Annotated in this window: 48 protein-coding genes and 9 tRNA genes (1 of these 57 running past the window's edge); 37 read left to right on the top strand and 20 right to left on the bottom strand. The window is 49.0% G+C overall.

Going from position 1 to position 57,671, the window contains the following annotated elements; translation table 11 throughout:
- From WC184_11495 to WC184_11470, 6 genes are all read right to left on the bottom strand, one after another.
- Positions 1 to 1,630 carry the 5' portion of a hypothetical protein gene (locus WC184_11495; protein MFA7478488.1) on the bottom strand. 251 nt of this gene lie to the left of the window's left edge, so only the first 1,630 of its 1,881 coding nucleotides appear in the window; the start codon lies at positions 1,628 to 1,630; its stop codon lies beyond the left edge, outside the window.
- Between the two features lie 203 nt (positions 1,631 to 1,833).
- Complete coding sequence (locus WC184_11490) at positions 1,834 to 2,592, bottom strand: matrixin family metalloprotease (protein MFA7478487.1); 759 nt, start codon at positions 2,590 to 2,592, stop codon at positions 1,834 to 1,836.
- Positions 2,593 to 2,678: 86 nt separating this feature from the next.
- A complete protein-coding gene (locus WC184_11485; protein MFA7478486.1) occupies positions 2,679 to 3,605 on the bottom strand; it encodes a hypothetical protein in 927 nt (308 codons plus the stop codon).
- Positions 3,606 to 3,719: 114 nt separating this feature from the next.
- The gene (locus WC184_11480; GenBank protein MFA7478485.1) at positions 3,720 to 4,181 is read right to left on the bottom strand and encodes a hypothetical protein; all 462 of its coding nucleotides are present in this window, start codon (positions 4,179 to 4,181) and stop codon (positions 3,720 to 3,722) included.
- Positions 4,182 to 4,256: 75 nt separating this feature from the next.
- Positions 4,257 to 5,582, bottom strand: a complete 1,326-nt coding sequence (locus WC184_11475; GenBank protein ID MFA7478484.1) for a hypothetical protein — start codon at positions 5,580 to 5,582, stop codon at positions 4,257 to 4,259.
- Between the two features lie 455 nt (positions 5,583 to 6,037).
- Positions 6,038 to 6,685, bottom strand: a complete 648-nt coding sequence (locus WC184_11470; GenBank protein MFA7478483.1) for a hypothetical protein — start codon at positions 6,683 to 6,685, stop codon at positions 6,038 to 6,040.
- 207 nt (positions 6,686 to 6,892) lie between these two features.
- Between WC184_11470 and WC184_11465 the strand changes: the two genes are divergently transcribed.
- The 6 genes from WC184_11465 (at position 6,893) to WC184_11440 (ending at position 9,913) form a co-directional block, all read left to right on the top strand.
- Positions 6,893 to 7,300: a DUF6575 domain-containing protein gene (locus WC184_11465; GenBank protein MFA7478482.1), complete on the top strand. Its 408-nt coding sequence runs from the start codon at positions 6,893 to 6,895 to the stop codon at positions 7,298 to 7,300.
- A 347-nt stretch (positions 7,301 to 7,647) separates the two neighbouring features.
- Positions 7,648 to 7,723 (top strand) — tRNA-Ala (locus WC184_11460).
- A 29-nt stretch (positions 7,724 to 7,752) separates the two neighbouring features.
- Positions 7,753 to 7,825 (top strand) — tRNA-Gly (locus WC184_11455).
- Between the two features lie 26 nt (positions 7,826 to 7,851).
- Positions 7,852 to 7,924, top strand: a tRNA-Thr gene (locus WC184_11450).
- A gap of 11 nt (positions 7,925 to 7,935) precedes the next feature.
- A tRNA-Pro gene (locus WC184_11445) sits at positions 7,936 to 8,009 on the top strand.
- A gap of 389 nt (positions 8,010 to 8,398) precedes the next feature.
- Positions 8,399 to 9,913 (top strand): AAA family ATPase, encoded by a 1,515-nt coding sequence (locus tag WC184_11440; GenBank protein MFA7478481.1) that lies wholly within the window; start codon positions 8,399 to 8,401, stop codon positions 9,911 to 9,913.
- Here WC184_11440 and WC184_11435 read toward each other — a convergent pair.
- From WC184_11435 to WC184_11410, 6 genes are all read right to left on the bottom strand, one after another.
- Positions 9,899 to 11,065: a hypothetical protein gene (locus WC184_11435; GenBank protein MFA7478480.1), complete on the bottom strand. Its 1,167-nt coding sequence runs from the start codon at positions 11,063 to 11,065 to the stop codon at positions 9,899 to 9,901. The two genes, WC184_11440 and WC184_11435, sit on opposite strands and share 15 nt — an antisense overlap.
- Positions 11,066 to 11,194: 129 nt before the next feature.
- Positions 11,195 to 12,070, bottom strand: a complete 876-nt coding sequence (locus tag WC184_11430) for a permease-like cell division protein FtsX (GenBank protein ID MFA7478479.1) — start codon at positions 12,068 to 12,070, stop codon at positions 11,195 to 11,197.
- A gap of 179 nt (positions 12,071 to 12,249) precedes the next feature.
- Entirely contained in the window at positions 12,250 to 12,951 is a 702-nt protein-coding gene (locus WC184_11425) for an ATP-binding cassette domain-containing protein (protein ID MFA7478478.1), read from the bottom strand.
- Between the two features lie 105 nt (positions 12,952 to 13,056).
- Positions 13,057 to 13,129 (bottom strand) — tRNA-Lys (locus tag WC184_11420).
- A 182-nt stretch (positions 13,130 to 13,311) separates the two neighbouring features.
- Positions 13,312 to 14,085: an ATPase domain-containing protein gene (locus WC184_11415; GenBank protein MFA7478477.1), complete on the bottom strand. Its 774-nt coding sequence runs from the start codon at positions 14,083 to 14,085 to the stop codon at positions 13,312 to 13,314.
- A 161-nt stretch (positions 14,086 to 14,246) separates the two neighbouring features.
- Positions 14,247 to 15,107, bottom strand: coding sequence for a DUF4214 domain-containing protein (locus tag WC184_11410; protein ID MFA7478476.1), 861 nt, complete (start codon positions 15,105 to 15,107; stop codon positions 14,247 to 14,249).
- Between the two features lie 126 nt (positions 15,108 to 15,233).
- Between WC184_11410 and WC184_11405 the strand changes: the two genes are divergently transcribed.
- Both WC184_11405 and WC184_11400 read left to right on the top strand, forming a co-directional pair.
- Positions 15,234 to 15,821, top strand: a complete 588-nt coding sequence (locus WC184_11405) for a hypothetical protein (GenBank protein MFA7478475.1) — start codon at positions 15,234 to 15,236, stop codon at positions 15,819 to 15,821.
- 142 nt (positions 15,822 to 15,963) lie between these two features.
- The gene (locus WC184_11400) at positions 15,964 to 16,599 is read left to right on the top strand and encodes a hypothetical protein (GenBank protein MFA7478474.1); all 636 of its coding nucleotides are present in this window, start codon (positions 15,964 to 15,966) and stop codon (positions 16,597 to 16,599) included.
- 111 nt (positions 16,600 to 16,710) lie between these two features.
- Here the strand turns inward: WC184_11400 and WC184_11395 are convergent, their stop codons facing one another.
- Complete coding sequence (locus WC184_11395; GenBank protein ID MFA7478473.1) at positions 16,711 to 17,418, bottom strand: hypothetical protein; 708 nt, start codon at positions 17,416 to 17,418, stop codon at positions 16,711 to 16,713.
- A gap of 484 nt (positions 17,419 to 17,902) precedes the next feature.
- On the opposite strand from WC184_11395, the gene WC184_11390 reads away from it, so the two are divergent.
- From WC184_11390 to WC184_11290, 21 genes are all read left to right on the top strand, one after another.
- A tRNA-OTHER gene (locus WC184_11390) sits at positions 17,903 to 17,985 on the top strand.
- 22 nt (positions 17,986 to 18,007) lie between these two features.
- Positions 18,008 to 18,077, top strand: a tRNA-Trp gene (locus tag WC184_11385).
- Between the two features lie 62 nt (positions 18,078 to 18,139).
- Positions 18,140 to 18,215: transfer RNA gene (locus WC184_11380), tRNA-Thr, on the top strand.
- 62 nt (positions 18,216 to 18,277) lie between these two features.
- Positions 18,278 to 18,364: transfer RNA gene (locus WC184_11375), tRNA-Leu, on the top strand.
- Between the two features lie 50 nt (positions 18,365 to 18,414).
- On the top strand, positions 18,415 to 19,101 hold the full coding sequence (locus WC184_11370; protein ID MFA7478472.1) for a DUF433 domain-containing protein: 687 nt from the start codon (positions 18,415 to 18,417) through the stop codon (positions 19,099 to 19,101).
- A gap of 232 nt (positions 19,102 to 19,333) precedes the next feature.
- The gene (locus WC184_11365; GenBank protein MFA7478471.1) at positions 19,334 to 20,275 is read left to right on the top strand and encodes an RcpC/CpaB family pilus assembly protein; all 942 of its coding nucleotides are present in this window, start codon (positions 19,334 to 19,336) and stop codon (positions 20,273 to 20,275) included.
- A gap of 43 nt (positions 20,276 to 20,318) precedes the next feature.
- Positions 20,319 to 22,487, top strand: a complete 2,169-nt coding sequence (locus WC184_11360) for an AAA family ATPase (protein MFA7478470.1) — start codon at positions 20,319 to 20,321, stop codon at positions 22,485 to 22,487.
- Positions 22,484 to 23,980 carry an ATPase, T2SS/T4P/T4SS family gene (locus WC184_11355; GenBank protein MFA7478469.1) on the top strand — a complete coding sequence of 499 codons (1,497 nt, stop codon included), beginning with the start codon at positions 22,484 to 22,486 and terminating at the stop codon, positions 23,978 to 23,980. The genes WC184_11360 and WC184_11355 overlap by 4 nt, the downstream gene beginning before the upstream one ends.
- Complete coding sequence (locus tag WC184_11350; GenBank protein ID MFA7478468.1) at positions 23,981 to 24,892, top strand: type II secretion system F family protein; 912 nt, start codon at positions 23,981 to 23,983, stop codon at positions 24,890 to 24,892.
- An 11-nt stretch (positions 24,893 to 24,903) separates the two neighbouring features.
- Complete coding sequence (locus tag WC184_11345; GenBank protein MFA7478467.1) at positions 24,904 to 25,800, top strand: hypothetical protein; 897 nt, start codon at positions 24,904 to 24,906, stop codon at positions 25,798 to 25,800.
- A gap of 74 nt (positions 25,801 to 25,874) precedes the next feature.
- On the top strand, positions 25,875 to 26,336 hold the full coding sequence (locus WC184_11340) for a TadE/TadG family type IV pilus assembly protein (protein MFA7478466.1): 462 nt from the start codon (positions 25,875 to 25,877) through the stop codon (positions 26,334 to 26,336).
- Entirely contained in the window at positions 26,336 to 26,845 is a 510-nt protein-coding gene (locus WC184_11335) for a Tad domain-containing protein (protein ID MFA7478465.1), read from the top strand. Before WC184_11340 ends, WC184_11335 begins: the two co-directional genes overlap by 1 nt.
- Before the next feature lie 275 nt (positions 26,846 to 27,120).
- Complete coding sequence (locus WC184_11330; protein ID MFA7478464.1) at positions 27,121 to 28,479, top strand: hypothetical protein; 1,359 nt, start codon at positions 27,121 to 27,123, stop codon at positions 28,477 to 28,479.
- Between the two features lie 251 nt (positions 28,480 to 28,730).
- Positions 28,731 to 30,110 (top strand): hypothetical protein, encoded by a 1,380-nt coding sequence (locus tag WC184_11325; protein ID MFA7478463.1) that lies wholly within the window; start codon positions 28,731 to 28,733, stop codon positions 30,108 to 30,110.
- Positions 30,111 to 30,522: 412 nt separating this feature from the next.
- Entirely contained in the window at positions 30,523 to 32,607 is a 2,085-nt protein-coding gene (locus WC184_11320; protein ID MFA7478462.1) for a glycosyltransferase, read from the top strand.
- Positions 32,608 to 32,881: 274 nt separating this feature from the next.
- Positions 32,882 to 34,318: a hypothetical protein gene (locus tag WC184_11315; GenBank protein MFA7478461.1), complete on the top strand. Its 1,437-nt coding sequence runs from the start codon at positions 32,882 to 32,884 to the stop codon at positions 34,316 to 34,318.
- Positions 34,319 to 34,596: 278 nt separating this feature from the next.
- The gene (locus WC184_11310; protein ID MFA7478460.1) at positions 34,597 to 36,135 is read left to right on the top strand and encodes a hypothetical protein; all 1,539 of its coding nucleotides are present in this window, start codon (positions 34,597 to 34,599) and stop codon (positions 36,133 to 36,135) included.
- A gap of 400 nt (positions 36,136 to 36,535) precedes the next feature.
- A complete protein-coding gene (locus tag WC184_11305) occupies positions 36,536 to 37,993 on the top strand; it encodes a hypothetical protein (GenBank protein MFA7478459.1) in 1,458 nt (485 codons plus the stop codon).
- 313 nt (positions 37,994 to 38,306) lie between these two features.
- Positions 38,307 to 39,587 (top strand): CpaF/VirB11 family protein, encoded by a 1,281-nt coding sequence (locus WC184_11300; protein MFA7478458.1) that lies wholly within the window; start codon positions 38,307 to 38,309, stop codon positions 39,585 to 39,587.
- A gap of 291 nt (positions 39,588 to 39,878) precedes the next feature.
- Positions 39,879 to 40,331: a hypothetical protein gene (locus WC184_11295; protein ID MFA7478457.1), complete on the top strand. Its 453-nt coding sequence runs from the start codon at positions 39,879 to 39,881 to the stop codon at positions 40,329 to 40,331.
- 199 nt (positions 40,332 to 40,530) lie between these two features.
- Positions 40,531 to 41,706, top strand: coding sequence for a hypothetical protein (locus WC184_11290; GenBank protein MFA7478456.1), 1,176 nt, complete (start codon positions 40,531 to 40,533; stop codon positions 41,704 to 41,706).
- A gap of 336 nt (positions 41,707 to 42,042) precedes the next feature.
- Here WC184_11290 and WC184_11285 read toward each other — a convergent pair whose 3' ends face one another.
- Complete coding sequence (locus tag WC184_11285; protein ID MFA7478455.1) at positions 42,043 to 42,261, bottom strand: hypothetical protein; 219 nt, start codon at positions 42,259 to 42,261, stop codon at positions 42,043 to 42,045.
- A gap of 240 nt (positions 42,262 to 42,501) precedes the next feature.
- Between WC184_11285 and WC184_11280 the strand changes: the two genes are divergently transcribed.
- Positions 42,502 to 43,770, top strand: coding sequence for a sigma-70 family RNA polymerase sigma factor (locus WC184_11280; GenBank protein ID MFA7478454.1), 1,269 nt, complete (start codon positions 42,502 to 42,504; stop codon positions 43,768 to 43,770).
- Between the two features lie 110 nt (positions 43,771 to 43,880).
- Here WC184_11280 and WC184_11275 read toward each other — a convergent pair whose 3' ends face one another.
- A complete protein-coding gene (locus tag WC184_11275) occupies positions 43,881 to 44,447 on the bottom strand; it encodes a hypothetical protein (protein ID MFA7478453.1) in 567 nt (188 codons plus the stop codon).
- 180 nt (positions 44,448 to 44,627) lie between these two features.
- Entirely contained in the window at positions 44,628 to 45,419 is a 792-nt protein-coding gene (locus tag WC184_11270; GenBank protein ID MFA7478452.1) for a hypothetical protein, read from the bottom strand.
- Positions 45,420 to 45,555: 136 nt separating this feature from the next.
- Here WC184_11270 and WC184_11265 point away from each other — a divergent pair, with 136 nt between their 5' ends.
- A complete protein-coding gene (locus tag WC184_11265) occupies positions 45,556 to 47,484 on the top strand; it encodes a hypothetical protein (GenBank protein ID MFA7478451.1) in 1,929 nt (642 codons plus the stop codon).
- Positions 47,485 to 47,538: 54 nt separating this feature from the next.
- Positions 47,539 to 48,093, top strand: coding sequence for a hypothetical protein (locus WC184_11260; protein MFA7478450.1), 555 nt, complete (start codon positions 47,539 to 47,541; stop codon positions 48,091 to 48,093).
- A gap of 115 nt (positions 48,094 to 48,208) precedes the next feature.
- On the opposite strand, the gene WC184_11255 is transcribed toward WC184_11260, so the two are convergent.
- The 4 genes from WC184_11255 to WC184_11240 all read right to left on the bottom strand — a co-directional run bounded on the left by WC184_11255 (position 48,209) and on the right by WC184_11240 (position 51,638).
- A complete protein-coding gene (locus WC184_11255) occupies positions 48,209 to 48,799 on the bottom strand; it encodes a hypothetical protein (protein ID MFA7478449.1) in 591 nt (196 codons plus the stop codon).
- A 153-nt stretch (positions 48,800 to 48,952) separates the two neighbouring features.
- Positions 48,953 to 50,188 (bottom strand): PD-(D/E)XK nuclease family protein, encoded by a 1,236-nt coding sequence (locus WC184_11250; protein MFA7478448.1) that lies wholly within the window; start codon positions 50,186 to 50,188, stop codon positions 48,953 to 48,955.
- A 455-nt stretch (positions 50,189 to 50,643) separates the two neighbouring features.
- Complete coding sequence (locus WC184_11245) at positions 50,644 to 51,153, bottom strand: hypothetical protein (protein ID MFA7478447.1); 510 nt, start codon at positions 51,151 to 51,153, stop codon at positions 50,644 to 50,646.
- Between the two features lie 236 nt (positions 51,154 to 51,389).
- A complete protein-coding gene (locus WC184_11240; protein ID MFA7478446.1) occupies positions 51,390 to 51,638 on the bottom strand; it encodes a hypothetical protein in 249 nt (82 codons plus the stop codon).
- A gap of 166 nt (positions 51,639 to 51,804) precedes the next feature.
- On the opposite strand from WC184_11240, the gene WC184_11235 reads away from it, so the two are divergent.
- The 5 genes from WC184_11235 to WC184_11215 all read left to right on the top strand — a co-directional run bounded on the left by WC184_11235 (position 51,805) and on the right by WC184_11215 (position 57,467).
- Complete coding sequence (locus WC184_11235; protein ID MFA7478445.1) at positions 51,805 to 53,136, top strand: hypothetical protein; 1,332 nt, start codon at positions 51,805 to 51,807, stop codon at positions 53,134 to 53,136.
- On the top strand, positions 53,087 to 54,058 hold the full coding sequence (locus tag WC184_11230) for a hypothetical protein (protein MFA7478444.1): 972 nt from the start codon (positions 53,087 to 53,089) through the stop codon (positions 54,056 to 54,058). Before WC184_11235 ends, WC184_11230 begins: the two co-directional genes overlap by 50 nt.
- A 25-nt stretch (positions 54,059 to 54,083) precedes the next feature.
- Complete coding sequence (locus WC184_11225; protein MFA7478443.1) at positions 54,084 to 56,330, top strand: hypothetical protein; 2,247 nt, start codon at positions 54,084 to 54,086, stop codon at positions 56,328 to 56,330.
- Positions 56,331 to 56,361: 31 nt separating this feature from the next.
- Positions 56,362 to 56,544 carry a hypothetical protein gene (locus tag WC184_11220; GenBank protein MFA7478442.1) on the top strand — a complete coding sequence of 61 codons (183 nt, stop codon included), beginning with the start codon at positions 56,362 to 56,364 and terminating at the stop codon, positions 56,542 to 56,544.
- Positions 56,545 to 56,831: 287 nt separating this feature from the next.
- Positions 56,832 to 57,467: a hypothetical protein gene (locus tag WC184_11215; protein ID MFA7478441.1), complete on the top strand. Its 636-nt coding sequence runs from the start codon at positions 56,832 to 56,834 to the stop codon at positions 57,465 to 57,467.
- The last annotated feature ends 204 nt before the right edge of the window (positions 57,468 to 57,671 follow it).

The following is a 57,671-nucleotide window of genomic DNA, read 5'->3' as shown; positions in this document are numbered from 1 at the left end:
CTTTACCGGTCCGCCACGCTGGGCGGGGGAACGTAACGATCATAGCGCCACGGAGGTTGTAGGCCCATAACGCCATTTGGCCTTTAGGTAGTGTCACTAGTCGTTCTATTAAACCAGAAGGTAGCCTCCCGTACACACCGGATGACAACTCGACGTCGCTGGTACGTCCCAAAGCACGGGTAGCAGCGTTGGAATATACGAGCTCATCAACAACCGATATTTTTTGGGCGGCGCCAAACATTGAGATCCCTGCGTAGCGTCCCTGGGTAGAGATCGTGCGTAACGTTTTTTTGACGGTAGCCATTTCCCCGCCTTGGGCAGGTGCGAAAGCGTTCAGCTCATCAGCTAAAATAATGACATGATCGACCCCGAGGGTCGCTTCTTCAGCGGATTGCATGATACGTTTCGTGGTGCGTTCCATAATGAAACCTTGAGTGTCGGCCGGGAGCCCTGAGATGTCGACCACCACGATTTGGCCGTGCCGCCAACCCTCCACAGCAATATCATCATAGGCTTCGTTGGCAGAGCCGGTAACGATCAGTCCTTTAGTACGGGCTGGTAAAGATGAAAACATGCGGTAAAGGCGACGCATGGTAGCAATATGGGTCCGACCCCCAAAAGCGGTGTCGGAACCGGTTTGTTCAGCTTCGGCAAGTTGTTGTTCAAACCAACGTAACATGTGGTTTAACGTGTCGATCCGGTTAGGGCCAGGGGTGTTTAAATGCAGATCTTCAAACTGTGAAACAAACGCTGAAAGTTTGTCGTCCTGGTAGATGTAGGGGAAAAGGGTAGGTAGATAGCGAAACACCATACGCAGATCCCAACGCAACGGGCGGGCATCTCGACGTTCGGAACGGGTATGGCCCTCATCTAACACGCCAGGAGACCACACAGTCACATCATCGAAAGGTTCCGCTGGGACACCTAAAGCTTGGTACAGTTCACGGTCAAGGTTTTGAAGTTCGTAACCTTGTTGGGGTGGTTCATCTAAATATAGAAGATCGGTGCCTTTAACATTAAAAATAAGTGCCCCTACCGAATGGTTATACAACCCGCCGGTGTAGACCGCTGAGCGTAACAAACTCATCATAAACGATGTTTTAGCAGCCAACCCGGAAAGCCCAGCGACTGTTAAATGGGCCCCTTCTGGGCCTAAAAGATATGTGCCATCCAAAAAAATTGGTGCGTATTCACCAGAAACAAGTTTCACAACCCCTGCTGGTATAGGCCATTCCATGTGGTCTAAACCAGTTGCTACCCCAAGTTCGGTAGCGGTAGCAGCTCGAACTATACCAGCGCGAACAGGGCGCATATGTTCAGAATGAAACACTTGAACATCGGCCACGACCACTTCTTGTAGTTGGCCTAGAGTGTTGGTTTGGTGTGTTGCTACCAGTTCTGCTTCAAGTGGTGTGCCAAACACCCCCACGGTACGCATGTCAACCACAGCACCAACCACAGCGCCTTCCACAGTGTCAGCGCACACAGCAGTACCGATCTCTACAGCGGTCCCCGCAACACGGTCCACAATAAACGAGAAACGACCAACGTTGGTACCCTCACCTTTAGGTAGATACACAGTGCCTAAAACGTGGGAGCGGTCTAGGGTTGCAGAGTTATTTGTTGCCATAGCTCTATAGTGTGAAACTTGTCGTTGACCACACACCCCAAACAAACCCAACCACCCAACATCACATGATTTTTTGTTACCTGTGGCATAGGGGTGTTGTTGGGTTTGTTTGTGAACCCGACCTGGGTTGGTGTTAAAACCCTAACGGTCGGGTGTTGTCCCACATGAAGAGCCAAAGCGTAGTGTTGGGAACGTTTAGCTACCTAGTTTTCAGGGGCGCAATGCGGGTTGGCTAGCTGGGTTAGTCCGTTACGGTCCCCAGCACCTAAAACCGCTGGTTGGGCACCTACATGTTTATACATGATTTGGGTTGAGTTTGGGGTGTGATCTAACCCCACAATATGGCCAAGTTCGTGTAACAAAACAGACCCTTGGGTACGGGTCCCAACAAAACCGGGCTGGTAGGTGGCAAGTTGTTCTAAATTGAGCGCAACAGCGCCGGAAACATAGCGCAGCCCTTCCGGTGTTTCCACATGGATTTGAGCAGCTCGGGCTACTTCTGTGCCTTTAAGTAGCGGGGTTTGGTCAGGAGTAGCCCACCCGATCAGCACGGGTGGCCATTGCCCGGTTTCGGTAGGGGTAACACCCCAAGTTTCGGTAGGGATCTGGTTTGTTTCACCCACATATTCAAACTTGTACCCGGTTTGGGTCGCAATATGTGCTACCGCGGTGTGAACGTCCTGTTCACCGGTTTCGCCACTGTTTTCCAAGTTGATTGTGTAACGTATCGCTTCGCAAGGTTCCCAAACCGCTGGGGTACCGTCCGGGTTAGTGAAACTAAAAACAAAACTGTTTTCGTGTTTAACGCTATCACCATCCCAACTGGTGGTTTCTGTGTAGGCACGTAACGCTTCGGTGTAGGCAAGAATATGGTAGCGTGCTGTTGCTAGGGGACCCGGAAGCCAGCGTGGCAAAACAGAAGGCCCGACCGTGAGCACCCCAACCACAACAAAAACAGTCAACCACCAGACGATTGTCAAAACCCGGCGGATTGTTTTAAAGATCTGTAGCTGTGCTGGTACTCCCATGGTTTAGCTCTCTTGACGTTTCACAAATCAAAAATGGGGGATCGTCGGGCTTTAAGATGTGTTTCAACAGCAGCTATAGGACCAATATGACGGTCACCTCTAGGGTCGGTGTTGCCAACGTTTTGACGACTGTTTAACACCTGGGCAGCTAAAGGTTCGAGAAGGTCTGGGTTGAAACTTTCCAACCTGACTAGCCCATAATCCCAACGATGGTTTTGGGCGTCTGTTAACCGTAGATAACAAGACCAGGTAACATCGAGATGTCCCCGGTTAGGTGGCATTTTAAAAATTGAGGACCGCCACGAAAACGGTAAAGACCACAGCCCGGTTTCATCAGCCAAGTAACGGGTATTTACTGTTTTGATCAACCCCACAAGGTTTCGGTGTGGTTTATGACCAATAAGGCTCCCGTCACATACGACAAGACCGTCGCTACTGTTAGTTCCGATAGCTTTTTGGGCTATGGTAAGTTCTAACGTTTCACGCCATTTGTGAATGTTTGCTACAGCGTTACGGGTAACATCGTCGGGTTCGGTAGCGTTGGTAGTTACTACCATATCGTCGGGTACAACCCCAGCCACTAAATGTTTGTCTTCTTCAGCGCAGAACAGACCTAACTGTTCAACCCCATGTTTTAACACCATCTCGGGGGTTAGTAGGCCTGCTGCTGCGTATTGTAAAACGATTGGGCGTTGGTTTTGCCAGCTCAGCACCCGCGATGCTTGTATACCGTCGATATAACCTTCGATCGGGGCTGGGGACACACCAACAATTTTGGTGGGTTTGTCTAATATTTCAGCCGGGTTTTCAGGAAGAAGTCGTGGTTTAGGGTTAACAAGTGTTTCACCACCATGGCCAAGCCCAAGAGTAGCTACAAGCGAGTACAGGTCAATGTTTGCTGTAGCAGATTCTGGTGTGAAGACTGGGGTTGGGTAGCGGGGCTCCATATTGGTAGCGTGTACAGTTTATTTCTGGTTGCACACCCCGAGAGAGCTTTGTTACCGACAGGGCGGTGTTGGGTAGCTAAGTGATTTTCTACCAACCCGTGTTTTGTGGGGTTGTTAGAAGTAGAACACGAGTGTAGCGGCGATGATACAGATCATGACAAGAAGCATCAGCCCTACCCGTAAAAAAGGTTTGGGTTTAGAGACCGGTCCCTGGCCTGTTTGTGGGACTGTTTGATATATCCCATCTGCTGGTGGGTCGTGTTCAAGGAACACAATAAAATTGTCAGGGTCAAAAACCTGGTGGTTTATGGAACCAAAATGTTGTGGGGTTAAACTAGCAACCCCTTGTTGGGGTGGTGCGCCTTGTTTCCATTGCCCTGTTTGGGTTTCATGTTCCCACTGCCCGCTAGTGGGGTTGATCCGCCACCGTATCCCCATATCGTCACGAGCTATCAGCTCACTTGCTTCGGTTTGGGCTTGGGTGGTTGTGATCTGGTGGTTGCGGTACCGTTCCACAAGATCGTTGTGTGCTGCTGCTATACGGGCAAGATTGGGGTGTAAACCGTGGTTAATCATAGACGGGCCAAAACGTTCCAACTAGCCCACCCCCACAAAAATATCTTTTAGGGGTGGGTTGGCTGGTGGGTGTGGTTACTGGTGTATCTGGCTTTTACCGTTAGACGCTATGTTGTAGCCAGGTAAAGTTTTTCCGGCGTCCAAAATTCGTTCAACAGTTCCGTCATCAAGGTCACCTAGAACAATGTCGTAGGTGATTTGGTTGATATCAGCATCCCCGAGAGTTTCTCGGAAATGGTCTGCGACGAGCCGGTCAAAAACGTTACGGTATGTAGGCCAAAGCTGTTCTAGGTGTTCGGCAGGTGTGTAGTTTACAAGCAGTTTGCCAGAAGTAGGGTTGGCGTTATCTAAATCAACTTCACAAACAACTTCACCAGAGTTTAACAACTCAAACTCGTCGGAATATAGCCACACGTTAGAAACCCAAGCAGCGTCATGCGAAACCCGTTGTGAGACCGGTACCGCTGCCCGATATGTAGCTGGGGGCATTGTTAACCGTTCAATGTCGGCTAACACCCGAAATTCGGCTAGTAACGAAATCGAATTTAGAGCGGCGGAAGCAGCTCGGGCGATAGTTTCAGTGGTGTTAGGTTTACCTAGATGCCCGATAAAACCGACCGCTATGTTACGTCCCACAGTGGGTGATTTAAGATAGATAGCTAGCTGTGCTGCGGAGTAGCCAAGTTCTAACGGTTGGTCTGGTTCGTCAGAAACCAGTGTAGCTACACCGTTAGCGTCGCGTGTGAGTGTGAACCGGTAGGTGTCGATAACAGTTTCAAACCTAGGTTTCGGTTTTGTTTTGGGTTCGTCCGTGTTCTTTGTGGGTTCAGCACTAGCATCAGCCTCGGAGGCGCTGTCAGGTTCGCTAGTCGCGACGCTGTTAGCGTCCCCGGTGAAAGTTTCCCCCAAATCAGGTAGCGTTTGGGTTGGGGGTTGGGTAGGTATATCTAACAGTGCTGCTAGCGGGTTGGTGTCTGTGTCCGGGATGGTTTCCGGTACAGGTTCTGGAACAGCTGTGGTGTCGTTGTGTGTTTGTGGTGCGGGTGGTGGAGTGGTTTTAATTTTGTTTCGTGTAGAAACTTCCACCACAACTTCATCGGTTTTAAGCTCGTTGTATAACGCTGAGCGCCGTTCGAGTCGTGTTAGGGGACCGTGAGGGATCGCTATAGGACGTTCAACGAGCGACGCAACGTTACTTTTAGTTAAATGTAACAAGCTGAACGCTACAAGGTTGTCAGTTACACGCATAGCGCAAGTAGCGTTAGGTTTTTGGAACGGCATAGGCCGACCGATATGGTCACTCGCGTTAAAAAATTCGAAGATGTCATCTTCGGTGCGGACCCTAACAAAAAACGCTTCTCGTGTTGGTCGCCGTGAAGTACGGTTTACAGTTCGTGACATGTTTTCTCCCAATAACTCTGCACCAGGTTTAGAGTGATCATCCCTTTTCGGGGGTTCAACCCTCACTTTGAGGGCTAGTTGGTTAGTGTCGGAACCCAACAAACCACCCAACCCGTCCCGCTTGAAAACATGGCCCCAGCTTTAGACACAACTACCACAACCAAGAGATGTCTGTGTTTCAGATATGGTTAGGTTTTTATAAGACCTGGACGTGTCTAGCGTTTCACGGTTTTAGGTCGGAAACTAAAGTTACGCTACTTGCTAGTAGATTACTCACAAGTAGCATATAACGCCATCGTAGAGGGGAACACAAACACCCCTTTTGCTGTCGGTCTGTTGCTACACAACGGTCCAGTACAGCTGTCAAGTACTGTTTGTGGTGTGGTGTGGTGTGGTGGCGGTTTTAACTAGTTAAACTAGGGTTGGTCGCCCGCAATAGGTTTAAGGTGGGCGGGTTATGTGTTGTTGTCTGTAGCTACCCCTAACACCGCTACAAAAGGTGCTAACCCGACTATCATGAACGCTATGCGCCACAACTCGGGACTGTCGAGGGATGTTATAGAAGTTACCGCTGCAACCGCTTCTCCAAGGACAGGGCTTTGTTGATACCACAGTCCCGCAACATGGTCGAACGCTATGATTCCAGCTAAAGCCCACAACGCGGTGCGGGTAATGAACGTCACCGGTGATAACAACAAACCTGATATCGCGCCGCCAACTAAAACCAGCAGGATAGCTTGGTTAAACGGCAACACAAACATGGCAGCGATCGCACCAACCATCAACACCGACGAAATCAGATGTTGAGCTCGACCAGCTTTCGTGGCACCTACCCCGAGCAACAAACAAACCAACCCAGGTAACATAACCGCCAAAGTAACTGACACTAAAGACACAATGCTGGTGTGGTTGTTAACCTCGGGCACAAGTTGTAACAGGTGCGCGAAAAGTGTTTGACCACTTTGTAAAATCCCGTCGGTAACACCACCCACCCCTGACTCTAACCAGTTGAGTGGTCCTACCACGATCAACGCTGCAATAACTAAACCTAAAAGCGCTACAAACATGTGGTGTACCGTGGCGGCGTAACGTGTTGAAACCACACCCTCACCAAAAACCATCGCACAGACCAACACCACCCATAAACGACAAACATGTGTGCCGGGACCAACAGCTAACACAATGCTTGGGACATCACCCACCACTAGTTTGTTACACAACACTAGTTCCGGGTCAACAACCGTTGCTAAACCATAACAGAACCCGAACTATCTCAGACACATTCTCTGACCAACCCCAACACACCTATCATGCCAACCAGCTTCTCTTTCACCACCCAAACACCCAAGCGTGGGAACCAAAACATTTTCGGGTTGCTCACCAAACTTCAAATACTGGAACCTTTAGTCCAGTTCAACAACACCACAGTATATGTGGCTTGCACCGCCCAAAGCGACCTTTTTTTGGCAGGCATATTCGATCAACAAAAACTATGTGACAACTGGTTGTATGTGCCGATCAGTCCGCAACGTTTAGCCCAATACAAAGCCGGACAACACCCTTTTCGTCAAGCATTCACTAACCCCGAGTTTTGGGTTGCCCACATCAAAACCACCCACCAAGAAACAGCAGTTGATGTGCTTAGCTTCCTCCAACCAGAACACATCCCACAAAACTGGCTACCAAACCCCGAATGGTTTCTAGCACCACAACCCTAAAACCTAAAACCAGGCGGAACACCACAAAGTGGTTTGAACCTGAACCAAACAAAAAGAACCACAAAACAAGCTTTGATATCAAGGTTGTGTGCGCCGCCAACAAAAACCCACACCATAGTGTTGTTACCATCTTTCCAAGCAGGAACACTCATGAAACATCAAACCCTACCCACCACAACTTCACCTGCTATCCGCCCGGACCACACCGCCGGCGCAGCGCCGACTGCCGCCCCACAAGAGGGGACAAGGACTGGTTTCATGTAAAGGCAACTATTTAAACTCTTGTTTAAAGCCCCAACTGAAACCGTCTCTACAAAAGTAGGACGGTTTTTTTGTTGTAACCACATGGGGGTGTAGCTCAGTTGGTAGAGCACCGGTTTTGCAAACCGAAGGTCACCAGTTCGAACCTGGTCATCTCCACCAAAATAGGGTGCCAGCACCCGAAACGTTTTGCTTGGCTAGCTCAACTGGTTAGAGTACCGGCCTTCCAAGCCGGGGATACGAGTTCGAACCTCGTGCCAAGCTCTGTAACAACAAACCAATTTACATTTGCCTGGGTAGCTCAGTTGGTAGAGCACGTTCCTGGTACGAACGAGGTCACCAGTTCAAATCTGGTCTCAGGCTCTCAAAACCTTCGGGATGTGGCGCAATTTGGTAGCGCACCTGGTTTGGGACCAGGAGGTTGGACGTTCGAATCGTCCCATCCCGACTAAACAATCTAAACCCCACAAACCGATCCCCGACGCTTTGTAGGGGTGTTTGCCCCTGCGGGGTTGGGACCCAACCCCCAGCGGTTCTGGCCAGTTGGTGCAGTGCCACCAAAATGCTGATCAAAAAAACAACACCCAGGTCGCCAAACCAAACCACAAAGTTTCTAAAGCCCCTCATACAAACCAAGAGCAACATCCGGCGAAGTGGGCAGCTGTGAAACCCTTGGGCGGGGTTTAGGGTCGACACTACCTTTGGGATAGCTGTTGAGCTGTCACAGCTGCGGCTAGTTGTTATATCGGCTCGAACAGCGACCGGTGTTCGTGTGTAACAACTTGTTATGTTCTCTAATTGGAGTGTTTCTGTGGTGGGGAAAGCCAGGTTAAGGCCATGTTTATACAACCAGAACAGTATCAAAGCGGGTTAGCTACCCAGGTTAGACCCCGCCGGTTTAGTGAGGTTGTTGGGCAGCGTGGTGTTGTCAAAGTGTTACAAACTGCTATCAAAAACCGGGCGTTACCTCAACAGCTGCTTTTCACCGGGGGTTCAGGGCTTGGAAAAACTACGTTGGCGCGGGTCACAGCCGCCGCGTGGCTATGTGAAGCTCCGGTTGAGGGGGACAGTTGTGGGCAATGTGTTTCCTGTGTGGAGCTGTATTCGGTGGGTGCTAGCCACCCCGATGTGATCGAATTTGACGCTGCGTCTCACGGTTTGAAAGACCAGATCCGGGATTTAGCAGAAAAAGCGATGATCGCCCCGTTACGTTCTTCCCACAAACTCTATATTATTGATGAAGCCCACGGGCTATCCACCGGTGGGGGCCAAGCTTTTCTGAAACTTTTAGAAGAACCCCCACCCCATGTTATTTTCATGTTAGCTACCACTGACCCGGACAAAATGTTACAAACAAACCGGGGAAGGTGTGTAGAGTTCGAACTTTCATATCCGTCCCACCAAGACCTTATAGGTCATCTACAAAAAGTAGCTTCCAACCAAAACTGGGTGTTAGACACACAAACCGCGACCGAGATAGTAGAAACCACCGACCCTGCTTTAGGGGTCCGGGGTTTGTTGATGGCTTTAGTTAAAATCAGTGGTCTGTTACACACCAACCCGGACCGTGAAGTTATCTCAGAGGTATTAGGTAACGCCCCACCAACACTACTGCAACAATGTTGGGATCACATATGTAACTTTGACCGTAGCAACACTTTTATAGTGTTAAACCAGTTACGTGACTACACTGACGACGCTAAGATCAGGGTTGGGTTGATGAGGTTGGCTTACCAACAAATGCTGGACATTAGCGCCCAAACGATCGATCCGGTAACAGTGTGGCGCCACAACGAGCTAGTAGAAACCCCCGCTGGGGTGGGCTGGTTAGACCGAACATTAGCTGTGCTGTCCACCCCTTCTTTGTCACCCACAACAACTCAGGGAACATTTGAGGCTTTAACACAAGAGTGGTGGACCAACATTTTGGGGGTTGTCACAGAACTTCAAACATTGTTTGAAACCAACCAACACCTGCTAAAAGATGTGTCCTACCATCAACAACCTGTTGAAGACACCACCGACAGCTATGGTGGTGACCCCCAACTTGACGAGTTGGGTTTCGAAGGGCACACAGGCGACCCCCAACAATCAGCATCAACCAGCAACCAGACCGTCGAAGCTGGGCGGGGGTCTAGCAACGAAAACATGCTACCAACAGATTTGTTACAAGTTTTCACCCAAAAAGTAGGTAAAGTACCGGCTGCTGTTGTGATGTCCTGCCAAATCAGTGGCGCAGGAAACCAATATGTGGTGGACGTCCCAATGTCACTAAAGTCAAGGTTAGAGCCCTATGTTGAACAGATGCGGGCTCTAGCCCAACAATTTAGCTACGAGTTAAGCTTTGTTTAAAAGCCAATCGGCTGCTTCATCCGCAGAACAGGCTTTGGTGTCCATAACAAGGTTTAACGAATCGATCCGTTCAGCGTCACACCGGTAGCAACGGACTTTACCTTTCACTACCCGCATAGAGGGGGTAGCATCCCCGTTGGTGTGTCGCTCAGGTCGGGGACAGTGCCACAGATCTCCGTCAGGGGTACGAGACCCAAGAGCGCTAAGTGTGACCTCCACAGGGGTTGCGGCAGCGGCGACTAGTTTTCGTTGCCTTGTAGAAAGTGTTAGCGGTTCTACAATAGCTGTACGGTCCTCAGATCGGGTTTCGCGGCGTAACAGCATAGCGGCACGTCTAATGTGATCTAAACGGTTGTTAGTTAAGGTAACAGTTTCATCTGTCGTGTTGTCAAAATCGGCGGTGGTGGCTAGGTAAGGGAAACGTTCGAGGGTGCCCTTATTGCGAAGCCCTGCTATTAAAACAAACTGGGCTACTGCGGTAGCAGGGTCAGGGTTTAACACCAACCGACAAGTTTTCGCAGCAACAATTTGTGTGGTGTCTTCCATCGTTAAACGTTCACCATCAACACTTAAAATCGTGGGATGTTCAGCCCCTACTTGGATAACGTCGATAGTTTGGCGTGCGTCAATACTTTGGGCTGCTTTACGGGCTTGGCTGTCAAGAGTTTCGATATCGATCACCGTGTTGTTTACAACAACGTTTAAACGCCGGCCCGCTAAAGTAGAAGCCGCCACATAGGCTTCTATCGCTGTTTCTATCGGGACGTTGGGACCTATATGGAACTGGACCCGTGTTCTAAGATCAGAAGGGCTTAACCCGGTGTTTTCTAAGGCCTGTACAACAGGGGGTTGTGGTGGATAGCTAGTAGCAGCGTTGTCACCCTCATTGTTCTCAGTGGTGTCGTTGGGGGTGTGTGTTTCGGTGGTGTTTAGGTCAGCGGTTTTCACATAGGGCGGCACAGACGGCGCGTCGCCTACAAAGATCACGATTTGGATCGGGCGTTCACCGTTGGGCCCGACTTGGGGGGTTTCATCTTTGTGGGGGCCGGTTACCGCAACAGTTTCGTTATCTGTTGTGGTGGGAGGTGGTTCTGGGGGTTCTGTTACGGTTGTGTTGCTAGTAGAGTTGTTTGTGGGTTGGTCGTTTTGCATGGTTTGGTAAACCTCTTGGAATGTTTGTTACCCAAAAACGTGTTTCGGGGGTTGGGTTGTGATTGTGTCTTCAACGTTTTGGGACGCAACCAGCGACCTGTGTTAAAAGCGTTTGGTGCCGAGTGAAAACTATTTGGTGTTTTGTTGGCGGCGATATCTGTACACAGGGATGCGTTGGTGTCTATCGGTAACAAAACTGTTGGTAGCAGCCCAGGTAACCCCAGCAGCTAAAGTTATGATTGTTACGCTAATAGGTCCTACCGTCCACCAAAACTGGGGTGGGGTGACACGAAACGTTGAAAGAAGTACAAGGTCTCCTGAAAGGTTTCGTGTGACCTGTTCCAAAATGTTTATGGTGAGCCGTGTTACCGCTATAGCCCCTAGGGCCCCCAGGGATGCTACTAGCACACCTTCTGTTATGAACGGGGTCCGTATAGCTATGCGGGAAGCCCCAACGGAACGCATCACCGCAACTTCTTGGGCACGAGCAGCGACACTAGCTTTGGTAGCAGCCCACAACATTAGCACTGTGGTTATACCAACAATAGTGGCAATAGCTCCTAAGATAAACGAAACTAGTTTAGCGATGTTAAACACGGACTGTACCGCTGCTGAAGCGTAGGAAACGCTGTAAACCCCAGGCTGGGTTTTGAACGTTTCCCCTATTGTTTCGATATCTGTAAGAGTTGACCCTGCTTTAGGAGTTACTCGCCATGAGGTAGGTAAACTTTGTGGGGTGACCCCTTCTAAAAGTTCGGGGGAGTCGTGGAATAGTTGCCGGAACTCGGTGTAGGTCTCTTCAGTGTTAACATAGTAGAACCGTTCAACAAGCGGGTTTTGGGAAAGTTGCGCCCCAATGTCTGCCGCCACATCTTGAGTGACGTGAGGTTCCAAAAAAATGATTGTTTCAACACCGTCACGCCACCGGATAAGAGCATTGTTAACACCAGTTTGTACTAACACTGAAGTACCGATCAGTGTGGCGGTAACAAACACTGCTAGCATCACAGCAGAAGCTAACGGTAACGTTGCCTGCAAACCTTTTAACACAGGTGTAACATGGTAAGCTAACATGTTATGTAACAGCGAACGTTGCCCGGTTGTGTCCCCCACAACCTTGTTGTTGTTTTCAAGGGTTGGTGGGACAGAAAAAATTTGTTCTATCCGATCATGTTTGTTGTCTATCATGACAGTAGTTGGTGGTTGTTGAGTTGGTAACGGCCTCGGATGTCGTCCCTCACAATTGTTCCTTGGGATAGCTCAACTACCCGGCCAGGGGTTTGGTCCAAAAGGTCGGTGTTATGAGTAGCCATAACAACAGTGGTGCCTTTAGCAGCTATTTGGGCTAAAAGTTGGGTGACGCTACGGGAAGCGTCTGGGTCGAGGTTCCCGGTAGGTTCATCAGCTAACAACACAGCCGGGGCCACAGCTATTGCTCTAGCTATAGCAACTCGTTGTTTTTCACCGCCTGAAAGTTCGTGCGGGTAGCGGTGATGGTAGGAAGCTAACCCCACGAAAGCTAGTTGTTCTTCAACCCGATGGTTGATTTGGTGTTTTGGCCAACCTGCTGAGAACAACGCAAAACGTAGGTTGTCAGCAACGTTACGTTGATGTAGTAACGGATAGTTTTGGTGGATGACAGCTACGAGACGTCTCAGTTTAGGAAGCTGGCGGGGCCATAACATTCCCACATCTAACCCTGCCACGAACACTTGACCGCTGTCCGCTAACAACTCGCGGGAAAAAAGTTTTAGCAACGTGGTTTTACCCGACCCTGACGGGCCGATAAGGAACGTGAGAGAACCTTCCACAATATCTAAAGACAGGTCTTGTACGGCCGGTTTCGTTTCACTGTAAACTTTTGTTACGTTAACAAGTTGCAACACTCCTGCCACTGTTCAGTTTTTGGGTTTCTCGCATTCAACCAAAAACTGTGGGATCCCCAACCCAACCCGAGCACAGCAGCTGTGTAACAGCTGTGTTGTGGTTAGTGCCCCCAGCAGGGTTCGAACCTGCGACCGATTGATTAAAAGTCAACTGCTCTACCAACTGAGCTATAGGGGCTACATCACCAACCAATGGTGTGTTACAAGAGTGTCAGCTTTGCCGGTCGTGCCACACAGCTTTGCCGGTCTTGTCACACGGTACGGGTTCTGAACACTTTCCAAACTGGGGGGTTGTGTGAGGGGTGTTAGCTGTGGGTAGAGCTTCTCAAAAAGTGTTTAGCTGGGGTAGGTTGGTGTGGTTTAGGGGAATATTGCGTGTTGGAAGGCCATACCGTATTCCACGGTGACAGGTGTACCTAACCGGTTTTTTACTATGGTGGCTTCTACACGGCTACCGATCTGTTCAGCTGGTTGTTGAGGGTTGTAAAGCCCAGACATGTTTGATGTGGCTAGTTTTATTCTGATGGTGGTGTAATAGGCGGTCACGTTCCCACCTGTTGAACGTTCTGTTGCCCCAGGGTTTCGTAGCGTTGCACGGGTTTGGTTTGTTAACACAACGCTACACCCGCTAGTAGTTATAGTGTCAGCGACTTTTGTTAGGAACTGTTTCACAAACCGGGAATGTTCAACGTTGCGGGTAGGGTTCAACGCTGTCACAGAGTCTACTATGAGCAGGTCAAACGTTTTGGAGGTGAGCATGAATAGTGTTTGCTCAACAGCGTCTTCCCCACTGTCAGGTTGGGTTATGAGCAACGCTTTAGAGTCGAGGCCCAGGTTGTGGGCCAAACCCACCGGGAAACTGTGTTCTGTGTCTATATAGCCGACGTTACCGCCTAAACGTTGACAGTTTTGTGCTGCTGCTAAAGCTAGGGTGGTTTTACCACCGGCAGGTTCCCCAAAAAGTTCGACAATATGGTTGGTAGGGAAACCGCCGGTAACTAAAGCATCATCTAGGGCTGGTATCCCGGTCGGGATAGCTTCTAAACCTTGGCGGATAGTTTCGCCGGTTTGGGGTTTGTAGCTGGCTAGCGTCGCAGCTTTAAGTTCATCTAACAACAAGTTTTGGTGTTGCATAAACCTTCCTCCTAGAAATCAGCTGGGCCAACCAAAAAGTGTGGCCCCCTAGGAACACCACACACATGTCACGGCTGAGGTGGTTCTTTAGGGGTTATTGTTGTGTTAAGACAACACCTAACAACCTAGTGCTGTAGCTTGTTAGGTGTTTAGCGATGTGGTTAGTTTAACGGTTTTAGGTTACGGAACTCTGGTGCTATAGAAAACTGGTAGACCAGCCAGGATCGTGAATAGCCTGCGTTTAAAGATTTTAACCAGTGGGCTTTGCCACCTGGGTCGGGGTCACGTCCTAAAATGTTGTTGTAGATCCGTGTCACATAAGCATCGTTGCTGGTGTTTCGGTAATCTGATTTGAACTCGGCAGACTCTGCGAACAGGTCAGCTATTTTTTGTGGGGAAAGCCCGTTGAGTCGTGCTTGTACCCAATATGCTAACCCGTTCGTGTCAGGCGCCCGGTTAAAAAACGCTTGGTAAAGCCACACCATTTCAGCTTGGATAGCGTTAAACGTTGATTGTGGTGCTGTTGGGGTGGGGTCACCGTTTTGGATGAAACGGAACGTTACCCACAATGTGGAACCTCGATAAACAACCCCGATACCTACCTGGTTAAACTCGCCCAGCACGTTACGTTTATGGCCGGGAGAGTTCATAAACGCCACATGTAACGATCCGGGGGTCGCGCCACGACCAATGTTTTCACCAGCCCGCCGCCACTGCGGAGCGATCTTTGCTGTGTCTTGTGACAATGTTGTGGTGTGTTCCAAATAGCCCAGGTTGTCAGCCATATGCGCCGACCAGTTCCGGGCTTTGGTAGCGGCCCCTTCATGGAACACCAAACCTGGTAGTCCCGCAGCGAGCCGGTCACGGTTTAACAACCCTAAAAACTCTTGTTCCGCTGAATGTTCCGGCGATACTGGTACCGCCTCTACAGGTGATGTTGCAACTAGCGGGGCAACAACACCAAAAACCAGAAACACAACTAAAGTACGCCAACCCCAAAACTTGTTATCTTTAAACACCATTGGCCGGTAACCTTTCCACGATAAACAACCAGCAGATTTGTGACTGTTACCGTGTACCAACCATCACTAATCCCCACTAGGTTCGTGGTGTGTGTCACGTGTAGAAATACTGGCACTATCAACACTATGAACACTTCTGTGGCTAGTAGTAACACAAAATTTGTTGCGGATTCGGCTGCGAATATGACACGCACGTTGCGGGAAGCGTTAAGCAGGATCGATGGTGGTACCGAATTAGCGCGACAAGCACGGGCGCTTGGTCTTTGGACCACAGACGCTCACCGCAACATAGAACCCCGCCGCCCGTTCAAAACAGAACTAGGTAACTTAACACCGTTACAACTCTCAAACGAGTCAGGCTGGTGGGCAGCAGAAGGGGCCCGGATCATAGAAATGTTAGGGCTGTTAAACGCTTTGGCGGTAGCGTTAAAACATGACTATGAGGTAGTTAAAGCCCAAGCAAGAGTAACCGCCCGAAAAACCTGGTTACAGACACCGGTAGAGGAACGTACCAAAACGTTAACAAAACCAGAGATAGAAGACCTTGTTACTCTTGATCCTGGTGTTAGCGAAGTCCAACAGCAACTGTTGGTAGTGGAACAGCTTTTAGCGGTTGTTACCGCAGCGAGAGACGCCACCCAAAACTATAAAGAAACAATATCAAGAGAAATCACGTTGAAAACAACACAGATGACTACAGGACTCTACGGGTAACACGATGCTCCCACCAAAAAACCGGTGTCTAGCTGTGGTAGCGTCACTGTTTGTAATGTTGTTTGTTGCCGGGTGTGATGTAGGGCTACAAACCAGGCTAGTTGTAAACATTAACGAGCCGCCCTACTTTAACCACCAGTTGGTGTTGGAAACTTCTGGCGAAGCAACCGAAACGTTCAACAACCTAGAAACAATAGAAACTTTGACGGCCTTGTTTGTTGAACACGGATATCAACAAAACCAGCTGTCAGTCACTACCAGCGGGGACCGTTTCCGGTTTGTGGCCAACACACCCCCCAATGTGGTGCTCCCACCCTCTGGGTTGAGCGGTGTTGAACACGTTTTAGTTGAACCTGAAAAACGGCAGATAACGTTGGGACTGGTACCCCCAACACAGCTACAACAAAGCATCCTAGAAGCCGTAGAAACCTCAGATGTGTATGAACCAACAATCGTAGGGGAAACACTGGTAGCATCCATGCTATTAGAAGTGTCTGTTGAAACACCAGGACCACCAGCACAAATAGGGAACCCGAATGGGTTTGATGTTACCACCACAAAAAATGTGACGGTTGTGAAACGCCGGGTTGAGAACAATACCACGGGCGAGCTGACAATCATGTGGGACACCCCTACCACCACCTCGAAACCGTTTTGGGTAGTGTGGCTGTTTCTTGCGGTGCTAGTTGCCGCTGTTTTTGTTGACCGGCACCGAAAACACAACCAACGCTGGTCCCGTTGGACAACACCGCCACACAACAACTCTCCACGCTCCTAAACCAAACCAGCACAACCCCCAGGTTTATAATTAAAAAAACGGTTGAGGTTTAGAGACAAACACAAAAATATTGGTGTGTCACAAACCCCAACCGTTTCCAGACCGGTTTGGTTACGGTGCTGCTGTGAGCGCAACAGCAGCGTTGTTGTGGTGGGTGATGTTGGTGTTGTGCGCTTCTTGGAACGCTGGCGCCACCAAAAACACCCATAATACTATGGCTAGCACGGGAGCCAGGTTTAACCTGAACGTGCTAGCGTTTTTTCCGTCGGCTTTCACCGGACGGACAACGATTTTGGCGATGGTTACCATCACCAAAATCATTGCGGCCACCCAAACAGCTAGTTTGGTGACCGTAGCTGCCCCACCTACCCCTGCTACCAGGGCGACGGCAGCAGCACCCAAAACTAGGGTGCTGATAAGCCCTTGGCGGGCGGCCCCCCTGATTGGGGAGTTTAGTGGGGCTCGGCGGGCACCAATAAAACGGTGCCCCCGGTTCGCCCGGACCTGGTGCAGATGGACTTCAGCCCATCGGTCGTCGCGGGCTAGGGGGCCGATAGCCCACTTTTCGAACGCTTTCCCGGCGTTCGCTAGTGGGGTGATCAGCGCCCTAGTTTTTCCTGATGTTACCACCATCAGGAAAGATAGTGCTGCCGACACCATGATCGGTATCGGCACCGCCCAGGTAACAATGAATGCTGCCTGGGACCACCCGGTCGATGGGTGGTGGGTGTTTATCGCCCACCAGGCGACAAACACAAGGACGGGGCACAACACGCCCCAAATCAGGTAGGCTCCTAGGCCCGGATTCTTTGTTTCCATTTTGGTCTCCTTTGTTAAAAACCATCTTGTGCAACACGGTTTGTGTTGTTCTTAGGATGGTGTTCTTAAGGTGGTACTGTTGTTGCTTCGGGTTTGAACCCAAAACCGTGGGTAACAGAACAACGCGTTTGTGGTAACAACACCTGTGGTTTGTTGCGGACCACAGCTAGTGGTTTTTTGTGTTACCGGTTACACTATGTGTTGTGGCAAGCCCGAAAAGGGCACACCATGTTACCAAGGAGGCCAGATGTTAACTAACATGTTTATTTCAACAAAAACAACTGTGTGTTTAACACACCGCCCCACTGGTGCTAACAACCACCCGTTTGAGCGATGGTGGGCCTCATTGGTTTCATCGCCAGGTTCAACGGTTTCCTAAACCAGCAACAAAACCTTTACCACCCCACAAAAACGGGTATGGGGTTACACAACACAGTTTTTGTGTGACATGTTAAAAGCTGTTGCAGGTTTGTGACCCATTTTTGGAAGGTTCCGCTGAATGGTCGGCAACCGGTCTTGAAAACCGGGGTGAGTGAAAGCTTAGGGGTTCGATTCCTCAACCTTCCGCTGACACTAAAACATAGCCGTTAGGGTATGGTGTAATGGTAACATGACGGTCTCCAAAACCGTAGATCAGGGTTCGATTCCCTGTACCCTTGCCTAAAACATCACAACCTAGTTGTTTGCTAAAAACAGCACTCAACACACAATCGTTTTTTATGCCTGGGTAGCTCAGTTGGTAGAGCAGCCGCCTTGTAAGCGGCAGGTCACCGGTTCGAACCCGGTCCCAGGCTCCACTTTAGGAAAAAGTTAGCGTCCAACATGTCTAAAGCTGTTTCGGTGTGGAGGATGTTTGTAGGCGTCTGTGCTGGAATTGGTATACAGAGCGGACTTAAAATCCGTCGCCGGAAACGGTATGCGAGTTCGAGTCTCGCCAGACGCACCACAAAAGCAGCTGCGCTGTCATGTTGCCACCGTTTCATAAGGAGGTGTTCGTTGAGTGACACACCAACAACTAAAACCTCTGTAACCGGTTTTGAAAACCTGGTAGCGCTAAATGTGAAAGACACAAGTGTTGTGACCGGGATACCAGTGGCACGGCTAAAAATCTGGTTGGAATGGTTCCACTTCCAAAACCCTACCCCACCGAACCGGTCTGATATGCGACACACCAACCCTACTTTCGGGGTGGGGCAGCTTTGCCAGCTACGCAACACTGTTTTGCTACTCAACAACAATGTGTGTATCACACAAATTGTGGGTGTCAGCCAACAGTTAGGGATATGGTCTCAAACACAGCATAACTCTTCACCAAGATTCTTAGCTGTAACCCCAAACGGTGGTTTCTACACCCTCTCGGAAATACCAACACACACCACAAACCTGTTCATCATTGACCGCCAGGAAACCCTAGAGTGGGTAAAACACAGGCTACAAACCCTATATGACACTCCCCGGTCACCAAAAAACGTTGGGCAGGTAACCCCAGATCTCTACAACACCAACATAACAGTTTTTGCGGGTACCAGAACACCCGTTGCGGCTGTGCAACGCTACCTGTTGAGAGGGATACCGGCCAACGAAATTTTGGTTGCCTACCCACATTTACAACACAGCGACATAGAAACAGCTAAAACACATTTGATGGCATCTTTATTAAGCAACCCGGACCCACTGCTATAACCCCACACCACGCACTCCACAACAAAATATGTATTGTGGGTCGCAACAAAAGGTGTGTTTAACGGTTAGCGGTCATCCATAACATCCCGCTGTAGTTGGGGTCGTGGTTGTTATTGTTGGTATAAAGCTGCACCGTTTTGGGTTTCAAAGACGTGCTCGCACCTTGGTAGGGAGGGGCCGACACTAGCCGCGACCCGTTTTTGTTTAGCTGTTGACCTTGGAGCGCTTCCTAATGAGTTTTTCATCGCCTGGTTTCAATCAAACACCCCAACCAGGACACCCGCCTTCCTTTGGTGGGCCGCCACCAGCCCAAAACGTTCCCGAACAGGGACGTGCGGGTCGTCGCGTTAAAACAGCACCTGAAAAAAAGTCGAACTCGTTGTTAAAACTTGGGGTTATTTCGGCGTTAGGGACTGTAGCGCTGATTTTGTTGATTTTAACATCTGCAGAACCTTCTAAGACCTATGTGGTTAAAGCTGCGCAACAGCTTTCAACTCTTTCCAAAATAGATGACTCTATGTTAGAGGCAGTCCCTGTAGATGTTGAGGCTATAGAACCGAACACGTTTGTAGCTGACAACGCTGCTGATGCTTTATCGTTGGCGTTGGAAACTATAGAAGGCGCTTATCCCAACACGACAGTTTTTCTAGGCCAACAAATACGGGCCGATGCGTTCAGTTTTTATAGCAACCTTTCCGAAACGTTAGGGCCAGATGAACGTTTAGTGTCAGTAACAGCCCGTCCAGCTACAGCAATGCTAGGCAAACTAGGTATTGGTGACATTGTTGACATCGTCGCTACTGACCCTTCCAACAAACTATCCCAACTAGTAGTTTCAGGTGTTGAAATCGTTGATGTTACAATCAGCCCTCAAGGTTTAGACGCTGCTGCTAACCGTCAAGCTGGTGCTGATGGGTTGAACATGCAACCCGAAGAGTTGTTACCAACCACCCCAATGCCAGGCACCTATGTTTTGCGGGTACCAGTTGAACACGCTATGAACCTCATAGCATCTGACGCTTCCGCAACACTTTATTTTGTGTACCGAGGACCAGTTGTTGACAACATGGTCGAACTAGACCAAACCGGCGGAGCGCCAGGGTCGGTCCTAGAAGGGGACATCACAGACCTTAACAGTCCTGCCCAGTTTGGGACAGAACCAGCCGGTGACTAAACAAAACCGTCCTGTGACCCAAACACCACCAAAGGTTTAACGAATGACAGCACCAATACATATTATAGTAGCGGGCGCCGTAGGTGTAGCTAACGCCTTAACAGCGTCACAACTTTTCGAACAAGTCCACTACTGTGCATCAGGTGCAGATCTTAGAGACCTTATCGCAGCAGGGGTGTTTAACGGCAGAACAACCAGCGACCTTATAATCATCTTCGCTGACAATCTACCCGATGGTGGTTCAGGTTTTAGCGCTGAAGAACTCATCGGGCGGCTAACGGTAGCATCATGGAAAGTTGCTGTTATCGACAGTTCTGGTTTAGGGCGTAACATTGTTACCTCTCATCCCTCAGCCGGGCTGTTAACCCCACCATTTTCGTTAAACAACCTTTTAGGTGCTATCTCAGGTACCGGGATTGTTAACACAGAACCTGTAGATCAACCATGGGCTTGGGAACCAATCGAGCTGCACAACCCAGAACCTATAGTTACCTCTACACAACAACTCCACGAGTTGTTAACAGAACCTGCTCCTTGGGATAATCCCACCGCCCCAAACACAAACCAATGGGGCCAACCACCACAACCTGGCACCCCACAACCAACAAGTCCTCCAGAACCGGCATGGGCACCAGCTGTACCAACACCTACCACCCCATCTGCTTCATGGGACACATCCCCTCCCCAACAACCCTACACCCAACAGACCAACCCCTGGGGTGGGACAGGCACCCAAACCCCACCGTCGCCTAACACCCATCAAACCCTAGACACAGCTCAGACCCCAAACACCGCAGGTTTTAACAACGAAGCTGTAGAGGACTTTCCGACCAACACGTGGGGAACCTCACCCACGAAACAACATGATTGGGACGAAACACCACCGCCACCGTCCAACAGTTGGGGAACACCTGAACCTGCCCCCGTGTCTAACCGTTGGGAGGAACCTAACTTAGCGCCACAGGTTGTTGAACAGCCCAGCTGGACCCAAAGCCCTAGCCAACCAGAACCCACCCCGCCGCCGTCCAACAGTTGGGGAACACCCGAACCTGTCCCACCAACAAGCAGCTGGGGGGAAACCGTTCCACCTCAAAACACAAACCAGATGGTGCCCGCACCACAACCCGAAGGTAACACCGCCGGAAGCTGGGGTGTTACCCCAACCACAAATCCGGTTGTTTCTCCAAGTAACCAGTGGGAAACACAGCCTGTGGTCGCATCAGACCCTGACGTTTTGTGGGGAAATCCTAACAATCCGGCTCTACAAGAGGCACCAAACACAACACCAGGGCAGTGGAACAACACCGCAGCTGTGACATCCCACCCCGCAGGCAGCTACCAAAACAGTTTTCCTGCTACCACAGGTGGGCGTAAAGGGATAATGATCTCAGTAGCAGTACCTAAAGGTGGTGCTGGTAAATCAACCCTAGCGTTAAACCTGGGTGTATATTTAGGGTTAAGGACCCGTAACTTACACCGCACTGTTTGTATCATTGACGCTAACGTGCAGCAAGCCGACCTTGGTAAATATATTCACCAATACACACCAAGCATCGTGACGTTAGCCCGTCAAATGGACGATTTACAACACGATCGGATCAATAAACACCTGTTTCATTTAGCAGGGTTAAACACGTCGTTTCTGTTAGGCCCCCAATCTTCTGAAGAGTCTAACCCTCTTTGGATAACACCCCAGCTTTACACCCAGGTAGTAGACATTTTAAGAGGACTATACGACTACATCATAGTTGACACCCCAGTAGCTGAACCACACCACGAATTGTTTCGTGATTTCATTATTCCCTCCTCAGATTTTTTGATCGTACCTACAGCACCGAACTACACCACGATTGCTAACACAGATGACTGGTTACGTTGGATCACCTTACCAACCCCGGCTAATGGGGGAGGGTTCGACCCGGACCGTTTAGGTGTTGTTCTAAACCGGGCTGAGGAAGATATTGGTTGTTCTGAAGCCGAAGTACGAACCGAGCTGGCGCATTGGCGGTACTTAGGTCAAATACCAGAATCACGTGCTTTTAAACAAGCAGCTAACGCCGGGGAAATAGTCGCAACCCGTAACCTGCCAGACCTTTCATTAGCGTTTTCACAAGTGTTGTATGCAGCTACCGGCGAAGAAATTTTGAAAGAAGGGTTTGACCAGCCCACCAAATCAAAAAGTAGTTGGTGGCCGTTCAGGAAACAAAAATGAACAACGCTCGAAACTCGTCAAACCCACCAGAGCGGGGTGCGCTAAACACGTCACGTTTGATGGCCCGTCGAGCGATCCTTGACGACATCAGCCACACTCAAACCCCACAACCAACAGACATAGCCCACCAACCGCAAGTTTTGTTAGGTGACCCTGAACTTGACGCTACGATCCGTCGCTACCAAAGTGTGCAGCCACTATGGCCGGCTGTCTTAGCGTTACAAAGCCTTATAACTAGCAACGTTTCGCTACAAAATCTGGTAAAGACGTTTCGATTAACACGAAACAAACAACTTGACCACAACCAGCATCAACAGTTCAGAACAACTATTTTTCCTTTCATGTCAGCCCCTGAAAGCGGATTGCGGTCACTTTCAGGTGACCAAGCCGACCTTATTATCGACGTTGCTTATGATGAACTGGTCGGTATTTCTGTTTTAGGTCCCCTATGGCGTGACGATACCATCACAGAAATTATGGTTGATGCTTGGAACAAAGTACGAGTAGAACGTCACGGCAAACTTTTCGAAACACCGATTTCGTTTCGTGACCATGCGCATGGCTCCTATGTAGCCCGCCAACTCGCCGCGATGGTCGCAGACCGCAAACTGGCCCCATCGTTACCTGCAGTCACCGCTGACCTTGAAGGGGCTAGAGCCACGTTTGTGGTCGCGCCGATCGCTAAAAGCGGTTTAGCGTTCACAATCCGCAAGTTTATGCCGCTTCTCAACATGGAAGCGTTGCTAGCCACCTCAGCTATGAGCCCTGAAATGCGACAGTTTTTAGCAGATGCTGTCCATTCTAGAGCCACCGTTTTAGTTTCAGGGGGAACAGGCACTGGAAAAACAACGATGATTAACGCTCTTAGCGAGTCAATACCGAACACCGAACGTGTTGTATCAATCGAAGATTCCTATGAGTTACAGCTAGCTAACACCCATTGGGTACCGTTACAAACAAAAGAAGCCGCTTCTGCGGATGACCAGGTAAGAGTTTCAATGGCAGACCTGCTAGTAGTTACCTTACGGATGCGCCCAGATCGTGTCATTGTTGGTGAAATACGTGAAGCTAACGCCGCGGCGGTCATGTTACAAGCTGCTAACACCGGGCATGACGGGACCATGACCACCATACATGCCAGCTCACCTGACCAGGCCTTGTTTCGTTTAGCTGGTTGGGCACGAGCCTCCGGCGGTCTAGACCCTGCTTTAGCAGCCTATGAGGTCGCTACAGCTATAGATGTGGTAGTCCAAGTTGAACGTTCCGCTACACACCGGTTCATTTCCCATATAACAGAAGTAGATACCCGGTTTGTGAGCAACGGACAAATCATCTCCAACCCCCTATTTACCGGGAAAATGAGCAACAACCCCGACCATGCGGTGCCTGTGTTTACACAGGTAGGGATTCCAGGTGGCGACACTACCAACAACCCTACCCAGCTGGCGTTAAAACTAAGCCGGTATGGACGTTTAGAACGTTGGAGGCGTTAAATGCTGAACCTTTTAGCTGCTGTGTTAGGCGGCGCCGCTGCGTTCTTTGGGGTGCTTTGGGTTAACAGTGTTAAAGAAACACGCCTGTTAACAACGTTGGAACGGCGACGCTTACAAATAGAAGCAGAAAACGCTCGCCGAGAAAAAGCAGCCACATCCAACAAAGCTAAACTGGAACGAAAACTAGGAGAACTTGGCTGGTTTGGGGACCTTTACCCCGTCATAGTCGGCGCAGGTTTAGTGTACATGGGTTTAGCAACCGGTCTAACCCTAGCCGGGCTACCCACACTTTTAGCGATCTTAGTTGGGATCCCAACATCATTAGCAGCCGCTTTCGCGGTTTCTTCTGTTCTAAAAACCAGAAGACAAGAATCGTTCAACACCCAACTAGTAACAGTTCTTGACATGTTAGCTACCCAAATGAAAAGCGGCAGCTCACCCCCAGTAGCGTTACGTGCAGTGCTGCCAGTCACCGCAGAACCATTACATTCAGAACTTTCCAATGCGTTATCCCAACACCGTGCAGGGATGCCGCTACCAGAAGCTATAGAAGGTATCGCTAAACGATACCCCGGTAAAGCTATAAGTCTTTTAGCTGCTGCTCTAGCAATCGAAGCTGAACAGGGCGGTTCTCTAGCCCCCGCTCTAGAAGCCGCCGCACAAAGTATCCGCTACGACAACGAACTTTCAGCTGAAGCCTTAGCAGAAGTCGCTGAAGCAAAATTTCAAGGTTACGCCATCATAGCTGTGATCGCCGGTATAGCGTTCATCCTGTTTAACAAAGGTGGCGGGCTAGACCAGCTGTCACGCCCTGTACCGCTCATCGGGCTTTCTATCGGGGTAGCTAACTATCTCTTAGGCGTGTTTCGGATGTTGCGCGTGTTATCAAAAGCAAAAAGGTTAACAGTCTAGGAACTCAAAACATGCCAGCACTAATAACAACCATAGCTATAACACTCTTCGGGTTAATCACCTGGACCTTGGTACGTTCCCGTACCGAATCCGACGATCAAGAAGCCCAAAACCTGATCGACCACAAATTTGAAACAGCGGCCGCTACCAGCCAATCGTTGTTTGACAAACCCTTACTTGTCGCTGCTCGCCCCATAGCTAAACTCACACCCATCCAAAACGCTGGCCAAAACCCGGCCTGGCGTACCCTGTCCACCAAAGTTGCTATGTCCCAACTCTATGGTGGTTCAATAGAGGTGTATATAGCAGTACAGCTCCTAGCCACCGTGCTAGGTTTCATAGCGTTAAGTTACACCTTGTTTGTTGTTACAGGTCTGTGGCCTAAAGCCTTTGGTGTGATGGTAGCGTTTCTAGCGGTCGTGTTACCTTATGAACGGATCCGTACCTCAGCACAAGCCCGTGCCGATGAGGTGACTAGAGCCTTACCAGGCTTTATAGAGCTGTTACAAATGCCTTTAATAACCGGGCAAGGCATACAAAGAGCGTTAGAGTTCACCGCGGTACGAGACACCAGTATTGTAGGGCGTGAAACGTTAGGTTTGCTAGAACTTTTACGAGCTCGTGCCCTACCAGAACGAGAAGCGTATCAACAGATCGGGGCACGTCTTGGAACCCCAGAAGCCGCCGCGTTTTTTAACTCGTTAGGACAAGCAGCGGTTGAAGGTACAGAAGTGGTCCACACGATCGCTCAGCAATCCGAAGCGATCCGAAAAAAGTCGTATGAACTAGCACGAGCACAAATGAAACGGTTACCTCTCACCTTGGTCGGTATCCAAGTAGCACATTTCATTCCTTTGCTACTCATTTCTGCGATGATACCTCTCATCGAAAGTCTTAACACGCTTTAACAGCATCAACAGTTGTGTGAACAGCAACAGACACAAAGGTTTAACTAACACAACAAGAAAGAAACAACTTCGTCATGAAACGGTTCTGGAACCACAAAAAACGTTTGAACAACCGCCGCCGGGGAGCGGTGCTATTAGAGTTCGTTTTTGTGTTGCCGTTGTTTTTCTTTTTCGTGTTACTAATCCTAGATTTGAGCCGTGTCATGTTAGCAACAGGCGCCGCTCAAGAAGCTGCTTATCGTAGCGCCCGCGCTGGGGCAGTTTATGGTGGCGCACAAAACCGTTCAGAACCAGCATTCCAACAAGCATTAGGAGAAGTTCCAGGTGGGGGCGCAATAACAAACCCGGTGTTGTCTGTCCGACGCGGAAACCTATGTACTGTCTCTGACCCGTTTGTAGTGGTTGATGTTAACTATCAAATCAAATTCATGACCCCTGGTTTAGGACAACTTGTAAAAGGTGCAGCGTCAAGTTGGGGTGATGGTTACCAGATGAACGCTGTAGGGGTGTCACGTTGTGAAGTAGCGGTACGGTAATGCCTAAAAACCGTGGTGTAACGCTACCTAACACCCCGAAACGTGGGGCTGTGCTTCTTTTGTTTGTGATGTTCGCTTTTCCGATAATCTGGTTTGCTGGCACACTAGCTGTTGATGTGACACACATTTTAGTAGCGCAAAGACAAGCCGCGGCTCTAGCTGAATCAGGAGCGGTGGCTGGGGCTACCTCATGGGACAACTCGGGAACAGTACGTTTAGATGTAGCTAAAGCTACGTCGGTGGCGTTAGAAACAGTGACTTTATCAAAACAATATGGTGCTGCCGCCCAAGTAAAACTTACCAACACCGCTGTTTCGGTGTCGAACTCTCCAACGAGCCCAACAGTAGAAGTAACTGTGTCATACAATGTTGACAACCTCGTGTTTTTACCTGTTGTAGACCGGTTGTTAAACACACGCAACGTTCAAGGTAGTGTGACAAGGGCGGCTAATGTTTGTGTTCCTGGTGTTAACACCCACACCTATTCAGGTATATGTGAACGTCCTTAACGTTTTGTTGTGGGGCTAACCGTTCGAACCTTTCACCCAACCCTTTCTTTAGAAAAAAAGTGGGCTTAACCATCAAGCTTGGGTGGTGCAAATGTTTGGTTGGGTGTGTTGGTTTTGTCGTTTTAGGTTTAGACACCCACCCAGGTACCCAACCCTTCGATGTCGGGTGGTGGTGGGGTTTTGTAGTAGGGCTCTAACAGTGGGTACCACCACAAAAAAGGTGAACCCTTATCCCGGCTATTTATGTGCCGATGAGGGACAAAGAAAGGAGACCTATGAGCACTAGCAACTTCCGCTCCCAAGCGATTCATCTCATACGGGACGCTCGAAACCCGTCGGTGGTAGCTGCTATTGAGCGGCTCCGACAAAACACGAAAAACCAAACCATGCCTAGCTACACCGTTGATGATGTTGTAGATATGGTTGAAGGTTTTATGGTGATGCGTTCCCCTAAAGAGTTAGCACACCAAAAACCGTATTCAGAACAAGACGTAGTTAATGTGTTAGGAAACCTTGGTTCTTGGTTAGCTAAAGTCCACAAAAAACCAGACCCTACCGAACCAAACAACAAGGTCGCTACGGATGCGGATAGTTACGAACCCCAAACCTGGGATTTAGACGAGTTATCATCGTTTTTGCCAGAGTTTGAAGGGCTACCGTCTTTAGGAGGTAACCCGGAACAGCTCCGCAAAAAACTTCTCACCAAACTTCGACGGAAACACCCACCCAAAAAACGTGGGGTGCGTCGTGTGTTAGCTACACCGATGCCGGCTGTAGCAGCCCAAAACGGTGAGATCCCGTTGTTCCAACTGGCCCCAAAACCGGGTACGTTAGTTGAACTAGCAGGAACAGAAACCACTTTGGTGGCGCCAGTTGTTCCGCCAGGGTTTGAAACAGAGCTTCAACGTTTCTCAAAAGCGTTAGGTGCTTTGATAGCTCATCGTCCTAAACATAAAGACATAGCGAGGTGGTATGAGCGCACTAATCGTCGTTCTGAAGCCAAGTTGTCTTTCACTATGGTCGCTACTGTTTCAGGGTTCGCTCGTATAAACCAAGAAGACACTTTAGATCAGGTGAGCGACGCTCCCGAGTTCGCGGTGGCAGCAACCCAAGCGTGGGATTTGCTAGAAATTTCTCGACAGGACGCCTATCACGGTCTGTTCAAAGTGTTAACAGCGTTTGACCCAGCCTTGATTTTAGAAGGAGCGGTCGCGGCACGGGTGTTGTGGGAAGCAGAAATGGAACCAATAATCCGTTTCGCTAAAACAGCGCCAAACAGCCCGGTGTATGAAACAGCTTTAGATCGTGAAGTGTTGTTTGTCGCAGCCAAAATTGTGGCGTCACCCCAAACATGGGTGTTACCTACAGTAGGTGCTCTTTCTGAAGGGCAGATGCGACGCATCGCTGAAACCGCTGGTTTAGTCCGAAGTGAACGTACCCCACTGGTAGTTCAACGCGAATTAGCAGAGGCTTTGCAACGGCTAGGGCTCTCAGCTGATCGGGACCTGTTTTTACCAGAAGCTGAAGCGGCTTATGAAACCGGCCAAGAAACCTCGTTTTATGAGGCGCTGGAACGGTGGGCGTCAGGCGAAATCCTTGAATGGGAAAGTTTCCGTCAAGATATCCCTGTATAAAATGTTTAACAATCTCAAAACGGTCTGTCAGCGTGTTAGTTGACAGACCGTTTGTTGTGTCACCCCTAACACTAGGGGAACCCTATGGCAGGTTCAACGGAAAGGTTAACCTAACAGCAGCTACATGAACGGTTAGGTGTTTGGGTGGGGCTATACAAGTTGGTGGGGTTGCTTGTGTTGTGTTTCCTAGCTATCAATTGTGGTTAACACAACTAGAAACCAAACGAATCTTAAATAAGGGTGGTAATATCGTGTATGTTTCAGATCTACTGCGGGTTGTGTCGTCACCCCATGTTATTCGTGCAGCATTACCTGTGGTCGACACATCAACAAATGTTGTCATTAGTGTTGCTATGTCACCGGGTTGCACGTTAGACATTATACGTGACTACCCGCAAATGTTTGCGGGTGCTACGGCACGCCAAGTATTGTTAGCAAACACAACAAATCCGCAAATCGTGCTGTATCTTTTAGAAAACGAGAAACGGGTCACAGTTTTAGAACAAGGTGTTAACCGGTGGCGGTTACCTGATAGTGTGTACAGTAACATTTTGGAAAGAGTTAACGAAAAACACCTTCCGAAACTGTTGCGGGTAGCGCCGCTGTACCCGGCTGAGCTCACCAAAGCTGCTGCTTTACGTGTCAAAACCACGGACCGGGAACAATATTGGTCTTGGCTGGTGAACGGTGGGCATAAAGCGTTCTCCTCCCAAGAACTGTTAGAACTATTAGAAGACGGTGCCGCTTGTGGTGACGATACGGACATGTTATATGTTGTGATAATGTTACGTCCTGATGTGTGGTTGGGTGTGGCACAATCCACAAACCCGGACCTTCACAGTTTGGCCTATGCGTTAGATTTACCGTATGAGGTCGTGGAAGAGTTGGTCGAAAGAATAGACCTAGATAACAACCTTGCAAATATGGTGTGGGTGGGTAATTTGGTGACCCGACCAGATCTAGACGACCGGCTTTATGATCGTCTTCGTAGCCAGCTTCTAAAAGGAAGGGGGTCGTTTTACCCAATAAACCTTCCCCCAGTTGGTGGAAGAGTAGTCCCGAAGATGCCTTTGAAAGACTGCACAGACCCTAAGGTGGTCGCAGGCTGGTTACATATGTTGAACCGTCTCGGTTTATATCAGTGGTGGTCTGTAGTACAAGAGTTAGAAGCCAACCCGGTTTTGCGGAACGATCCTGATATTCGAATGTGGCTACTACAAAACCGCTACGGGCATTCTGATATGACCCACCTGTTGGTAACACCCCAGTTTGTTAACTACATGAGAGAGTTGTCTGAGGATGGTTCGATACCAGAATCGTATACAGCTCAAAACCCGTTACCTGACCTTATACCAACGGAGCCCTCACAGGCGAAACCCCTTGAAGACCTGGTAACAAACCCTAACGTGGAAGACTATGCTTCTATCGCAGCGGTGCGGGTTTACTCTCCCAATGCGATCCCGGTTGAACGCTATTTTTCTAACGGGCTATATGTATATCTTGTTAAAGAACTAGGGGATGGTACTTCAGCAGAGTCAGCAGCTAGATGGCATTCGTTGTTTACGTTGTGGGATCGTTGGGAACGGCCCCTGTTGGACCTAGTAGCTACAGCAAAAGCTGTAACCAGCTAAACATCACCCGGCCAGTGTTACGGCCGGGTGATTTTGTTTTAACAGTGTCAAACAGTGACAGGTCACACTGCTAGTTTGTGGTATCTCTAAAACTGGCAACCACCCTCAGCAACGTTGTGTCAAGCCCACCTTGGGAAGGCTGTTACGTTGTGACCATCAACCAGAAACCAAACAGGTAGTTAAAAACCTACTGTAAATAGCTGTCACAGGTCGAATCTGTTTTGAAACGTTTTGTGATTCACCTAGCAACCACTGGATGTTTAAGACACGGAACTAGTGCTAACCGGATACGGTAACTGTACCCAAAAATGGTGGGTAGCAAATACAGCTGGGAGCAGACCGCTGTAACGGTTGTTTGCAGTTTTTCGGGTTTTCACACCATTACCAGCAACTATCTAGATAGAGGGGTTTTATGGGTCGTGTTAGTGGTGTGGATTTACCAGTTACCGCACCGTTTTTTGCATCTGAGGGCAGTATGCCACCACCAGAGAAGGTTTGGAAACGTTTCTGGATTCGTACAGTCACGCTAGCAACACTAGTGGCGAGTGTAACATATTTGTTGTGGCGAGCGTTATACACGTTGAGTTGGGACACGTTCTGGTTGGGTGTGCCGCTGTTTGGTTTTGAAGTGTTGTCCGTGGTAGGGCTCGCACTTTTTGCTCATAGTTTGTGGGATTTAGATGGGAACACCCCACCCGCCCCAGGTTCTGGTGCCACGTTTTCCGGTTCTGTAGCGGTACTGATACCTACTTTTAACGAACCGTTAGAAGTGTTGCTACCCACAATAGCCGCTGCGACCAGTTTAGAACCGGCCCATGAAACGTGGGTGTTAGACGACGGAAAACGTGGGTGGGTGAAACGTTTAGCACAAGACCTTGGCGCTAACTATTTAACACGTGATTCAAACGAACATGCTAAAGCCGGGAACCTGAATCACGCGTTATCAGTTGTGGATGCTGACGTGGTAGCAGTCTTTGACGCTGACCATGTAGCGTCCCCCAATTTTTTGTTGAACACTCTAAACTATTTCGAACGTGACCCTAAGGTTGCTCTTGTTCAAACACCCCAAGATTTTTATAATCGTAAATCGTTTGAATATTGGGACTCAAGCGGGGCTAGCTACGGGGAACAGGTATTGTTCTATCGGGGAATCCAACCTGGTCGTAACCGTTGGGGAGCCGGGTTTTGGTGTGGCACAAACGCTCTAGTACGTACCGAAGCGCTTCAAGAAATAGGTGGTGTTGCAACCGATTCGGTCACCGAAGATATTCACACCACTATCAGGTTACATAAAGCTGGTTGGCGGTCGGTGTACCACAACGAGGTATTAGCCCACGGGTTAGCAGCCTCAGGCGCCGACCAATATTTGCTGCAACGTTACCGTTGGGGATCGGGGGCGATGCAGGTCCTACGAGCCGAAAACCCGTTGTTCCAAAAAGGTTTAACGTTTCACCAAAAAGTTGCGTATTTGACAACACTGTCCGCTTGGTGGGAATCGTGGCGGCTTTTAGGGTACCTGCTAATACCAGCGTTAGTACTTATCAGCGGTGTGTCCCCCATAAACGCGAACATCATTGATTTTATGGTTTGGTTCGTACCCGTGTTTTTGATGCAACGCTTAACGTTACGGTTGTTGTCCAGAGGGTTCGGTTCAGGGTTACGGGCGGTTGTGTTTGACGTGATCCGAATGCCAGCAGGTTTAACAGCAACCTTAAACCTTTTCAGGTCTCGCCCGCTACGGTTCGAAGTGACCCCCAAAGGCGCTTCTGGGCGGAGTCGGGTACGACAAAACCCTCCAGGGTTGCTCTGGCTCCTATTTGGGGGCGGGATCGTTGCTTTAGCGTGGGGGGTCGCTACTTTAGCAGGCTGGCTACCTCAAAGTTACTATGACCGTTGGGTGGTGGTAGCTGCCCTGTTTTGGCATGTGTTTAACCTTGGGCTGATCGGTACAGCTATAGCTAGGGTCCGGTCGTTACAGTTCGGGTCAGAACGTCGAAACTCGGTACGTTTCGGGGTTGGTTATCAAGGCGTGTTAGCCAACAACACCAACGTCGCGGTGGTAGACGTTTCTTTGACCGGCGCTAAAGCATATATGCCTGTAATGGGTTTACCGCCAACAGCTGTTAAAGAAACCCTCGGACCAGAGCGCCCAGCACACACTACGATCGTAAACAGTACTGTTGCGGATGCACCTATCAACACTGGGGACACTGTTTTGGTGCCCACAACATCTAGCAATGTTCCCGATGTGACTAGTGACAGTGTGTTAAAGGTGGGGGACATAACATGTTTAGAGCTGCCCCAACTTGGAATCGTTTTAGACACTGTGGTACGAAACAAATATGTTACAGACGGTAAAGAAATCGTTGGTTTAGAGTTTGTTGAAAACCAAACCCACCAGATCGCAGCGTTAAGTTTGAACCTGTTCCAAAACCGTTTCAACAACCCTGACGGTAACACCGAAACCCAACTTAAAACACCAACATTCACTAGCTAGCGTTCAACCCAAAAAAATGTAGGCACAACCTGTTACTTGCCTGTTTCCTTTGGAACGGCACCACATGTTAGTAACAGGGTTGGGTTGGCTGGGGGAGACAGCGTTTAACGTTACCAACCAAAAAAGGTTGTGTCGTGCGCTTAGGTAGTGTCCCGGTGGGGTTGCGCCCAGCGGTTTTGGGTTTGTTAGTGAAGCGTTTAGAAGTGGTTAGAGACCGTTTCGGTCTTCAAAGATCACTCACGTGGTTGAACAAACGATAAAAGGAGAAACAAGGGTGGATCTTGTCACACAAATTTTAAGTCGGGTCCCGTCACAAAACGTTATCCAGGCTGGTTTAAGTGTTGTCGGTCCTGGCAAAAACCCTAGAAAAGTTGCCAGCAACCCTGCGATATCGGCAGCTACTGTGAAACAGTTCCCAGGTGTTTTCAAACCAGTTAAAGTTGCAGAAGCACTTGTTAGAAATACAACCGACCCTGCGGTTATACGTTTTGTTTTAGAATCGTTAAAAGAAAAACGTATCTCCGTGTTGTCAGCTATTGAGAACGAGTGGTGTTTACCGGAAGATTTAGCTGGTCTAGTGTTACAACGGCTACCGAGAGAACGTGCAGCAAGTCTTGTTTTCGCGTCGTACGGATATTTCGTGGCGATACACAAACATACAGATCTGATTTTTGGCGGTACCCTGCTAGCTTGGTTAGCTAGAGGCGGACACCGAAAACTTGGTGACGACGAACTGTTTGAACAGCTTGTCAGTTGTAGCATTACAGCATCAGCAACAGTGCTAGTAACAAGAATTTTAGCGGAACGTCCTACACTCATTGAACGTCTAGCGGCACAGGGACCGCGTAGATGGTTACCAAGTGTGGTAGCAACTGCGCCCACCGGATTGTTACAGCCGCTCTGTGACCGGATCGTTGCTGATCCTCAAACAGATCTTGAAGCGTTAGAAACGTTGGTGTGGCGCCCTGATACACCTGTGTTAGTGTATGAACGAGCCAGGCAACAGTTAATGGCACAAAGTTCTAAAGTACCTCCTGTGGCCCGGCACCGTCCGCTAGTAGATGTCACATTTAACGATGTGTTTTGTGTCGATCAGGTTTTGTTACATTGTGAGCTGTTTGGAAAACCACCAAAAAATCTGTGGCCAAAAGTTGTGTCTCAACTTGTAACAAATGAGGTGTTGTGGGACAACCTGGAAATTCGACGCTTTGTTGCTTCTTGGACAACACCTGAAGTGCCCTACCAGTACCGGTGGTTAGATCAGCAAACAATCGACAAGCTTGACGCTTTGCATCTAGATGAGCGTTTCTCACCCGAACTGAGAGGTGCCACAAGATTTGGGACGATACACCCCGAAACGCCTGAGGTGTCCGAACTGGTAGATGAACCAACCAGGAAACACGTTACCAACAACATGGACACAACCGCTAGCAACGAAGCGGCAGTAACAGGCAACGTTTTAGATTTCGACGGTAAAATCGGCTTCAAATTTTCGAAGCTAACCCGAAACACGCTTGCTTTAGACAGGCACGGGGATACGCTGAACGTTGACGATTTCGTGGGATGGTTGTTACAAGAGTTGGGCGACGGGAACACTTATGGTTCTAAGTCGTGGTGGGAAACGTTTTTCACCATGATTGACCGCTGGGACCGTACCTTTGGAGAACTTATCCAAAGTGTGAAACGGATCACAACCCCCACGAACTCCTAACAGGTTTATCGTTTAGAGAGTTTCTGGTTTGTGACCGCGCAACACACAACATTCTGTGTGCTAAAACGCCTGAAACATGGAACGACTGTATTGTTGTGACCTTGTTTTGGGCGTTTTTTGTTTCATCTCAACACCCTGGTGGCACAACAAGCACAAACTCACGGTGATGCCACATTCGTTTCGTTTGAGTTTCGGTAGGTTTATGTGTCCCAGCGAACACAGTGGTTGTCACCAACAAATGTAGGTATAGAAACGATAGTGTTAGGAACAAACAACAGATGAGTATAAACACGTTTATTCATGGTGTTACCGCCCCAGGGGTTTTAGCTGTGGCAACACAGTTTGGTGGTGAACACCCCCGATTTTGGGAGTCGATAGCTCGTAATCCGCACACAGATTTGTCTGTAGTGAAACCGGTTTATGAACATTTCAAATCAAGTAAAATGTCAGCGTTGTTGTTAGAACACACTAACGACCCGGATCTGGCCGAGTTTTTGTTGGGTCGGAACGAGAAACGTAAATCAGTGATTCGTGCCGGTTTGGAAAACTGGTTTTTACCGGAACGGACATATGAGAACCTTATCAAGGTCTTCGACCCTAAAGAAATAGTTTGGCGGTTACAACTACCGGATGGTTACACCCCTGAGGTGAAACATCGCATAGCGTTAAACCTCCCACCGAAAAGCTGGGAACAGTGGCTAGCGTTAAACGACACCGGTTTCACAGCAACACAGCTTCTTAGCTGGCTACAAACCGTGGGGGATACACAACCACAGAACGTTTTAGCAGTGGAAGCAGTCTTGGCACGCCACCCGCAACTCCTCAACCAGCTGGGCAACAAGTTTTGTGTTGTGGTAGCTCAAGTCGTCGCCAATTTTCCGGTTAGTGACAGGCTTGTTGACCATATTTTGGTTGCGGCTGTACATGACCCAGCTGAATATCGTGTTGCTGTAGAAGGGTTGTTACAACAACCATGGATTTCGGTGGAAGCGCACCATAAAACGGTCGAGTTTTATAACAGATTTTATGGGGAGATGTATCCCGACACGGTGAGCGCAGCGTTAAGCATCGACCGGGGTTTCCAAGGTCACGGTTTAGCGTGGTTTAGTGACCCTGAGGTAGCGCTAAACTATTTGGCTACCATAAACAACAACCCGGTTCTGTACCGAAGATTGTTAGAAGACTTGGCGTCCCAACCCGACCTAGCAAACAACCCAAAAATTTTGGGTTGGGTAGCACACCCTGAACATCTCGGTATGTTATCCAAAAACAAACCAGGTTGGTTATCGGACCCGGTCCGAAACCTGATTACTACCGCCATAAACGGACGTTATCAGGTTCTACCAGACTGGCAAAAGACCCTGTTAGAATGTCGGGCGGGAGAGACACCCTTAGATGCGGGTGCTTTTTGGAAAACTTGGGATTTTATGGCCCGTAGACCGTTCCCTTTAGATGCTGTACTTCCGCCACAAATAGGGCCCGGATCAAACCCAGATAAACCTGTGTTACGGCCTGGGCGTCCAATGTCCGGTGGGCACGCCGTATATATTTTGTACGGACAGTCGGCCGATATGGGGTTGCTGGCACCGTTTGGGAAACACCGCCCACCAACCAAGGATGGTTCTGCGGTACGTAACTATATAGACGCGACAAAGATCGTTGACTGGCTGGTCGGTCATTTGGGTGAAGGGGACACACCAGAGTCGGTTGCGAACTGGGAAAGAGCGTTTATTTTGATACCGGCATGGGAAGGAACTTTAGTTGAACTTGTCGAGGCCCTTGCTCGTCTAGGTGTACAACACAAAGCTGTTGCCTGATCGGCATGTCCTACCAGAAAGAACAGTTCGGAATCTAAACAACCTTATTTAGGGTGTTTGATGTGTGACTAGAGTGCTGTCTATCAACCATAGGCAACCAAACTCTAGTCACACATTTGTTGTTTACCGGCACCCCCCCTTTTGAAGAGTTGTTGGTAGTAGTGTCCTTTGGTCGTGTTGTCTCTTTATGACCACACAACACCTACTGTTGTGTGTCGGCAGTCTACCTGGTGGCATCTTTAGCATGTTGTTGTGCGGGTTTGGCTCTCTTCGTGAAGCGTTCAAAGGTAGATCGGGTATAAACCACGCTAGCTCCGAACTTAAAGTTGTTAAACACAACCAAAGGTAGAGATACGGGGCTGGAGATATACTCATACAAACAAAAAGGAGGCTAAATCCGATGGGTTTAGCAAAAATTGTACAAAACATTAGCGCCACAGAAGTGTTACAACTTGTGCTGCGTGTCTTAGGGGACAACCCCAAAATTGTGGAAGCCGTAGCAAAAAACCCGCACACAACCCTAAGGGTTGTGGAATCTGCTTGGCCTAGGTTTAACACGGTAGGCGAAGCGACCCGGCTTATAGAAAACACGAACGACCCTGCTGTTGCGAACCGGATACTAGGCGGTAACCATAACGCCCAAGCGGTTTTATTTGCCGGGCTAGAAAACTGGTTTTTACCAGCAGAGCTATACAAAACAGTGATCCGTAGATTAAGTTCATACGGGCTGTTGTGCGTGTTGGATGGTTACCCGAAAACGCTTAAGAGCGAACTAGCCCAAGACCATGTGAGTCGAGACAGCCGAGACTGGGTGGCATGGGACATTACAGCGTTTAGCGACGAAACACTTGTTACTGCGCTGCAAAACAAAATCCTGTCGCAGCAGTTAAAGCGTTCTGGTATAGAAGCTGTTGTGTTTCACAAAATAGAGCTTCTAGACCAGCTGGGTGTAAATATTAGCCCAGCAATCGCTGATGTTGCTGCAGGTTTTCCTCTGCCAGAACAGGTTGTAGAAAACATTTTGGTTGCGGCTAAAACAAACGGTTCCCTTACACAAGGCTACAAGACCGCACTTGTCGGTTTAGCGGCTCAGCCTTGGCTATCTGTGGAGCTTCATACACAAACCAAAACATTGTTGGAACAACACTTCGGTATCAAAACCACCGAGGACACACCGTCGTTTCAAGGCCAACTTGGCGGTATCACAAACCCTCAAAATGTTGATGAAGCGGTCGAGTTTTTAACCCGTAGCCACAAACATGCTTCATTAATCCGCAGGCTAATAGTGGAGGCGTTAACAAGCCCTCACCTATACACCCACCCCGAGATAAAAAAATGGTTACTTAACCCTGGGATACCAGGATTTTTTTCTAAAGGTCAGGCAGCTTGGTTTCCTGAAAACGTGACCCAAACGTTACGCGGGATTGTTGCGGAGGGCATGAATTATGATCCTGATCATCACAACTCGCCAATGAGTTGGGATTACCGCAAAAACGTGAAATACCTGTCGGGTAGTAGCACCTGGAGTTTAGACCTGATCGGACGTCCCAGGTATCAAACGCTCGATCCGGTTGATGTTCCGGTGAGACGCAAACCGTCTAAAAGCCTAAATGTTGGGAAACAACCAAACCTGTTACCAAAGGCTTTAGTTTCTAGTCTTTCGGTACAGGCACTGTTTAAACCCGACACAGACCCCACCGTATATCCGGGGCTCGTAGCATGGTTTCTAGAACAACTAGGCCCAGGGGACACCCCAGAATCGTTGGCTGTGTGGGAAGTGTTTTTAAGGTTACTACCAGAATGGGACCGTACCTTAGAAGACCTCGTGACAGCCACAAAAAAACTTGTGAAGGTTTAACAAACCTCACATTTAGAAGATGGCTAGTTTCCCTATCATAGAGAAACTAGCCATCTTTGTTGTTCTCATCCAAGAAACGACCGGCCAACTGCTAGTCCAGGTTTTTATTCCTGTTTTAACAACCTGGTTGGGCAACGTTTTGGTGGTCGGCGGTTTTGTTATAGCGGTTTGGGTTGCGGAGATATTTAATTATTTGAGGTGGCCCTCACCCACAAGAGTCACCTCTTCACGTGCAGGTGTTGTTTGTGCTGGGTACGGCGGTGCCGACACTGCCACAGTCTGTTGAGTGTTAATTGTTTGTGAGGTTGTTGTAGTGTCTGATGTTTCCCCAAACCCCGAAAGTCAGGTATCTGGTGAGCTGTGGCACACCCAAATTCCACAAAATGTGGGTGCTCCGACAAGCAAAACCGGGTGGGTGGGTGTTGAGAACGCTGCTCAAACAGCGAATCAGCATGTTGCTCAAACAATTTTGACACCAAACATGTCCGGTCTTGACACCTTATTTTCTGACAACCCTGGAACTCGCGCTCTTTTCCGACTTTTAGATGATCCTGATGTACAAGACGTCCGAGCGAACTCACATAACAGTGTGTTTTTTACAGATTCGAGCGGCCCTCGGCTTTTGCACCGCATATTTTCGTCCCCGCAACAATACGAAGAGTTTATTGACGGGTTGTTAGCATTGACCGATGTTGGTTACAAACGGCTAGCGGACGCCAAAACAAGTGTGGTAGAAGGCTCTTTCGATACACGGTTAACTGTGTTGAAAGGGTCTGTTATTGTAGCAACTTCTGACCTAACTCGTGGAGAACCAGCGTTAGTTGTACGAAAACAACCTAAAACGTTAATCACTCTAGATGAGATGTTAGAAGAGAACATGATGTCCCAAGATATGCGCCTGTTTTTAGAAGCAGCGGTTAGAGGACGTCTGAACATGTTGATCTCGGGTTCTTCTGGCGCTGGGAAAACAACGTTAGCTAGAGCGTTGTCGTGGTTTGTTGACCCTTCCCAAAGAGTGTTAACCGTGGAGGAAATCAACGAGCTACATTTAGTGAGCCGGTTACCTAATGTGGTTTCATTAGTCACCTATCGGGATGTAGATGAACAAGGGCGTGTTATACGAGAAGAAACTTTGGAAGATCTGGTAAGGCACGCGTTACGGATGCGTGCCGACCGTATCTGGGTAGGGGAAACCCGTGGTAAAGAAGCTTATGCGTTATCAAAAGCGTGTCTTTCAGGCCACGACGGTTCAGTCACCACACTTCATGCTAACAACACTGCCCAAGCTATTGAACAGCTAGTGTCTTACACTATGGAAGCTGGGATCCCAGAAGAAGTTGCTAGGGACCAGGTAGCTAACGCTTTCCATTTGGCGATACAAATCAAAGTTTCTACTTTAGGTCGGCGGGTAATAACCGAAATAGTAGAACTTGAACCGGTTCGTGAAGGTGCCCGTCAACGGCGGAACCCGTTGTGGGTATATGATCAGCATTCAGACATGTTTATTCAACAAGGGCAACCCTCTCCACGTTTGTTAGAAGCTTTAGCACGTTACAATGTAAACATTTCCGGTTATCTGGGGTACTCCAGCTGACCGTCTAACAACACCCCGGAACCGTCCCTGTAGCCCCCTCGGGGCCGATCAAACGGCCGGGGTTTCGTATGTTAAATATAGTAACGTTCATTAGGGTTCTAACAGCTAGTTTTTGTGTTTGTTAGAGGGGTGTAGTTCGGGTTTGTGTATCAGCCGCCAAAGTGGGTTGTTATGAGCTACACCGCTACCCACACGCCTTTAACACATGACCCGCCGCCCCAGCCAAATGTTGGGCGTTGGGTTTGGTTCAAACATAGCCCTCTAGCGTTTTGGGTAACACTTGTCAGCGCTATGTTAGTTGTGTTTGGGGTAGCGTTACATTTAGGTACCACACCCAACAAGCCTGACACCTCTACAAACGCTTCGGTACGTAACGATGTAGCTACCCTAAGGTTTCTAGCGTTTAACGCTCACCAACAGCTCACAATGGGAGCTTTGGAACTAGACCCTCTTTGGATAGACCAAATCACCCAACTCACCAAAACCCATGTTGACTCGACGGGGAACACAGCTGTTAACCAAGGTTGGTTGGGTGTGGCCACAAGTTTGGAACACATACAAAACGGGGATTTTGCTACAGGTGTAAACATGTTGGTACGAACAGCGGACATGTTGGCTTTAGCGACGTTTGGTTCAAACCTTGGTGTAGACCCTTCCCCACACCAAAACAATAATGTTCCACCAACACCAAAAGGTGTACAGCCCACCACACCACCCAAACTAAACACCCCAAACCTTAACTAACCTGCCAATATTTTCTCTAGGACAGCTGGTGGGTGGTGACACAAAACTAGACACAGGTAACCCTTGTGGCTAGGTAGGAAACCAGACCTGTGGATCTATATCGGTTCGTTGTTGAGGGTGTTGGGTTTAGTTTGGGGTGCCGCTAAAGGTGTTGTTACTAAACTTTCATTGATCTAGAAAGCTGCGTTACCTCATGTTTATGAAACGGTTACCAAAAACTGTTGTAGCGTTGCTGTTAGTGTCTGTGGCAACGCTTACCAGCACTGTCACAGCCTCAGCAACACCTATACCTCCAATATCGCCTAAACCTCACAGCTCTACCACCGTCGACCCCTCTGGCGTACCCGACACAGAAAACGTGGTGTCATCAACAACAGTTGAGGAAACAACCACGACATCATCGTCGTTGGTTTCTCCGTCCTCAACAACAAGCTACCCCGATTCGGTGTTTCGTTGGGAAGATAGCAGCCCTGAGGTGTTACGACAACGGTACGGTTCGTTAACTTCGGCGATGATTGGGGTATGGTCAGGCCAACAAGACCCCACAAGTTTTTTTAGTGCTAACCGTTCAGGTATTGCTGAAGTGCTGCAACGACCTACCGTAGCTTCTTTAGAACCCGTTTCGTTTGTTGAGCTACAAAAAGTTCTAGAAACCTCGGGTGTTGCACCGTCGTTTAATAACGGGTTTGTTGCATATTCGCAACAGTTAGCATCCAAAGCCCAGTCTATTGAAAATAGTGTGGCCTCTGCTGGTGCGGGTTGGGCGCAACGGTTAGAAACTTTGACAGCCCCGCAACTGTTATCTCCAAACGTGCCCCAAAGTGATGTTTCTGCGCAAACCGCTGCTCTTTTCGGGATGCTGTTGGAACGTACAACCACTGCTTTTGCTACCGATTTCCCAGATCTTTACAGCCAAGTTGTAAACACTAGGATTAGTAACCCACAAGCGTTAGCCGCTTGGGATCGTTCTATGGAAGCAGCGTTTGTGGCGTCTCAACCGGACCGTAACGATGGTTTGTTAGCCCCATGTCAAGCAACTTTGATGGCCGCGTTATCTTCTGGTCAAGATCCTCGCCTAAGTTCAGATTGTGGCCAATGTGCGGCCACAGGTATCTATCTGAACCGTCACATGAGAAACGTGGTAGGGGGTGTTGGTGAGCTAAGCGCCAACGAGTTTGAGCTTCCACCCACAGATTTTCAACAGCTGCCGTTGTGGCAACAAAATCTCGTAGTTCAACAAAACCCGGCGTTTGGTAAAGCTTTGTTGGACCAAACTTTAGAACCCAAACCAGACTGTTACGAACCTGGGGTCGGGTCAAACGTGTTGAACCAGATAGTTCCTAACTTGTGGGACCGTCTCAAAACCACTCCCTAAATAGGTTGCTAGAAGCTTTGTTCGAAACACCAAGGTTTCAGGGTTGTTTGGTTTAATGTTTCGTAGTTACCTTCTGGCATTTTCTCGCGGGCTACAACACGATACCTACCATTAGTGTTTCCTAGCTTAACAGGGCACACCTTCATACGACGATTTTATGCCTACCCTGTGATTTCAGGGTGAATCGGTTATCTGTAGCTACCTGTCATCCCGTTTTGTGTGGGGGACTGTTTGTAGATCAGGTTTGTAACTCGGGAGACCAGCGTTGTTTGTGCTGGGGGTTTTAAACCAAAAATGCTCTGCCCTTTCATAATCGAATAAGGCAGAGCATCGTAATCATCTTTCGTAGAACGATGGGGGTATTTCCATCGTGTGCAGTTTTTCAGGGCTGCTAGGGGTTTCAGTGTTGTTTTCGCTGGTGTCGGTATCAGGTTGGGTTGGTGTTTGACCCCAAAACTCTTGCACCGATTCTGTAGCGGTGCTTGTCACTCTTTGACGTGTGACCGCTACCAGCACTCCAAGTAAAGGCAACCCCAACGCGAGGAAAGCAAACACAGGTATAGAAGTTCCTGTGGTTGTTTCTGGAAGGGTTCGTGTTAAACCCAACAGCAACCCGCACCAGATGTGCATATAGAGAATCTCCTTTGTGTGTTGCTTTGTTGTAGAGCTACGTCTTTAACCCACATTTAGAGCGACACTCTTCGCCGCAACTTTAACGGAACGGTCATCGTTTCTAACCCCACAAACCTGCTGGGGCGCCTTTGTTGTTTGACGCCTTGTTTGTGAGGAATACCGATGTCTGCTCTTAACACTTCTAACACTGTTACTGTCCCGTCAGCTGTCTCTGACACTTCTTTTGAAAACCCTAACGCTACGCGCAACGTTAGGCGTTGGCGCCGTGTACCTACACCACCCGCCCCAACCACCAACCCAGAACATGTGGTGGGCAGGTCTGTGGGGGGGAACCTGTCACAACTTAGCGCGCTGTCGGCGTGGCAACGCCGCATGGAACGCTACCCACAACTGGACGCTGCTGCTCAAGGGGAACTTCATAAACAGTATCGTATGGGCCGCGCCGCAGCTGAAGAGTTGATGCTTATCGAACGTCGCGGTGCTCGTAACATGTCGTCTAAAACGGTACGGGAACTGCAACGCCAAGTTGTGTTAGGTGACAAAGCAATGGACGGTTTAGTTGGCGCTAATTTTCGCCTGGTTTTACTTATCTGTAGAGAAAACGCTGAACGTCGTTTCGGTCGGGACCGTGCCCGTGAAATTATGGGGGACCTGGTAGGGGAAGCGAACGTAGCTTTAGTAGAAGCCATAACACAGTTTGACCCTGAAAAAGGGCCTTCGTTTCCGACGTACGCGGCTCGTGTTGTTAGAGATCTAGTTCGAGCAGAAATTGACCGGGAAGGACCGGTCAGGTTGTCACCTTCTTGGGCTCGTTTAAAAAGAATAGCGGCGGTACGGATACCGCAGCTAGCAACCGAACTTGGTCGTACCCCCTCAGAAACCGAAATCAAAGAAGCTTTACTGGAACGTTGCATGGCATGGGCCGAAGAAAAACTAACGCCCGAACAACGACTGTTACCCCTAGAGGAACGTGAAGCTATAAAAACTTTCAAACTTCGCAAACAAGGAATGTTAGGCGGGATTGAAGCGTTACCTCACCTGTTGATGGTTTCAGGCACTGTAGGGAGTTTGGATGTATCTGTTGGGGATGATAACTCGATGACTGTCGCAGATTTTTTGGTGTCTGGAATGGTAGATCCTCTAGAAGCTGTGACCCAACAACAACTCTCAACAGAACTAGAAGCAATGCTTGCCGATCTGCCAGAGCGGGAACGTACTATTATCCAGCTCCGTTTTGGTTTCGATAACCAAAAACAATGGACCTACAAAATGTTGGGCGACAAATTTGGGATAACAGCTGAACGGGTACGACAACTGGAACGTAACGTTATCCGCCGGTTACGTTCCCCGAGCCTTGCACGTGATCGTCTCGCCGAGTTCCTACCTGGTTTGGACCACACCAAACTAGAAGACCCTACATTTCTTCAATAACCTGGCGCCGCTGTTCAGCTACAGAGACAACGTTCGTTGCTGAGGCGCTAGCTGGTGGTGTTGGTTTGTTAAGCGCCGACCAGTTTCGGGTTTAGGGGGTGAAGCGGGGTTTAAGAGTTTTGTGCTAACCACTGTTCAAACGGGTCGTCTAAAACCTCAGCGTCACTTTGGGTGGGTGGTGGTTGGTTTCCAGGGTCAGGGTTTAAACCTGTTTCGGTGCCCAAAAAACTGGTTGTAGGTAACAGCTCAGGTTCGTCCTCGCTAGAGAGCTCAAAGTCTGGTTCTACGGGCTCAATACCAGGTTCGGGTTGGGTGGTTTCTGTGGTGGGCGTAAAAGCTGTGGTCCCCCAACCAGCGTGTTGAACCTGAGGTAGGGTTCCCCAACTAGTACCAACATCTTCCGCAGAGGGCGGTATGGTAGGGATCCAGTTGCTGTCAGGGAAACGTCGAAACCATTGCCCGCTTGACGCCCCGATAGTCCATTCGGTCCCATCTGGTGCGGAGATCACAAGTTTGGAAAGCAGCCCGGCATAATCAACTTTAGAAATACTATGAGCGTTGTACTCGGCTTTAGCTTGTGTTGCGCGGCGTACAAGCTCTTCAAAAGAAGCTGGTAGGATCGAAGGTTCATCCAGTTCGGAACGTAACGTACCGAACGAAACATCTGTATTTAACATGTTTGTACCCTGACCAGTTGTTGTGTTCCCATATGTGTGTGTTTCGTGGTGTGTCACACAAACAACAATCGTCAAAACGGACAGTCATGTTTGTGACACCAAAGTTAGAGTACACGGTGCCTGATTATATTTGGTCTGCAACTAGCACATCACACTAGTTGTTACAGAAAAACAGTTATCTCAAAAATGTTGGGGATGTATAACAATTTGGTGGCCGGGTTCCACATCGAGACCTACGGTAGCTAGCCGTGCGATATGTTCAGCAGTGAAAGTTTGGACCCAGACACGTATAGCACCAGCACCTATTTTGCTAAGTTGTGTTGCTTCGGTGGGGTCACAAACATACACTGGTTGGTTATCAACCCCAAATATAGTGGCGGTTGTGTCCCGGTGGTGTTCCCAACCAGTGACCGCAACAGTGGTTTTGGGGGTTTTTAGACGGAACCCTCCCAAAGGATCGGCGCCTAAGAGGTGTGTGGCGTTTAACTTTATATCGGGGTGGGTGTAACCATATTGGTGTAACCGGTTCGTATGGCCAGGTTGCCCCCAAACAAGACCCCACCCGTCCGCTAAATGACGGCTCGCGTAAAGAGCAGCTTCAGCCAGCGCTGCGGCGGTATTAGCGTCAAGAACAACAACTTTGTCAGGGGTGTTTGCTAAAGCGGCGGTGACGTTACGCATAGGATGATCGGTAGCTAGTTGGAAGCTGATCGTTCCCCATATTTCCGGGGTTCCTACCTGGGTGGTTTCGGTCCAAGTGTTAAACCATTGTTGAAAGATTTGGGTGTGGTGTTCGAAGCTGGGTAGCGGACCGCCTGTCGGGTTGAACACATGGGGTGTTATGTAGGACACTACCTGTTGGTCATAAAGGACAGGCACCGCGAAATGTTCCAGTTCAACTGGTGGGGTTGGTGGGTTGGGAACAACCGTTACCGCTACTAGAGGTTCCAACCCGAAACGTTGGGACTTCAACACTTGCTCCTAACTAAAGCGAAAACGGTTTGACGTTATTTTGACGATAACCCCAAGGTTTCCACATATTAGCAACAATGGGTAGCGGGGCGACACTACAGCGATGTTTGGATAGCGGAGGAGCCCTGAAACCCAAATGGAAAAGGCATACAAATCCTGGTCGCAAGTCCAAACCCGTCTCTCGTTTGATGTTTTGGTAGCACCAACAACGCTCCGATTGTCACTTGTAGGTGTCCAAGTAGTGGTAGAAACAACTCCTTCGGATTTAGATCAGGTTTGGCAACAACTTGTTAACGTTGGTATTTCCCCAACCATAAACACCGAAAGTGATCTGTGGTTCCCTATCCAAAACCTGGAACGTCTTGTTGGGGTAGATGAAAGTGTCACGGTGCTATGTGACCCTAACATTGCACCGTTTTGGAATCTGGCTAAACACCCACCCAAAACAGGTGGTGCTGCTGTTTTAACAAAAACTGGTGACCACCAACTGAACCTTCGTTGGGAAAGCGACATGTTTGTGTGGGACGAAAAAATCGGGTCTGACACTTTGAACGCTCTTGTAACATCCAACCTGGTTTTTGTTGCTGATGATGATGTGTGGGAACTCATAGAACAAACCAGTTCCACCCCCGAAACTATTGGTCAATGTTCTCTCAACCTGGATGGTTTCATAGAGATCGTTTCAACAGTGCCACAACTGGTTGAAAAAGCCCCGATCCCTGGACTGTTCCGGTTATCCCCAACCCATTTCGGGGTGTCTGTAGCGTTTGCCAACCACGTGTTAGGGGACCCGGCTTTTATTTGGGAGGGCCCTAAACCAGAGCTGTCATATCAGAAACCAAACGTTAAACCACCTTTACCGGTACCACTGTCGAAACATGTTGAAACCGATTTGGAACTCATCACCCAAAAACTTGAGTTGCTACAGGCAGCTATGGTGGTGTGGGAATCAGGGCTAGGGAAACGTATCGTGGTGTTAGCAGCCTTAGAAACCCTAGACGCGTGGCCCGCGCTGATTGTTACCACCCCAGCGAACATTTGGTTGTGGCAACGACATTTAAACCTGTTCGCTAAACAATGTGAAATCATCCCAGATAGCGGCGATGCCCATATTGTTACCTACCATGATTTAGCTAAAGGTACTAGTGTAGGGTCCCCACAGGCCATCATTTTTGATGATCTTGACACCCAAGAAGCGCTAGTACCACAAGCCCGTATCGCCTGTCACCGTTTCGATACTTTGTTGGACACCTACCGTATAGGGTTGGCGGGGAGTTGGCCCACAAACCCTAACGACACTGTAGAAATGTTAGGTTTGTTAAAACCTGCAGAGTTCAACCCGAACATCCCAATACCGTTACGATACCCGCTAACAACTTTTGAACGGTTCGGGGACCATGTGGGCACATATCTTTCAACCCGAACAACCCGAGACACCGAAACACAAAACGTTGAAAACACTGTCGGGTTTAGACGTTCCACTATCCGAAGAGTAGAACCTTCACCACAACTCATACAAACACAAAACAAGCTGTTATCGGCTGCGCCACCATCACTTTCAAAACTGTCAAAAACTATAGAGATAACATCAAGAGGTACTGAACAGGTTGCTTCCCCTAAACTCGCAGCAGTAGTTTCACAAACCCAGTTCCACACACAAAAACAACGCTCGGTTGCGGTGCTGTGCCGTCATGCCAGCACTGTCGAGTTGTTACATGTGCTTTTACGTCCCCAAAACCTGTTTTATGTTGATGTGTTACACCAAAGAACACCAGCAGAACCTAAAACAGGGGTTACTATAATCCGTTTCGGTGAAACGCTACCGGATCTAACAGGTTTTGATGTTGTGATCGTGGTGGATATGCCTTGGTCTTCAGCTGTGCTTGACGAAGCGGTCGGCCCACCCGGAGGGAACCACGGAACACGTCTCGTTATCGTTTGTCACAGTGACGGCACGATCGATGACCGTTTAGCGATTTTGGCTGCTATTAGACGTTCTAGTGGAGAAATTAACCCGCCAACTGAAGAGGAACTGCCTTGGCTGTTATCAAACCGGCTTCCCTGACCAGCGAATTTAATCTTTACGGTTTAACCCTTTTAATGTGGGACGGTTACCGTCATGTCTAAAACACGGGAACGTGCGATCGCACGGCAAAGCAAACTTTTAGGGTTACAACAAGAAACCCCGCCGTGGTTCCCTATTTTAATGGGTGGTTTAGGGGTCGTGTTAGGACTTGTGTTGGTGTGGGGTTTAATGTCCCCATCCACCCCGGCAACTGCCCCTGAACCGAACCCGTTAAAAGATCTGTTGGAACACGGCCCAACAACACCCCAAGACCCCACCACCCCGGTATCTGTCCCACCGCTAGCCGACCCGGAAAACCCAATCAGCGAACCTGGTGTAGACCCAACCGAAAATGTTGTTTTGGTGAACAGTCGGGGCGAAACGGTGGAAGTACCCGCCGTAGCGGTGTTAGCAGCAACCAGCTTTTTAGAAGAACGCTACCCAGAAGGTCTCACTATTCACACTATGACTGTGACCGTGATGAGCGGCGATCGTTACGTTTTATTAGCAGAGATAACACGCCATCTTGAAAACAGCGCTCCGGTAACGCTTTGGCCTTCTATAGAAGTTGTTCTCCAAAACAACCTTTGGGTAGCGCAGAGCCTGTAACCCCCAAACAACACTAGTAGCCCTATCCCTGATGGCCACAAAAACCGGGGCAACCAGGATGTGTGGTGGGTGTTGTGAGAAACCGGTCTGGTTTCCAAGCTAGGGAAACGTTGGTTTAGTTTTGATAAACTAAACCGGCAAAGTCGGACACTTCCGGGCTGAACCGGTTGGGTGTCACAAAAATGTTCGGCAACCCGTCGGTTCTTTCCAGTTCTAAAAAGGTGGGGTCATCAGGTTTGATACATGTCCCATCAGAGAAACATTCGCGGGTCCCGGCGGTGATCGCCAAGTTTTCTTTAGCTAACACATACTGGACTTCTAACACAGCTATCGCAAGATTGTTTAGCGGGGTATCCCCTATGATTCCTCGACTGTCTGCTTCTACAGCATTGGATGCTTGTTTACAGTATTGTTGGGCTTGGTCAAAGTCGTCTAGGGAAATCAGTTCCCAGCTTTGTAACATATTCCAGCGGTCAAAACATTGATTGACGAGCTCTACCGTGCTAGAGCGAATAGGTTGTTGTTCAGCTAAAGTCAACATAGAAGTAGATGTTGTTGTGTTAGCTGTGACGCTTGTCTGGGTAGCTTCAGAGCTAGTTGGGTTGGTGGTGTCGGCTTCGGTGGTAGTTTCGGGAGGGTTGCTACATGCTGCTAACAACAACAGGGCGCTTGTTGTGAGCAAAACAACTTTTTTAGTGACCCTCATAACTGTCCCTTGCTTGTTGTGTGTTTAGGTTGAGCGTCACTCTAGCGTATCAACACACATCTAGAGCGACGGTCACCTATAAAGGTGGGACATGTTAGGGGTGTGTTGGGGACAGTCACCCCCTTGGGGGGTTAGCCCGAAAAGGTGAAGGTGTCAGTCAAGTAGATATGGGTTGTCACTACCGATTGGGGTGGTGTCACGGCTGGTTTGAGAAGGTTTTTCAACACTTGTTGTGTTGGCGACCGTTTCGGGTTGGTTTAACGCTCGCTTAGCATACTGGGAACTGCTATTTGTTGTAGAGGACACCGCTGGTGGGGCTGGTGTGGGGGTGTTTATCGTTTGGGGGGTGCTATGTTGTTGTTGTTGTTGTTGTTGTTGTTGTTGTTGGTAGGTTTCACAGTTTGTTTGTAGAGGACACCAAGAACAACTTTCCCCAAGCTGGGTGGTTGGTGTGCGGGTTCCTGTGAGTAGTTCCACCCAGTTAGTAACAGCTTCAACGACAAGGTTAGCTGTTTCGGTTAATGTTTCGGGGGTAACATCAGGTGGGGTCCATTCCCCGGAAGCTAAAGAATACACTGTTGAACGATATGGTGGGACACCGTTTCTAAGTGCTGCTACCAGAGCGTAAAAACCGGCTTCGATCAGGTGGTTGTCTCGTAGCGCACCAGATTTGAAATCGGTTATAAACATGGTTTGGCGTCCGTCGGGGCGGGGTCGCCCTAAAACCAGGTCGGGTCTGGTAGACAGGGTTAGTTTACCGATTTTGATATGGGAACGTTCTTCAAAACGGGGTGTCCACCCATCGTCAAGAGGTGGGAAGGAATCGGTATAGGAACATACCCGTGAAGTTGCTTCGCTGATCAAATCTGACTGGGTTCCATCGTCAGCGTTTACCCAAAAAGTTTCAAAACCGGTGTCTTTGATGCTGCTATCAACCGCTGCACGTACATAGTGAGCCATAGTTTTACCGGGGTGGGTGTGTGCCAACTGGATTGCTTTGTGAGACACAATACCAATAGCAGCCGCTGTCCCGATTTTGTAGGGTTCTTGACTGTTTTGTTGATAAACCAGCAACGTTTCACAACCTAAGGCTGCTACTAGCTGGCTTTTACCAAACCACAACCGCTGTTCCGTCCAGTTTTTCAACGCGTCTTCAGTACCGGCTTTAATAAAAGCGTACAGGTCAGACACTAGGGTTTTAGGGGCTGTGGGCCTACTCGCACCAATACCTAACAACTCGTCAAAAACTCGTATTTGGGTTGGTGTTAATCTTGGGGGTGGTGGCGCTAACCGGGCCCCGCCACTATGGGGTCGGAAATGTTCGTTGTGTAAAGGAAACAACGGTTTCACATTTTGTTGTGGTTGTAACGTTTCAAAAGTGTGTGCCATTGTAGCTCCACAAACAACAAGTCTTTTAAATACTGTGACCGAAACATGCGGGTTTGCACAGATCACAATCTGACGAACGGTGTTAAAACCCTGCCGGGTTCTCCTGAAGCCAAAACTGGAACCTAACCTGATAGGTGTCTAACACGAACCTTTTAACACATCACCGTATAGCTAGTGTAGCAACCTGAAACTAAAACCAGTGTTAAAGACTTTTAAGGCCTCGTAGGTTGTTTAGAAACCTTGGGTAGCTTTGTTGTTAAAACACTGGGTGATGGTCACACACCTAAAAAGCTGTAAAGACAAGCGTCGCGTAATAGCACCGGCAGCGGAGCAGTTATGGGACATTTGTTGGGGTTTGCCTTTGTCGGGGGCGGTGTGAAAAGTAAAGAACCCCTACCGCCCAGTAATGAACTGAGCTGCGGTAGGGGTTCTTTGGGGAAAACGTGTGGGTGGGGTTACTCAGCACCGTTTTCGTGGCTGGGCCGTATAAACGTGGCTGGCTGATCTGTTTTTTCAAGCAGACCTGTCGTAGCAAACTTGTGGGTTTGGCCACGTACAGAGCCAGGGGTGGTTTCTAGACCGTGTGACAACACCAGCTCATAAATTTCTGAGGTGTGCATAGGGATGTCATAGGGCATGTATTCTTCAATAACAGACCTTAGGGTTGGGCCTCCACTAGCTGCGGGCCGTCCCCGTGGTTTACGGGCAGGTTTAGCAGCAGGTTCCGCTGTGGGGGCTGTTGGTGTGGTTGGTGTTTGGGTTGTGGCAGGCTGGTTGTTGCTAGGTGTTGGTGTAGCAGCCTGTGGGGCAGCGTCGGTGCTAACTGTAGGGACGTTGCTAGAGGTGTCACCCACGGACAGGTTGGAAAGCATCTCCTCTAGGAGTTCTAACGTACGGTCTATACCGGCGCGTTGTTCTAACAGCCCAGCTTTAGCCGCTTCCAAGTTTTCTATAGGTGTGATCATGACAACAGTGTACATAACAGGTAACAAAAAAGACACAGTTATCTGACGTTTTTGTTACCAACGGTTCAGCGTTGTGTTCTCCAACCAGGTTTTTGTTGGGTTGTGGAGAGTTTCATGTGACTGTGTACGGGGATGTTTCTGTGTGGGGTGTTTGCCCAGGGGTTCGTTAGACCCAGATGTTAAGTAACCTTACAGAACTGGTTGTGGAGATGGGAAGAAACCAGTGGTGGTGCTGGTTAAAGCAGTGTTCGTTTAAGGATCGTTACTGGTTCTGTTTCATACAACTCGGGGCCTTGTCGAAAAGTGTCAAGATTGACGGTTTCGTTACTAGACACTGTTTCCGGGTATAGAGTTTCAAAAACGGTGGGGTTATCTACAAGCCCTGTTCGGATGACCGCTTCAGTAAGTGGAACTATGTTTGTGGTTGGTAGCGGGTCAGGTGTCATAACGATAGAAACTAGTAGGTAAACGTTGTTGTAAGCCATCTAGGGGCGGTAACCAAAACTGTCCACCAAAGCTGTGTTTTTGGGTACAACCATAATCCCAAACCATGCCAGAGTTCTAAAACCGGGTGTTGGTCGCAAAACTTGGGTGGTTGTGTTGCCTGGTAGCACCTTGGGCAGCCTGGTTTGGCTCTAACGGTTGGGCAACATGTCTTCTTTAACGTTTTTGATGAGAGCTGAAACGTTTGGTTTTGACTCTCCAACACCGTGGGCGTTGCCTGCTTTAGAGTTGTTGTTTTCGGTGCCTAGAGCTTATGTGGATTTGGTTGAGGCGTGGGATCGTCGCCACCCTGGTGTAAAACGTACGTTAAACCAGCTTGTCGATTTAGGTTTTGTTGGGTACCAGGCGGGACTTGTTGTTGATGTGCGTACTGGGCGTAGCGCCAAAACACTTTCAAAACCTGTTAATAGGTGGCGTACAACAGCTGCTGGGAAACGTTTAGCAGCCCAAACCCGAGAAGATGTGCGTGTGTTGGAGGATCGTTGGCCAAAAATCAAAGGGGACAACGTTGCTGGGGTTGCTAAACTTTTAGAAGTTTTAGATTTAGATCGTGGCGCAGCTAGATGGGGGTTATCAGCTGCGCATGCGGTTGAGTTGTCCGGGTTGGCGGGTCGTTCAGGTCGGTGGTGGATACAAAAATTTGTTGATGAAAACCTGGTACGGGCAGCCGATGAAAAAGTAGGGGACCAGCGCGAAATTGTTCCGCCACATTGGAGAATCACGAAAGACCTTTGTCAACAACTCGTTATCGTTTTTGATGAGTACCCCGAATGGCAGCATCTAAAAAAAGAGTTTCGGTTGCAACGGTCCCGGTTTTTGGATGATATTGAACCGGCCCGTATATCAGCGTCGGGTGCCACCGATTTTGACCATGATGTAGAAGCCCAACGGATAGTAGCCACTTTGCTAGGCTCACCGGGTTGCGCCGCTGAAGGTGTTTTTGCTGTAGAGCCACGCATTTTTTTGGCAGCCAACCAACAGGTCAAACCATGGCAGTTTTCACGTGAAGGTACAGGCCATGTGTTTTACCAGCCAGACGCGTTACTAACCGAAATTTGGGTTAAAGATGGGGTTCGTAGCGTAGTGAAAAGTGTTGTGGAGTATGAACGGTTTCAAACGAGACGCGACGGGTGGGCCCACATCGAACGTTTTTGTGGATATCTTGCTAACAACACGTTACCTTTTGAAGATGCTGTGTTACGTTTCGTGCTCGACTCGGAAGCCCGTCTACGGTCTTATGTGTCGTTGATAGAAGCATTCAGTGATTATGCTTTAGATTATCCGTCTAGAATGCCGCGAAACAATGTTGTGTTGGCGGTAACCACCAAATCTAGATTAAAAACAGCGTCCGACCCGTTAGATAACAATGCGTGGTTCAGGGTCCGTCTCCCTAACCAACCAAACGCTCAAAATGTTCAACCGTTGCTCCATGCTACGAGCAACAACCCTCACTATGACACCTATTTTGGGCGGCGGTAGTGGCGACACTGGACGAATCATGACAAGAGCGGCCCCTATCCCTAAACTTTCCCGCGAAGCCCGTAAACGTAAACAGTTACGTGACGGCGCGAAAGCGTGGGGTAAAGCATCCCGAGGGTTCGATCCGGCTACCGGCAAACGGTCTTTAGCAGCGATTATCGAAGCGCAACAACTAGCAGAATCCACAACACCAAACTTGGTACCCCCTAAAAAACCGTTGGTTGGTTTCAGTGCCGGTATTTTGTTAGTCCTGGCCGGCTGGTTTGTGACCACCAGTTTTATGTTTTGGGGTAAAAACTCTTGGCTGGGTTTAAAAGGTGTGGGGGCCATAGCCGGGCTGGTCCTGTTAGTTACCGGTTTGCGGGTTATATGGCGTTTCGGTATTTGGTTAAAAACCAGGTTTTGGTTTGGGGGTATCGCAACAATTTTGGCCATAGTTGGGGTGTGGGCAACTGGGCTGGTTACCCAACCCCATATCGATGGCCGCCCGATCAGACAAACATCTGCCACCGCAGCAGCTATACGTACTGTTGACCAGCTACGCAACGACCTTTACACCTTAGCAGCCTTAGACGAGTTTCTAGTTATGGATCTGGCTACGGCCAGGTTACATCGAAACGACCTGGTGGCGGCTCGTAACACACTACGGCTAATAGCAGATCGGTATCAAAACGTTTCCTCTGCCCCGAACGAGCAGCTCCTAACCGCTCAACGTTCAACGCGCAACGCTGCTGCGGTGGGGGTTACATTGTTCGAAAAATTTGAACAGCTTGTTTTAGGGTGGGATAACAACTTGTCTCGCGAAGTTGACACGTTAAGAGAAACCTATGTCACTGAAGTGATTCGCGCAGGGGAATACACCCGCTGGGGTGCTAACGAAGCTGGGGTTCCTTCTGGCCCGCCACAGAACGTTCAAGAATAAGTAGCTAGGTGCAGGGATCGGAACTTTGGAAACCAAACAGTTATGGGATAACACCCCTCCACAATCATTAACACGAAAAACAGTTAACACTACCTGTGGTGAGGGTTGTCGTTACCGTGGTTTGTATGAAGGCACCCAAGCCACACTTTCAGATTTAGCTTCAAAACAAGCCGCGACCCTTGCTAAACACGGCAAACTACGCAGATCGTTGATCGATCTGTTCCGCAAAAACCTGCCCCGTGAAGTGTCAGTTTTGGAAGCTAAAACCGGGTCAAAACTCTCAGATGCGACAGACGATGAACTAGTGTCCTACATCCAGTTTTTATTGATCGAAGAAATCGAAAACAGTACAGGAAACACCAAAGAAACCGTTGTAGGGGTAGAACAACTCAGACAAGCTATAGAAAACCTAGGTGTTGTGCTTGACGACTCCAACAATTTTGGGGTTTGGGCTGATCAGCTACGCCGGCATTCCCAACAACAAGCCCCGAAACCTGAACCGAAACCTGTTTTTGCACCCGAACCTCGCCGGGGTGGTTCCCAACCAATATTTACATCGGTCGGGGTTCTTTGGGCTAAACCGTGGCCTGGGTTCGAACCGAAAACGTCGTTAGCTGACCTGGTGGCCAGAACAAACCCCACACCACAAAGCGGTGAAACTAACCCCGCAAACACTGGATTTGTTGAACCAACACCCACCAACCAACCCACGAACAACACTAATTCGAAGGTTGCGGCATCTGCTGGGACGGACATCACAAACCCGGTCTCTCCGCTAGTTAAAGGCAACACCTATCCTTTACCAATGGGTGTCGCTCCTACGACCAGAACCAAACCCGACACAGCTACAACTGCTGGTATGAGTAAGGTCAACAAAGCTGTGACGGTCGAACCATCTACAAGCGAACCTTTAGAGTCGTTAGAAACTATTTTTGAAATAGTTCCCACCAAACAACCATCCAATGATGGGGTTGAAACCAAAACCCACAAGGTCTCTGTAACTACAACAGCAGATAACACTTCGCCTAGCGACGCTAACACATCAGAAACAGATCAAGAGTCTGAGAGTCCTTTACCCAACACCGGCGAAGATGACAACAATCTGGGTGTGTTGTTAGCTGAACCGGAAAACCCGTTTGATGACGAGTTTGGTTTAGAAAACAACCCTTTCGAAAACGATGTTTTCACAGGTGAGATACCCGAGGTGTTCAACACAGAGTTCGGGGAACATTTAGAAGACCCTATCGACACCGAGTTCCCACCTCTTGATGACCTCAACAGTGATACATCGGCTGTTAGCAGTGTTGAACAAACCAACCTACACACCACTACCGATGAGGTGTCACAAGATGAAACAGGTGGCAAAGCAACACAAACCTCTGAGCTTGTCACCGCAGATAAAACATCGGGTGAAGCTACTGAGGCACAAACGATAGACACCAGAAAACAGGTGGTGTCGCAACCGCTGAAACCACAGTTGTTGGTCAGCCAACCCAAATCTAAAAAGGCTGGCACCCCCGCGAAACGTAAAACGTCTAGGGTTAACGCGATCACACCAGAAAACAACATGTTTGATGTGCCACCTACAAACCTGGCGACATTAACAGAACTAACTGACGAAGCCCGAAACCGTCTTAACGCTGCTATTAGTGTGGCACGGCCAATGTTTGTTTCCGATCTGGTAGAAGTTGTCGGCAACCCTGATTTGGTGGAAGCCTATTTGGATGAGGCACGCAAAAATCTTGGGAACTCGACTGTAAGGTTTGTGGCACCAAAAGGACGGCACAAAGCCCGTGGCGAGTTGGTGTTACCTTACGGGGAGTTACGTGCCGCTAACGAAAACCGGTTAGCGAAAACATGGTGGGGTGAATGTATCCGCCTGTATCGTGGCGCTGTTTCCTACGAGATGGGAGTGTTGTTACATCGTGTAGCAGACGATTTAGTGTCCCACCGTTTCACATCCGAAACCGCTTTGTTGAGACTATCAACCCATAGAGGTATTGTTGGTATTGTTGTCGCTACTGGGAACAAGATCGGCCCTGGGGAAGCGACACGTAACGAACTAATAGAAGTGATCGGGGAACTTTTAACTGAACGGCTAGAACTTTTGGTAGTGTTAACCGTTTCTGACCCGGCATCTAAAGTTTTGTTGCCCGCTTTGGGAGAAATAGCGGTCGAGCAACGTTGGAAACCAAACATGACTGTTGTGGGTGGACGTTCTTGGGATTACGAAAACCCTTCAGGGGTCGCTTTAACCCACCTGTTTGGTTGACAATACCAACAGAGCGTTAAAAAGGTATTCTATGGACGCGTTAGGTTCAGGGCTCATAACTTTAGCAAACGGGTTCTACACTGTTACACAACGGATTGTTTCACCAACCTCAGCAGCAGTGCTAATAATTGTGTTGGGCACAGCTATCATGGGCGCGGCACGGTTAGAAGAACTGGACCGCAAATCAGCTAAACCCCAAATTGGGCGCCATTAAAAAGCCTAAACTAAAACCGGTTATCCCCCGAAAAGGACAGCTGGTGTAGTGTCACACACCACAAAGGTGGGTGGGGGTATCAACCAGTTAGGTATGTTACCTGAGACACCAAAGGTGTCTGTCTTGTTGTTCTCTATTTGTTAGCTGTTCTTTGTTGTTTGCACAGCCCGTTTTTGTTTTCTTTGTTACCACACATCTTTCACGGTAACTGTTTAAGGCCAACCATGTTTTCTGTACATACACCCTATTCAAACAACCCAACCGACCCGTTACCCCCATCACACAACATGTTCAGTGATGGTACAAACCCGCGCCCTAAAACAGGTGACACAACCAACTTTGGGTACAACACCAACACCCCTGTTTCGTCATACGGCAAAATTGTTGACACAGTGTCCCGGATTCGTGCTACACAAGGTTTGCGTGGCTACTCAGAACGGGCGGTGGAAATCGTTCGCCATATAGGGTATGTGTTGTGCATTTTAGGGTGTGTCGCGGTCACTTCCTGGGCGTTTTCAACTAGTCCGGTGTGGCGCTCCGGTGGCCAGTTGATGCTGTATTCGATAGCGTTCATGCTGGTATGTGCGGTTGTCGGTTCCGTGTTTTACGCTGATCAGCGTAAAGATATTGAGGAACAATACCGACAGTTTGTTTTTGGGATTGTGGCTTTACCGGGCACAGCGTTGGCCCTTTTTATGCGTCTAATAAACTCGATGTTAGACACCCCCAACACCGACAATGATATGTTCGCTTCTATTTTACGTGGCGACGGGTTAGGTTTGTTGTATGTTGTGGCAGTGTTAATACCTCCAGCAGTGTTCGCAAAATATGTTTTTGGTGGGTTGCGAACAATGAACAAGTCTCGTATGACAGACGAGGAACAAATGGCTGCCTGGATGCGTCAAGACGGGGCACAACACTAACACCCCACACAAATAGAAACGTAGCTTTGTAGATGTCGATACAAAGCTACGCGTCTTGGGGCAGGTGGTGTTATGGGTAACGAAACCTCTCTTGGTGAGCGCCATATTTCCACAATCTTGACGCTTGTCAGTTGTTGTTGCTACGGCACTCCCAGAGTGGCAAACCAGATCGGTAGTTACAGTCAACTTTCGAACAGGTAGCCG

This window comes from Acidimicrobiia bacterium (assembly GCA_041676705.1).
In the GTDB taxonomy this organism is placed as follows: Bacteria; Actinomycetota; Acidimicrobiia; order Acidimicrobiales; family SKKL01; genus Actinomarinicola.
The sequence above is the reverse complement of the archived record's forward strand: the minus strand, read 5'-3'. Positions and strand labels throughout refer to the sequence as shown.

What these genes read in the sequence shown, in the direction of transcription:
- WC184_11305 (MFA7478459.1), top strand. Translation starts at nt 36,536, where the DNA reads ATGGGTTTAGCAAAAATTGTACAAAACATTAGCGCCACAGAAGTGTTA.
- WC184_11465 (MFA7478482.1), top strand. Translation starts at nt 6,893, where the DNA reads ATGCCAACCAGCTTCTCTTTCACCACCCAAACACCCAAGCGTGGGAAC.
- WC184_11295 (MFA7478457.1), top strand. Translation starts at nt 39,879, where the DNA reads ATGTTAGTTGTGTTTGGGGTAGCGTTACATTTAGGTACCACACCCAAC.
- WC184_11365 (MFA7478471.1), top strand. Translation starts at nt 19,334, where the DNA reads ATGAGTTTTTCATCGCCTGGTTTCAATCAAACACCCCAACCAGGACAC.
- WC184_11260 (MFA7478450.1), top strand. Translation starts at nt 47,539, where the DNA reads ATGTCTAAAACACGGGAACGTGCGATCGCACGGCAAAGCAAACTTTTA.
- WC184_11215 (MFA7478441.1), top strand. Translation starts at nt 56,832, where the DNA reads ATGTTCAGTGATGGTACAAACCCGCGCCCTAAAACAGGTGACACAACC.
- WC184_11395 (MFA7478473.1), bottom strand. Translation starts at nt 17,418, where the DNA reads ATGGAAACAAAGAATCCGGGCCTAGGAGCCTACCTGATTTGGGGCGTG.
- WC184_11245 (MFA7478447.1), bottom strand. Translation starts at nt 51,153, where the DNA reads ATGATCACACCTATAGAAAACTTGGAAGCGGCTAAAGCTGGGCTGTTA.
- WC184_11310 (MFA7478460.1), top strand. Translation starts at nt 34,597, where the DNA reads ATGAGTATAAACACGTTTATTCATGGTGTTACCGCCCCAGGGGTTTTA.
- WC184_11345 (MFA7478467.1), top strand. Translation starts at nt 24,904, where the DNA reads ATGCCAGCACTAATAACAACCATAGCTATAACACTCTTCGGGTTAATC.
- WC184_11410 (MFA7478476.1), bottom strand. Translation starts at nt 15,107, where the DNA reads ATGGTGTTTAAAGATAACAAGTTTTGGGGTTGGCGTACTTTAGTTGTG.
- WC184_11340 (MFA7478466.1), top strand. Translation starts at nt 25,875, where the DNA reads ATGAAACGGTTCTGGAACCACAAAAAACGTTTGAACAACCGCCGCCGG.
- WC184_11360 (MFA7478470.1), top strand. Translation starts at nt 20,319, where the DNA reads ATGACAGCACCAATACATATTATAGTAGCGGGCGCCGTAGGTGTAGCT.
- WC184_11355 (MFA7478469.1), top strand. Translation starts at nt 22,484, where the DNA reads ATGAACAACGCTCGAAACTCGTCAAACCCACCAGAGCGGGGTGCGCTA.
- WC184_11250 (MFA7478448.1), bottom strand. Translation starts at nt 50,188, where the DNA reads ATGGCACACACTTTTGAAACGTTACAACCACAACAAAATGTGAAACCG.
- WC184_11280 (MFA7478454.1), top strand. Translation starts at nt 42,502, where the DNA reads ATGTCTGCTCTTAACACTTCTAACACTGTTACTGTCCCGTCAGCTGTC.
- WC184_11240 (MFA7478446.1), bottom strand. Translation starts at nt 51,638, where the DNA reads ATGGCTTACAACAACGTTTACCTACTAGTTTCTATCGTTATGACACCT.
- WC184_11320 (MFA7478462.1), top strand. Translation starts at nt 30,523, where the DNA reads ATGGGTCGTGTTAGTGGTGTGGATTTACCAGTTACCGCACCGTTTTTT.
- WC184_11290 (MFA7478456.1), top strand. Translation starts at nt 40,531, where the DNA reads ATGAAACGGTTACCAAAAACTGTTGTAGCGTTGCTGTTAGTGTCTGTG.
- WC184_11275 (MFA7478453.1), bottom strand. Translation starts at nt 44,447, where the DNA reads ATGTTAAATACAGATGTTTCGTTCGGTACGTTACGTTCCGAACTGGAT.
- WC184_11335 (MFA7478465.1), top strand. Translation starts at nt 26,336, where the DNA reads ATGCCTAAAAACCGTGGTGTAACGCTACCTAACACCCCGAAACGTGGG.
- WC184_11350 (MFA7478468.1), top strand. Translation starts at nt 23,981, where the DNA reads ATGCTGAACCTTTTAGCTGCTGTGTTAGGCGGCGCCGCTGCGTTCTTT.
- WC184_11405 (MFA7478475.1), top strand. Translation starts at nt 15,234, where the DNA reads ATGAACACTTCTGTGGCTAGTAGTAACACAAAATTTGTTGCGGATTCG.
- WC184_11220 (MFA7478442.1), top strand. Translation starts at nt 56,362, where the DNA reads ATGGACGCGTTAGGTTCAGGGCTCATAACTTTAGCAAACGGGTTCTAC.
- WC184_11475 (MFA7478484.1), bottom strand. Translation starts at nt 5,582, where the DNA reads ATGTCACGAACTGTAAACCGTACTTCACGGCGACCAACACGAGAAGCG.
- WC184_11440 (MFA7478481.1), top strand. Translation starts at nt 8,399, where the DNA reads ATGTTTATACAACCAGAACAGTATCAAAGCGGGTTAGCTACCCAGGTT.
- WC184_11485 (MFA7478486.1), bottom strand. Translation starts at nt 3,605, where the DNA reads ATGGAGCCCCGCTACCCAACCCCAGTCTTCACACCAGAATCTGCTACA.
- WC184_11255 (MFA7478449.1), bottom strand. Translation starts at nt 48,799, where the DNA reads ATGAGGGTCACTAAAAAAGTTGTTTTGCTCACAACAAGCGCCCTGTTG.
- WC184_11430 (MFA7478479.1), bottom strand. Translation starts at nt 12,070, where the DNA reads ATGCTAGCAGTGTTTGTTACCGCCACACTGATCGGTACTTCAGTGTTA.
- WC184_11415 (MFA7478477.1), bottom strand. Translation starts at nt 14,085, where the DNA reads ATGCAACACCAAAACTTGTTGTTAGATGAACTTAAAGCTGCGACGCTA.
- WC184_11435 (MFA7478480.1), bottom strand. Translation starts at nt 11,065, where the DNA reads ATGCAAAACGACCAACCCACAAACAACTCTACTAGCAACACAACCGTA.
- WC184_11235 (MFA7478445.1), top strand. Translation starts at nt 51,805, where the DNA reads ATGTCTTCTTTAACGTTTTTGATGAGAGCTGAAACGTTTGGTTTTGAC.
- WC184_11330 (MFA7478464.1), top strand. Translation starts at nt 27,121, where the DNA reads ATGAGCACTAGCAACTTCCGCTCCCAAGCGATTCATCTCATACGGGAC.
- WC184_11265 (MFA7478451.1), top strand. Translation starts at nt 45,556, where the DNA reads ATGGAAAAGGCATACAAATCCTGGTCGCAAGTCCAAACCCGTCTCTCG.
- WC184_11480 (MFA7478485.1), bottom strand. Translation starts at nt 4,181, where the DNA reads ATGATTAACCACGGTTTACACCCCAATCTTGCCCGTATAGCAGCAGCA.
- WC184_11230 (MFA7478444.1), top strand. Translation starts at nt 53,087, where the DNA reads ATGCTACGAGCAACAACCCTCACTATGACACCTATTTTGGGCGGCGGT.